This window comes from Chryseobacterium sp. NG-CE01, from assembly GCF_055695505.1.
Map to the genome: position 1 here is coordinate 1,319,383 of NZ_CM146369.1, position 57,671 is coordinate 1,377,053.

General features: G+C 38.2%; 53 protein-coding genes (2 of these 53 only partly in view). 29 read left to right on the plus strand and 24 right to left on the minus strand.

All coding sequences use genetic code 11. The features are described 5' to 3' along the window. Positions 1-501 carry the final stretch of an outer membrane beta-barrel protein gene (locus ACYT6F_RS06480; RefSeq protein ID WP_472600414.1) on the plus strand. It extends 537 nt beyond the left edge of the window, so only the last 501 of its 1,038 coding nucleotides appear in the window; the start codon falls outside the window, past its left edge; its stop codon occupies positions 499-501. A 74-nt stretch (positions 502-575) separates the two neighbouring features. On the opposite strand, the gene fumC is transcribed toward ACYT6F_RS06480, so the two are convergent. Then, on the minus strand, positions 576-1,970 hold the full coding sequence (fumC, locus tag ACYT6F_RS06485) for a class II fumarate hydratase (RefSeq protein WP_472600415.1): 1,395 nt from the start codon (positions 1,968-1,970) through the stop codon (positions 576-578). A 194-nt stretch (positions 1,971-2,164) separates the two neighbouring features. Between fumC and ACYT6F_RS06490 the strand changes: the two genes are divergently transcribed. The 7 genes from ACYT6F_RS06490 to ACYT6F_RS06520 all read left to right on the plus strand — a co-directional run bounded on the left by ACYT6F_RS06490 (position 2,165) and on the right by ACYT6F_RS06520 (position 14,095). After that, the gene (locus ACYT6F_RS06490) at positions 2,165-3,772 is read left to right on the plus strand and encodes a fumarate hydratase (RefSeq protein ID WP_472600416.1); all 1,608 of its coding nucleotides are present in this window, start codon (positions 2,165-2,167) and stop codon (positions 3,770-3,772) included. Between the two features lie 196 nt (positions 3,773-3,968). Beyond that, entirely contained in the window at positions 3,969-4,265 is a 297-nt protein-coding gene (locus tag ACYT6F_RS06495; RefSeq protein ID WP_472600417.1) for a hypothetical protein, read from the plus strand. 440 nt (positions 4,266-4,705) lie between these two features. Beyond that, positions 4,706-7,546 carry an alpha-amylase family glycosyl hydrolase gene (locus tag ACYT6F_RS06500; protein WP_472600418.1) on the plus strand — a complete coding sequence of 947 codons (2,841 nt, stop codon included), beginning with the start codon at positions 4,706-4,708 and terminating at the stop codon, positions 7,544-7,546. A gap of 139 nt (positions 7,547-7,685) precedes the next feature. Beyond that, complete coding sequence (gene prfA, locus ACYT6F_RS06505) at positions 7,686-8,771, plus strand: peptide chain release factor 1 (protein WP_062163276.1); 1,086 nt, start codon at positions 7,686-7,688, stop codon at positions 8,769-8,771. Between the two features lie 122 nt (positions 8,772-8,893). Beyond that, the gene (locus ACYT6F_RS06510) at positions 8,894-11,005 is read left to right on the plus strand and encodes a prolyl oligopeptidase family serine peptidase (protein ID WP_472600419.1); all 2,112 of its coding nucleotides are present in this window, start codon (positions 8,894-8,896) and stop codon (positions 11,003-11,005) included. 411 nt (positions 11,006-11,416) lie between these two features. Beyond that, entirely contained in the window at positions 11,417-13,534 is a 2,118-nt protein-coding gene (gene scpA / locus ACYT6F_RS06515) for a methylmalonyl-CoA mutase (RefSeq protein WP_472600420.1), read from the plus strand. Between the two features lie 60 nt (positions 13,535-13,594). Continuing rightward, positions 13,595-14,095 carry a hypothetical protein gene (locus ACYT6F_RS06520; RefSeq protein WP_472600421.1) on the plus strand — a complete coding sequence of 167 codons (501 nt, stop codon included), beginning with the start codon at positions 13,595-13,597 and terminating at the stop codon, positions 14,093-14,095. A 68-nt stretch (positions 14,096-14,163) separates the two neighbouring features. Here ACYT6F_RS06520 and ACYT6F_RS06525 read toward each other — a convergent pair whose 3' ends face one another. Then, positions 14,164-15,117, minus strand: a complete 954-nt coding sequence (locus ACYT6F_RS06525; protein WP_472600422.1) for a fasciclin domain-containing protein — start codon at positions 15,115-15,117, stop codon at positions 14,164-14,166. A 772-nt stretch (positions 15,118-15,889) separates the two neighbouring features. Here ACYT6F_RS06525 and ACYT6F_RS06530 point away from each other — a divergent pair. From ACYT6F_RS06530 to ACYT6F_RS06545, 4 genes are all read left to right on the plus strand, one after another. Further along, positions 15,890-17,281 carry an RtcB family protein gene (locus tag ACYT6F_RS06530; protein WP_472600423.1) on the plus strand — a complete coding sequence of 464 codons (1,392 nt, stop codon included), beginning with the start codon at positions 15,890-15,892 and terminating at the stop codon, positions 17,279-17,281. Positions 17,282-17,344: 63 nt separating this feature from the next. After that, positions 17,345-17,890, plus strand: a complete 546-nt coding sequence (locus tag ACYT6F_RS06535; RefSeq protein ID WP_472600424.1) for a hypothetical protein — start codon at positions 17,345-17,347, stop codon at positions 17,888-17,890. A gap of 2 nt (positions 17,891-17,892) precedes the next feature. Further along, complete coding sequence (gene prfH / locus ACYT6F_RS06540) at positions 17,893-18,591, plus strand: peptide chain release factor H (RefSeq protein WP_472600425.1); 699 nt, start codon at positions 17,893-17,895, stop codon at positions 18,589-18,591. Further along, on the plus strand, positions 18,578-19,087 hold the full coding sequence (locus tag ACYT6F_RS06545) for a tetratricopeptide repeat protein (RefSeq protein ID WP_472600426.1): 510 nt from the start codon (positions 18,578-18,580) through the stop codon (positions 19,085-19,087). Before prfH ends, ACYT6F_RS06545 begins: the two co-directional genes overlap by 14 nt. A 45-nt stretch (positions 19,088-19,132) precedes the next feature. On the opposite strand, the gene ACYT6F_RS06550 is transcribed toward ACYT6F_RS06545, so the two are convergent. Then, positions 19,133-19,420 (minus strand): cytochrome C, encoded by a 288-nt coding sequence (locus tag ACYT6F_RS06550; protein ID WP_472600427.1) that lies wholly within the window; start codon positions 19,418-19,420, stop codon positions 19,133-19,135. Positions 19,421-19,439: 19 nt separating this feature from the next. Then, the gene (locus ACYT6F_RS06555; protein WP_472600428.1) at positions 19,440-19,730 is read right to left on the minus strand and encodes a c-type cytochrome; all 291 of its coding nucleotides are present in this window, start codon (positions 19,728-19,730) and stop codon (positions 19,440-19,442) included. A 387-nt stretch (positions 19,731-20,117) separates the two neighbouring features. Between ACYT6F_RS06555 and meaB the strand changes: the two genes are divergently transcribed. Beyond that, positions 20,118-21,101, plus strand: a complete 984-nt coding sequence (gene meaB / locus ACYT6F_RS06560) for a methylmalonyl Co-A mutase-associated GTPase MeaB (RefSeq protein WP_472600429.1) — start codon at positions 20,118-20,120, stop codon at positions 21,099-21,101. Positions 21,102-21,107: 6 nt separating this feature from the next. On the opposite strand, the gene ACYT6F_RS06565 is transcribed toward meaB, so the two are convergent. Next, entirely contained in the window at positions 21,108-21,653 is a 546-nt protein-coding gene (locus ACYT6F_RS06565) for a DUF4251 domain-containing protein (RefSeq protein ID WP_472600430.1), read from the minus strand. Positions 21,654-21,758: 105 nt separating this feature from the next. On the opposite strand from ACYT6F_RS06565, the gene ACYT6F_RS06570 reads away from it, so the two are divergent. Both ACYT6F_RS06570 and ACYT6F_RS06575 read left to right on the plus strand, forming a co-directional pair. Next, on the plus strand, positions 21,759-22,565 hold the full coding sequence (locus ACYT6F_RS06570) for a M48 family metallopeptidase (protein ID WP_472600431.1): 807 nt from the start codon (positions 21,759-21,761) through the stop codon (positions 22,563-22,565). Between the two features lie 99 nt (positions 22,566-22,664). Beyond that, positions 22,665-22,979: a hypothetical protein gene (locus ACYT6F_RS06575; RefSeq protein WP_169231828.1), complete on the plus strand. Its 315-nt coding sequence runs from the start codon at positions 22,665-22,667 to the stop codon at positions 22,977-22,979. A gap of 36 nt (positions 22,980-23,015) precedes the next feature. Here ACYT6F_RS06575 and ACYT6F_RS06580 read toward each other — a convergent pair whose 3' ends face one another. The 9 genes from ACYT6F_RS06580 to pgi all read right to left on the minus strand — a co-directional run bounded on the left by ACYT6F_RS06580 (position 23,016) and on the right by pgi (position 30,422). Continuing rightward, on the minus strand, positions 23,016-23,627 hold the full coding sequence (locus ACYT6F_RS06580; RefSeq protein ID WP_472600432.1) for an outer membrane beta-barrel protein: 612 nt from the start codon (positions 23,625-23,627) through the stop codon (positions 23,016-23,018). After that, complete coding sequence (locus ACYT6F_RS06585; RefSeq protein ID WP_472600433.1) at positions 23,611-24,426, minus strand: ABC transporter ATP-binding protein; 816 nt, start codon at positions 24,424-24,426, stop codon at positions 23,611-23,613. The genes ACYT6F_RS06580 and ACYT6F_RS06585 overlap by 17 nt, the downstream gene beginning before the upstream one ends. Beyond that, positions 24,427-25,179 (minus strand): MlaE family ABC transporter permease, encoded by a 753-nt coding sequence (locus ACYT6F_RS06590; RefSeq protein ID WP_472600434.1) that lies wholly within the window; start codon positions 25,177-25,179, stop codon positions 24,427-24,429. A gap of 95 nt (positions 25,180-25,274) precedes the next feature. After that, positions 25,275-26,645, minus strand: a complete 1,371-nt coding sequence (locus ACYT6F_RS06595) for an exopolysaccharide biosynthesis polyprenyl glycosylphosphotransferase (RefSeq protein WP_472600435.1) — start codon at positions 26,643-26,645, stop codon at positions 25,275-25,277. A 41-nt stretch (positions 26,646-26,686) separates the two neighbouring features. Then, positions 26,687-27,316: a 7-carboxy-7-deazaguanine synthase QueE gene (locus ACYT6F_RS06600; protein ID WP_472600436.1), complete on the minus strand. Its 630-nt coding sequence runs from the start codon at positions 27,314-27,316 to the stop codon at positions 26,687-26,689. Positions 27,317-27,323: 7 nt separating this feature from the next. Then, positions 27,324-28,208 (minus strand): bifunctional 5,10-methylenetetrahydrofolate dehydrogenase/5,10-methenyltetrahydrofolate cyclohydrolase, encoded by an 885-nt coding sequence (locus ACYT6F_RS06605; RefSeq protein WP_472600437.1) that lies wholly within the window; start codon positions 28,206-28,208, stop codon positions 27,324-27,326. Positions 28,209-28,240: 32 nt separating this feature from the next. Continuing rightward, positions 28,241-28,531, minus strand: a complete 291-nt coding sequence (locus ACYT6F_RS06610; protein ID WP_472600438.1) for a type II toxin-antitoxin system RelE/ParE family toxin — start codon at positions 28,529-28,531, stop codon at positions 28,241-28,243. Continuing rightward, positions 28,521-28,739, minus strand: coding sequence for a hypothetical protein (locus ACYT6F_RS06615; protein WP_472600439.1), 219 nt, complete (start codon positions 28,737-28,739; stop codon positions 28,521-28,523). The genes ACYT6F_RS06610 and ACYT6F_RS06615 overlap by 11 nt, the downstream gene beginning before the upstream one ends. 42 nt (positions 28,740-28,781) lie before the next feature. After that, positions 28,782-30,422: a glucose-6-phosphate isomerase gene (pgi, locus tag ACYT6F_RS06620; RefSeq protein WP_472600440.1), complete on the minus strand. Its 1,641-nt coding sequence runs from the start codon at positions 30,420-30,422 to the stop codon at positions 28,782-28,784. Between the two features lie 182 nt (positions 30,423-30,604). Here pgi and ACYT6F_RS06625 point away from each other — a divergent pair, with 182 nt between their 5' ends. Next, positions 30,605-32,035, plus strand: a complete 1,431-nt coding sequence (locus ACYT6F_RS06625; RefSeq protein WP_472600441.1) for a glycoside hydrolase family 125 protein — start codon at positions 30,605-30,607, stop codon at positions 32,033-32,035. Positions 32,036-32,219: 184 nt separating this feature from the next. On the opposite strand, the gene ACYT6F_RS06630 is transcribed toward ACYT6F_RS06625, so the two are convergent. Continuing rightward, entirely contained in the window at positions 32,220-33,128 is a 909-nt protein-coding gene (locus tag ACYT6F_RS06630) for a DUF4349 domain-containing protein (protein WP_472600442.1), read from the minus strand. A 205-nt stretch (positions 33,129-33,333) separates the two neighbouring features. Here ACYT6F_RS06630 and ACYT6F_RS06635 point away from each other — a divergent pair, with 205 nt between their 5' ends. Beyond that, positions 33,334-34,692, plus strand: coding sequence for an acyl-CoA dehydrogenase family protein (locus ACYT6F_RS06635; RefSeq protein ID WP_472600444.1), 1,359 nt, complete (start codon positions 33,334-33,336; stop codon positions 34,690-34,692). Between the two features lie 94 nt (positions 34,693-34,786). Here ACYT6F_RS06635 and ACYT6F_RS06640 read toward each other — a convergent pair whose 3' ends face one another. Next, the gene (locus ACYT6F_RS06640) at positions 34,787-35,164 is read right to left on the minus strand and encodes a MauE/DoxX family redox-associated membrane protein (RefSeq protein WP_472600445.1); all 378 of its coding nucleotides are present in this window, start codon (positions 35,162-35,164) and stop codon (positions 34,787-34,789) included. Between the two features lie 146 nt (positions 35,165-35,310). Here ACYT6F_RS06640 and ACYT6F_RS06645 point away from each other — a divergent pair, with 146 nt between their 5' ends. Next, positions 35,311-35,466: a bacteriocin-like protein gene (locus ACYT6F_RS06645; RefSeq protein WP_472600446.1), complete on the plus strand. Its 156-nt coding sequence runs from the start codon at positions 35,311-35,313 to the stop codon at positions 35,464-35,466. 64 nt (positions 35,467-35,530) lie between these two features. Here ACYT6F_RS06645 and ACYT6F_RS06650 read toward each other — a convergent pair whose 3' ends face one another. Together ACYT6F_RS06650 and lon are read right to left on the minus strand one after the other, a co-directional pair. Next, the gene (locus tag ACYT6F_RS06650; RefSeq protein ID WP_472600447.1) at positions 35,531-36,643 is read right to left on the minus strand and encodes an AI-2E family transporter; all 1,113 of its coding nucleotides are present in this window, start codon (positions 36,641-36,643) and stop codon (positions 35,531-35,533) included. A 169-nt stretch (positions 36,644-36,812) separates the two neighbouring features. Further along, positions 36,813-39,218, minus strand: a complete 2,406-nt coding sequence (lon, locus tag ACYT6F_RS06655) for an endopeptidase La (protein WP_472600448.1) — start codon at positions 39,216-39,218, stop codon at positions 36,813-36,815. Between the two features lie 259 nt (positions 39,219-39,477). Here lon and ACYT6F_RS06660 point away from each other — a divergent pair, with 259 nt between their 5' ends. The 11 genes from ACYT6F_RS06660 (at position 39,478) to serS (ending at position 51,438) form a co-directional block, all read left to right on the plus strand. Then, on the plus strand, positions 39,478-41,625 hold the full coding sequence (locus ACYT6F_RS06660; protein WP_472600449.1) for a peptidylprolyl isomerase: 2,148 nt from the start codon (positions 39,478-39,480) through the stop codon (positions 41,623-41,625). 124 nt (positions 41,626-41,749) lie between these two features. Next, positions 41,750-42,700, plus strand: a complete 951-nt coding sequence (locus ACYT6F_RS06665; RefSeq protein ID WP_472600450.1) for an MlaD family protein — start codon at positions 41,750-41,752, stop codon at positions 42,698-42,700. Positions 42,701-42,710: 10 nt separating this feature from the next. Next, positions 42,711-44,048, plus strand: coding sequence for a 4Fe-4S dicluster domain-containing protein (locus ACYT6F_RS06670; RefSeq protein ID WP_472600452.1), 1,338 nt, complete (start codon positions 42,711-42,713; stop codon positions 44,046-44,048). Positions 44,049-44,060: 12 nt separating this feature from the next. Continuing rightward, on the plus strand, positions 44,061-44,519 hold the full coding sequence (locus tag ACYT6F_RS06675; protein ID WP_472600453.1) for a GNAT family N-acetyltransferase: 459 nt from the start codon (positions 44,061-44,063) through the stop codon (positions 44,517-44,519). An 18-nt stretch (positions 44,520-44,537) separates the two neighbouring features. After that, positions 44,538-45,323, plus strand: coding sequence for a (Fe-S)-binding protein (locus ACYT6F_RS06680; RefSeq protein WP_169231848.1), 786 nt, complete (start codon positions 44,538-44,540; stop codon positions 45,321-45,323). A 33-nt stretch (positions 45,324-45,356) separates the two neighbouring features. Then, complete coding sequence (locus ACYT6F_RS06685) at positions 45,357-46,496, plus strand: hypothetical protein (protein WP_472600454.1); 1,140 nt, start codon at positions 45,357-45,359, stop codon at positions 46,494-46,496. A 25-nt stretch (positions 46,497-46,521) separates the two neighbouring features. Beyond that, the gene (locus ACYT6F_RS06690; RefSeq protein ID WP_472600455.1) at positions 46,522-47,010 is read left to right on the plus strand and encodes a hypothetical protein; all 489 of its coding nucleotides are present in this window, start codon (positions 46,522-46,524) and stop codon (positions 47,008-47,010) included. 103 nt (positions 47,011-47,113) lie between these two features. Continuing rightward, complete coding sequence (locus ACYT6F_RS06695) at positions 47,114-48,250, plus strand: glycosyltransferase (RefSeq protein WP_472600456.1); 1,137 nt, start codon at positions 47,114-47,116, stop codon at positions 48,248-48,250. 1 nt (position 48,251) lies between these two features. After that, complete coding sequence (locus ACYT6F_RS06700) at positions 48,252-49,505, plus strand: MATE family efflux transporter (protein ID WP_472600457.1); 1,254 nt, start codon at positions 48,252-48,254, stop codon at positions 49,503-49,505. Positions 49,506-49,599: 94 nt separating this feature from the next. Beyond that, positions 49,600-50,103, plus strand: a complete 504-nt coding sequence (locus tag ACYT6F_RS06705; protein ID WP_472600458.1) for a hypothetical protein — start codon at positions 49,600-49,602, stop codon at positions 50,101-50,103. Positions 50,104-50,169: 66 nt separating this feature from the next. Continuing rightward, complete coding sequence (gene serS, locus ACYT6F_RS06710; RefSeq protein ID WP_472600459.1) at positions 50,170-51,438, plus strand: serine--tRNA ligase; 1,269 nt, start codon at positions 50,170-50,172, stop codon at positions 51,436-51,438. Positions 51,439-51,506: 68 nt separating this feature from the next. On the opposite strand, the gene ACYT6F_RS06715 is transcribed toward serS, so the two are convergent. The 6 genes from ACYT6F_RS06715 to ccoN all read right to left on the minus strand — a co-directional run. Beyond that, entirely contained in the window at positions 51,507-52,274 is a 768-nt protein-coding gene (locus tag ACYT6F_RS06715; protein ID WP_472600460.1) for a sulfite exporter TauE/SafE family protein, read from the minus strand. Continuing rightward, a complete protein-coding gene (locus ACYT6F_RS06720; RefSeq protein ID WP_472600461.1) occupies positions 52,265-52,717 on the minus strand; it encodes a FixH family protein in 453 nt (150 codons plus the stop codon). Before ACYT6F_RS06720 ends, ACYT6F_RS06715 begins: the two co-directional genes overlap by 10 nt. Before the next feature lie 66 nt (positions 52,718-52,783). Beyond that, positions 52,784-54,238 (minus strand): cytochrome c oxidase accessory protein CcoG, encoded by a 1,455-nt coding sequence (gene ccoG / locus ACYT6F_RS06725; protein ID WP_472600462.1) that lies wholly within the window; start codon positions 54,236-54,238, stop codon positions 52,784-52,786. A gap of 99 nt (positions 54,239-54,337) precedes the next feature. Further along, positions 54,338-55,219: a cbb3-type cytochrome c oxidase N-terminal domain-containing protein gene (locus ACYT6F_RS06730; protein ID WP_472600463.1), complete on the minus strand. Its 882-nt coding sequence runs from the start codon at positions 55,217-55,219 to the stop codon at positions 54,338-54,340. Between the two features lie 10 nt (positions 55,220-55,229). Then, entirely contained in the window at positions 55,230-55,433 is a 204-nt protein-coding gene (locus ACYT6F_RS06735) for a CcoQ/FixQ family Cbb3-type cytochrome c oxidase assembly chaperone (protein WP_472600464.1), read from the minus strand. A gap of 17 nt (positions 55,434-55,450) precedes the next feature. Then, positions 55,451-57,671 carry the 3' portion of a cytochrome-c oxidase, cbb3-type subunit I gene (ccoN, locus tag ACYT6F_RS06740; RefSeq protein ID WP_472600465.1) on the minus strand. The gene runs 38 nt beyond the window's last position, so only the last 2,221 of its 2,259 coding nucleotides appear in the window; its start codon lies beyond the right edge, outside the window — the gene reads right to left on this strand; it ends in the stop codon at positions 55,451-55,453.

The window sequence follows — 57,671 nt, forward strand, 5'->3', positions numbered from 1 at the left end:
TACCAATTCGGAAGAACAAGTCCGTGGGGATTAATTTCCGGAATCGGGTTTTCCTGGAGAACATTGAGTATTGATAACAATATGTTTGTGGCAAAAGATGCCAATTCCAATGTATATCTGGCAAATTATGAGAAAGGATTGAGTAAAAGTAAGCTTAGAACAGGTTATATTGTCGTTCCGCTGGGATTGCAGTACAATTTTTCAAAGCTGAAAAATGCAGGTCTGGATGTCCAGTACAGAGATTATTCTCATGGGTTTAAAGTGGGCGCCAATATCTACGGAGGAGTAAAAATGTCTACCAATAATATTATCAAAGGTGAAGGAATAAGCGACAGAGACAGAAGCGACTATCGGGTAAGTCCTTTTATTTACGGAGGGCAGTTTACAGTTTCTTATGATGATTTCAGCATCTTTGTTAAAAAAGATTTCGGAAATTTCTTTAAAAGTGGAACCTTCGAAAACGATAAAGCTTTAACTTTCGGAGTAGCACTTTGGTGGTGATGCACATATATATATAACAAAACGCCGGAAAATTTTCCGGCGTTTTGTTACAATATTAACGTTTAAATTTATTTCTATTTTAAGCTCCCCACCATATCCTCAGGTTTTACCCATTCGTCAAACTGTTCGGCGGTTAAGAGTCCGAGGTTTACAGCTTCTTCTTTTAATGTGGTTCCGTTTTTATGAGCTGTTTTAGCAATTTTTGCTGCATTTTCATAACCGATATGGGTATTCAAAGCGGTTACAAGCATTAATGACTTATCAACAAGCTCTTTAATTCTTTCATGATTAGGCTCAATTCCCACTGCACAATGATCATTAAAGGAAATACATGCATCAGCAATTAACTGTGCAGATTGTAAAAAATTAAAAGCCATTACCGGTTTGAAAACATTCAGCTCATAATTTCCCTGTGTTCCTGCAAAAGAAATCGTTGTATCGTTTCCTAAAACCTGTGCACAAACCATCGTCATTGCTTCATTCTGAGTAGGATTTACTTTTCCGGGCATGATGGAAGATCCCGGTTCATTCTCAGGAATATGGATTTCTCCGATTCCCGAACGGGGACCCGAAGCCAGTAACCTGATATCCTGTGCAATCTTGAATAATGAAACCGCAAGTTGTTTTAAAGCACCGTGAGATTCAACGATAGCATCGTGGGCGGCCAGCGCTTCAAATTTATTTTCAGCCGTTACAAAAGGATGATTGGTGAATTTTGCAATATATTCAGCTACTTTTACATCATAACCTTTCGGAGTATTCAGTCCGGTTCCTACTGCGGTTCCTCCCAACGCAAGCTCAGAAAGATGCGGAAGGGTATTCTTTAAAGCTTTTAAACCATAATTCAGCTGGGCAACATAGCCGGAAAATTCCTGTCCCAGTGTTAATGGAGTCGCATCCATCAAATGTGTTCTTCCGATCTTTACAATATCTTTAAAGGCTTCTGATTTTTCAGCTAAAGTATCCCGTAATTTTTCAACCGCAGGAATTGTCACTTCCACAACTTTACGGTATGCTGCAATATGCATTGCCGTAGGATACGTATCATTGGAAGACTGCGATTTGTTGACGTCATCATTTGGGTGGATTTCTGATTTTTCGCCGAGGGTTCCTCCGTTATTGACGTGAGCTCTGTTGGAGATTACCTCATTTACATTCATATTAGACTGCGTTCCTGAACCTGTCTGCCATATCACCAGCGGAAACTGGTCATTCAGTTTTCCTTCTAAAATTTCGTCACATACTTTTGCGATCGTATCTCTTTTTTCAGCAGGCAGAACGCCCAGATCAGCGTTGGTATAAGCTGCCGCTTTTTTCAGATAGGCAAATGCTTCGATAATTTCGTGGGGCATAGACCCTTCCGGACCAATTTTGAAGTTGTTTCTGGATCTTTCGGTTTGTGCGCCCCAGAACTTGTCTGCGGGTACCCGCACTTCACCCATGGTGTCTTTTTCTATTCTGTAATTCATTGTGATTGAAGTTTATTATATTCAGGTTAAGGCTTAAGAAATTTCAGTCTCTGTTAATCTTGGCCTTATTCTATAAAATTACATATAAATAAAAACACTCACAATTTATAATCATTATAAATATCAATCCATGTCTCTGATTTTACTCATGTTTTTTCGCGATGTTTTATTTTTGCACCCAAAGAAAAAGAAGAATGGAATTTAGATATCAGGATCCGTACCCAATCCAGAAAGATGATACGGTGTACAAGAAACTTACCTCAGATTACGTAAAAGTTGAAAAATTAGGAGACAGGGAAATTTTAACCATAGATCCGAAAGGATTGGAGCTGCTTGCAGAAGAAGCAATGGCAGACGTTTCTTTCATGCTTCGTTCTTCGCATTTGGAAAGTCTGAGAAGAATTATTGATGATCCTGAAGCAACTGATAATGACAGATTTGTAGCCTATAACCTGTTGCAAAATGCAGCAGTGGCGGCAGAAGGAGCATTACCTTCCTGCCAGGATACGGGAACAGCGATTGTAATGGGTAAAAAAGGCGAAAATGTATATACCGGTGTTGACGACGGAGAATATTTAAGCAAAGGAATTTATAATACCTATCAGAAAAGAAACTTAAGATATTCTCAGGTAGTACCTTTAACGATGTTTGATGAGAAAAATTCGGGGTCCAATCTTCCGGCGCAGATCGATATTTATGCTAAAAAAGGAGATTATTACGAATTTTTGTTCTTAACAAAAGGAGGAGGTTCTGCCAACAAAACTTTTCTTTATCAGAAAACAAAATCTTTATTAAACGAAAAATCTCTTGAAGAATTCATCAAAGAAAAAATTTCTGATCTTGGGACAGCCGCATGTCCGCCTTATCATCTGGCGTTGGTAATCGGGGGAACTTCTGCTGAAGCGAATCTTGCTGCCGTGAAAAAAGCTTCTGCAAAATATTATGATCATCTGCCTACTGAAGGCAATGAAGCAGGGCAGGCGTTCAGAGATCTGGAGTGGGAAGCGAAAGTTCAGAAAATATGCCAGGAAAGTGCCATCGGAGCACAGTTTGGAGGAAAATATTTAACACATGATGTAAGAGTGATCAGACTTCCTCGTCATGCTGCTTCATGCCCGGTAGGAATGGGTGTTTCATGCTCGGCCGACCGAAACATTAAAGGTAAAATTACAAGAGAAGGCATCTTCCTTGAGCAACTGGAAGAAAATCCGAAGAGATTCTTACCCGATACGCCGCCACATCTGGAAGAAGCGGTTGAAATTGATCTTAATAGACCAATGGCTGAAATTCTTGCCGAGTTGTCAAAATATCCTATTAAAACAAGATTAAAACTAAATGGAACTTTAATTGTAGCAAGAGATATTGCCCACGCTAAAATCAAAGAGATTATCGACAGCGGAAAGCCGATGCCTGAATATTTTAAAAATCACCCGATTTATTATGCAGGACCGGCGAAAACACCGGAAGGAATGGCTTCGGGAAGCTTCGGACCGACCACGGCAGGAAGAATGGATGTCTATGTGGACGAATTCCAAAGCCACGGCGGAAGCATGATCATGCTTGCCAAAGGTAACAGAAGTAAAGACGTTACCAATGCCTGCGGAAAATATGGAGGCTTCTACTTAGGTTCTATCGGAGGTCCGGCTGCTATTCTGGCTAAAGATAATATTCTTTCCGTTGAGGTCGTGGATTTCCCTGAATTGGGAATGGAAGCTGTAAGAAAAATCGAAGTTAAAGATTTTCCCGCATTCATTATTACCGATGATAAAGGAAACGACTTCTTTGCAAATCTGGCACATTAAAAAATATAAAATGAAAGACAGATAATAGACTGGTTGAAAAGAGACAAGTTAAGATTTAACGACGCATGTCTATCATCTATTTGTCTCTCATCTTTTCGTCTTTTAAATTAAAATCAAAATAAATAACAAAAATAGGCTGCATTCTTTTGTGTAAAAAAATAAAATGTTCTATTTTTGCCTAAAATCTTTAAGAAAAATGATAACGATTTTATCAGCATTTTGGCCGTTTTACCAGTTCCTTTGGACTGTATTTTTCATAATTATGTTCCTTGTAGGATTCTGGTGTATTTTCATGTTCTTCGGATTTGTAATTCCTTTGTGGTTAACTGAAGGTCTGAAAGAATATTTTGGAAAAGTAAAGCCGTTCGACCCGGAAGATATCAGAAGCAAAATGGTATACGAACAAAGTGGTGCGGAGGTAATCTACAACGAACCAAAAGGGCATGGTCCTTTCATTCACGACCACAGTCACGACAGCCACGGACATCATTAATTGATTGTCATTGTTTTCCCACATGAATTCCGGGAAAGCAATATCAAAGCAAAACAACATATACTAAAACCACTTATTTCGGTAAGTGGTTTTTATTTTTATTGCAGATGTCTACAATCAGTATTTCCAATACCTACCGATAATCCATATCTACAAGAATCTTTAAGTTATTTTATGATTTTTTTCTCAGGATTAATGATCAAATTGTTTTACATAGCAATGTCTTTTCACAAAAAATAAAGTAAAAAGGATGAATATTAAATTATAATAAACATTTATAATAATATCAAAGTCTTAATTCTTTTATAGATTGCTTTAAATTGTAAAACCATTTCAATAAGTAACCTGAATATTAATATGTTAAAATTTGTCATTTTTTTCATAATACATAATTAGTTTTCAAAAAAAGAAATTACTTTCGTGTAACTAAAAGAAACGTTATGAAGAAATTTTATTCCGGTATACTATTGCTTATAGTAGCCTGCATGTTTGGGCAAATAAGCTATACCATCACACCGAACCCTTTTAATGAAACGGATGCGATTACTTTAACGGTTCCTGGTAATCAGATAAATGAAGCCGCATGGGGCGTTGCCAACAATGCGATCTATATCTGGTCATGGTCTCTCGATGCAAACTATCAGAACAGCCAGGACTGTCCTACCAACGGTAGCTGGACAAATTCTAATGAGCTGAACAGGCTGAATTATAATTCCACTACCGACACTTATTCCTTAACTTTTACACCCACAACATTTTTTGCAAGAACAGGAATCGGAAGATTTGGCTTTTTGTTAAAAAATAAAACAGGAACGAACCAGACCTCTCCCGACATCTTCGTGAATGTAGGGGTTCTGAATTTAAATCTGACCAATCCGGTTGCTAATAGTCTCACCTCAGTTCCTTCAGGTAATTCAATAAACGTTACCGCAACAACGAATGTTAATGCTACATTCCAGCTCAAGGCCAACGGAAGCGTGGTGCATTCTACCGCAACACCTTCAACATCTTACTCCTACAACTATACCGTAACCGGAGATGCCAATATGGAATTGATTGCTACAGACGCCAATTCCAATACAAAGAACAGAACATTTATTGTTCAGGTTCCGAGAAACGTAGTTTCCCAAGCTATTCCAGGATGGATCAGACAAGGGATAAATTACCACCCTACAGATCAGACAAAAGTGGGGTTGGCACTGTATGCACCATCTAAGACTTTTGTACATGTTATCGGAAGCTTTAATAACTGGACGGTAAATGACACTTACTTAATGAAAAGGGATACAACAAATCCTGATTTATATTGGATTGAATTAAGTGGCCTTACTCCACAGCAGCTGTATACCTTCCAATACAGAACCAATGATCTCAGAAAAGTTGCAGATCCATATTCTCCACAGATTTTATCATCTTATGATGATCAGTGGATTACCTCTTCAACGTATCCTAATTTGCCACCATTCCCGGCAGGACAGGATTTTGAAGTTTCGATGTTTAAAACCGGACAGACTTCTTATAACTGGCAGGTAACTAACTTCCAGCGTCCTTCTAAAGATAACCTTGTTATCTATGAATTGCTGCTAAGAGACTTCACGCAGGAAAAAACATGGCAATCACTGATTAATAAGATTACTTACTTAAAAAATCTAAAAATTAATGCAATCCAGCTGATGCCTATTATGGAATTCGAAGGGAATCTTTCGTGGGGCTACAATACCTCTTTCCATTATGCTTTAGATAAAGCTTACGGAACACCTGAAAAATTCAAAGAATTTGTTGACATCTGTCATCAGAACGGTATTGCTGTAATTTTAGACATTGCTTTCAACCATGCTACCGGTCGTTCTCCACTCGTTAGGCTTTGGAATGTAGATCCGGATGGCGACGGATTCGGTAACGTTGCACCTAACAACCCATACTTCAATACGGTTCCGAAACATTCTTACAATGTTTTTGAAGATTTCAACCATTCAAGTCCTTCAACTAAATATTACGTTGAAAGATGTCTTCAACAATGGCTTACAGAATACCGTGTCGATGGATTCCGTTGGGACCTTACCAAAGGATTTACCCAGAACTGCTCGGAAAATGATGAAACCTGCACCAATGCTTATCAGCAGGACAGAGTAGATATTTTGAAAGATTATGCTGACAAACAATGGGCGATCGATCCGAATTCATATGTTATTTTTGAACATTTAGGAACAGATGCCGAAGAGCAGCAATGGGCCAATTATAGAATAGCAGAAGGAAAAGGGGTTATGCTTTGGAATAAGCAGACCGATCCATATAACCAGAATACAATGGGTTATAAAGATAACAGCAATTATGACAGGATGAATCATGCGCTTCGAGGCTTTACAAACATGCATGCGGTAGGTTTTGGTGAAAGCCACGACGAAGAAAGACTCATGTTTAAGAATTTGTCATTCGGTGCCATAAATGGAAGTTACAATGTAAAAGATCTTAACACGGCTTTAGAAAGAATGAAAACTTTCGGAGCAACTTTCTTCACCATTCCGGGCCCTAAAATGATATGGCAGTTTGGGGAACTGGGTTACGAATTCAGTATTAACAGATGCGGCGATGGCTCTATTAACCCTGGATGCAGAACAGATGAAAAGCCTATCGCATTTACTCTTGGATATGATATCAATGTGAATAGAAAAGCCGTATATGACACCTGGGCCAAAATTATCGATATCAGAAATACATATCCTGTTTTCAGATCAAAAACTTATACTGTAGAGTCTAACAATCTTACCAATGATCCGAACGGATTGATTACAAGAATCTATGTTTATGATAATGCCATCACAAATGGAGTGAAAAATATTGTGGTCATTGCAAACTACAACACAACAGCACAGAATGTAATCCCATATTTCCCTTACACGGGGCAGTGGCAGAATCTGATGGATAACTCTATTTCCAATATCACTTCTACAACAGCAGCTATCACGTTGCAGCCGGGAGAGTTCAGGATTTTCGGAAACTATGTAGGTACCCTGTCAACAATTGATGAAACAGCAGCTTACAAGTTATCGCTGCAGATTGCGGATAATCCGGTGAAAAACGGCTTGGCAAAATTAATTTATCACAAAGCTAAAAACGGAGAAATTGTAATCTATGATATGAGCGGAAAAAGAGTAGATAGCTTTAAGCTTAAAAATCAAGACGGAACTTATGAATTAAAAGCTGATTATGCACCGGGAACTTATCTGGTTCATTTGAAGTCAGATTCCGGAATAGCCATTCAGAAAATGATTATAAAATAAACGGAGACCGCTGAAAAGCGGTCTTTTTTTATATAGAAAATAAGTTTATTTATCAGAAAGTGAATATCCACCCCTCATTTCCATCCGAAATTAGCACATCTACAAATCAATCCGTATCTTTGCCAACTAAATTTTTACTATGTCTAAGAGTTTAATTCCAAAATTAGAAGCTATAAAACAAAGATATAATGAGGTGGCAGACCTTATTATTCAGCCTGATGTAATTTCAGATCAGAAAAGATATTCTTCTCTGAACAAAGAATATAGTGATTTGGGGAAAATTGTAAGAGTTTACGATCAATATAAAGGTGCTTTGGATACGATTGAAGAATCCGACGAGATTATTGCTGACGGATCCGACAAAGATTTTGTAGAATTGGCAAAAATTGAAAAGAACGAGGCTTTGGAAAAAATTCCCGGCCTTGAAGAAGAATTAAAAGTATTGTTGATTCCCAAAGATCCTGCAGATGATAAAAACGTGATCGTGGAACTTCGTGCCGGAACTGGGGGTGACGAAGCGGCAATCTTTGTAGAAGATATCTACAGAATGTATTCCATGTATTTCAAAACAAAAGGCTGGAAACATGAGGTGACAGACTCTAACGAAGCGGCAAAAGGCTACAAGGAACTCATCATGAAAGTGGAAGGAGAAGGCGTGTACGGAATCATGAAATTTGAATCAGGAGTACACCGTGTACAGCGTGTTCCGGAAACCGAATCTCAGGGAAGGGTTCATACTTCTGCCATTACGGTTGCGGTTCTTCCGGAAGCCGAAGAGGTGGATTTTGAACTGAATCCGGCGGACATAGAAATGCAAACTTCCAGATCTGGAGGAGCAGGAGGCCAGAACGTAAACAAAGTTGAAACCAAAGTACAGCTTACCCACAAACCTTCTGGATTGGTGGTAGTTTGTCAGCAGGCGCGTTCCCAGCTGGCCAACCGTGAATTGGCAATGGAAATGCTGAGAACCAAACTGTACGATATAGAACTTCAGAAAGTACAGGGTGATATTGCTGCCCAGCGTAAATCGATGGTTTCCACAGGGGACCGTTCAGCAAAGATCAAAACCTATAATTATCCTCAGGGAAGAGTAACGGATCACCGAATCAACAAATCCATGTACAACCTGGATGCCTATATGAACGGAGATATTTCCGAAATGATAGACGCTGTTATCATGGCAGAAAATGCCGAAAAAATGAAAGGCGAAGAAGAAAATTTATAAAATCTTTATCATAAAATCTTTAATAATCTCCGGATAACCGGAGATTTTTTTATTTCATATGCTATAGTTTTTTGCGTTGAAATATTTGATTTAGATTCCTTATTTTTGGGAAAATAGCTAATATGAAATTCAGACCATTATTACTAACCGCCGGAGTGCTGTTTTCGGCAACATTCTATTCACAGAAAATGATGTATCCTAAAGCCATAAAAGGCAATCAGACCGATAATTATTTCGGAACTGCTGTTGCAGACCCGTTCAGAGATCTTGAAAATGATTCGCAAGCCACCAGAAAATGGGTAGATGAAGAAGTAAAACACAGCCAGGATTATCTTTCAAAGATTCCTTTCAGGGAAGAAATCAGAAATCAACTGACGGATATCTGGAACTACGAAAAAATTTCAGCACCTTTCAAAGAAGGAGAATATACTTATTATTACAAAAACAACGGCCTGCAGGCACAATCTGTTTTATACAGAACTCATAATAAAACAAAGGCAACGGAAGTATTTTTAGATCCGAATAAATTTTCAGATAAAGGAACAACGTCACTTTCACAATTATCTTTTAACAAAAAAGGAAATCTGGCAGCGTATTCCATTTCAGAAGGAGGAAGTGACTGGAATAAAATTATCATCATTGACGCCGTTTCAAAAAAACAGATTGACGAAACACTCATCGATGTAAAGTTCAGCGGTATTTCATGGCAGGGCGATGAAGGGTTTTATTATTCCAGCTATGATAAACCGAAAGAAGGAACCGTACTTTCCGGAATGACGGATAAACATAAAGTTTATTTTCATAAATTAGGAACAAAACAATCTGAAGACCAGTTAATTTTCGGGGGCGATAAAACCCCGAGAAGATATATTGGAGGTGGTGTTTCCGAAGATCAGCGGTATCTGATTATTTCAGCAGCCAATGCGACAAACGGAAATGAATTATACATAAAAGATCTCAAAAACGGAGGCGATTTTGTGCAAATTAATAAGGGTTTTGATATCAACGCCAGTATCGTAGACACTCAGGGAGACGATTTGTATATTTTTACCGATAAAGATGCTCCGAATATGCGTCTTGTGAAAACAACCATTAAAAATCCAGCTCCTGAAACCTGGAAAGATGTTATTCCGCAAACGGAAAACGTATTAGGCATTACAACAGGTGGAGGATATTTCTTTGCAACCTACATGATCGACGCCATTGATAAGGTAATTCAATACGACAGAACCGGTAAAGTAGTCCGTGAAATTACACTTCCCGGGAAAGGAAACGTTTCAGGCTTCGGAGGAAAAGAAAAAGAGAAAGAACTTTACTATTCCTTTACCAACTATATCACGCCGGGAACAACCTATAAATTCAATGCCGATACGGGAAAATCAGAAGTATACCAGAAGCCGAAAGTAAAATTCAATCCTGAAAACTATGTTTCGGAACAGGTATTTTATACTTCAAAAGACGGCACAAAAGTTCCGATGATGATCAATTATAAAAAGGGAACAAAGCTGGATGGCAAAAATCCTACGATTTTATATTCGTATGGAGGCTTTAATATCAGCTTACAGCCTGCTTTTTCTGTGGTTAATGCCATCTGGATGGAAAATGGGGGTATCTACGCCGTTCCGAATATTCGCGGCGGTGGAGAATACGGTAAAAAGTGGCATGATGCCGGAACTAAAATGCAAAAGAAAAATGTTTTTGAGGATTTCATTGCGGCCGGAGAATATCTGCAGCAAAAAGGCTATACTTCAAAACAGTTTATGGCCCTTTCGGGACGTTCAAACGGAGGGCTTCTCGTGGGAGCTACCATGACGATGCGTCCTGATCTGGCAAGAGTAGCATTTCCCGGAGTTGGCGTACTTGATATGTTGAGATACAATAAATTCACAGCCGGAGCAGGTTGGTCGTATGATTACGGAACAGCCGAAGACAGCAAAGAAATGTTTGAATATCTAAAATCATATTCACCTGTGCATAATGTAAAAGCCGGAACTTGCTATCCTTCTACGATGATCATTACCAGCGATCATGATGACAGGGTGGTTCCGGCGCATTCCTTCAAATTCGGAGCAGAGCTGCAGGAAAAACAGGCATGTGATCATCCTGTTTTATTAAGAATTGAGAAAAATGCAGGACACGGTGCCGGTCGATCTACAGATCAGGTAATCGGTGAAAATGCAGACCTTATTTCTTTTGCGCTTTTCGAAATGGGAATTAAAAAATTAGGAAAATAAACAGTTAATTAAAAAGTAATGAGGCCGGGCTTTAGCCCGGCCTTTTCAATGTCAGGTTAATAAAATCTTTTATCCGGTATAGAGATATTTTTTGTCTGGTATAGAACATATTTTGTTAAGTATAGAGTATCTTTTGCCGGGTATAAAAGGTTGTTTGTCAAGTATAGAAGAATTTTTGTTCAGTATAGTAGATCTTTACTAAGTATAAAAAGATTGTTTGTGTGGTATAGTATATTTTTAATGCAGTAACAAAGACCTTTTCTTTAGTGATGAAGATCTTTTCTGATTTATGATTCAAAGTTTTTAATATACTCTCGAGAGTCTGCATTTCCCTATTGCGGAACAGAAAATTAAAGACAGGTTTATTATCTCAAAAATGCTTAATTTTAGCCATCAAATAAACCTGAAACTATGAGAAGAGAAGTTCAGAATAAAACTCCTCAATTTAATATATCCGAAAAGCACACGGAAATCTACAGTTTTGAAAAAGACGGATTACAGTTAAAGTCTTCTTATAAAGCAGAAGACATTCAAAATAAAGAATTGATTCATACGGCGCCCGGGATAGAACCTTATTTAAGAGGTCCTTATTCCACCATGTATGTTCAGAAACCGTGGACCATCCGTCAGTATGCAGGGTTTTCAACTGCGGAAGAATCTAATGCTTTTTACAGAAGAAACCTGGCGGCCGGTCAAAAAGGACTTTCCGTTGCATTCGACCTGGCAACACACAGAGGTTATGATTCTGACCATGCAAGAGTTGTCGGAGATGTAGGAAAGGCGGGTGTAGCCATCGATTCTGTGGAAGATATGAAGATCCTGTTTAACGAAATTCCGTTGGATCAGATCTCTGTTTCCATGACCATGAACGGGGCTGTTCTTCCGATCTTATCTTTCTATATTGTAGCGGCAGAAGAGCAGGGTGTTTCTCAGGAACTGCTTTCAGGAACTATTCAGAATGATATTTTGAAAGAATTCATGGTAAGGAATACCTATATTTATCCACCTGCGCCATCCATGAAAATTATTGCCGATATTTTTGAATATACCTCAAAACATATCCCTAAATTTAATTCTATTTCCATCTCCGGATATCATATGCAGGAGGCAGGTGCAACACCTGTACTTGAGATGGCCTACACCTTGGCAGATGGCCTCGAATATGTAAGAACCGGAATAAAAGCAGGAATGAATGTCGATGATTTCGCACCCAGACTATCCTTTTTCTGGGCGATTGGGATGAATCATTTTATGGAAATTGCCAAAATGCGTGCGGCAAGATACATCTGGGCAACACTTTTGAAACAGTTCAATCCACAAAATCCTAAATCTTTAGCCTTAAGAACTCACTCTCAGACTTCAGGATGGTCGCTTACCGAACAGGAGCCGTTTAATAATATAACCAGAACTGCGATTGAAGCTTTGTCTTCTGCTTTGGGAGGAACCCAGTCTCTTCATACGAATGCTTTAGATGAAGCCATTGCATTGCCGACGGATTATTCTGCAAAAATTGCCAGAAATACCCAGATCATTCTTCAGCAGGAAAGCGGAATCTGCGACGTGGTAGATCCTATGGGAGGAAGTAATCTTGTAGAAAGTCTTACCCAACAGATGATCGAAGAAGCTATGAAATACATTGATGAGGTAGAACAGGAAGGCGGGATGACAAAAGCCATTGAGGCAGGAATTCCGAAAATGAGAATCGAAGAAGCGGCAGCCAGAAAACAGGCGAAGATTGATAGTGGAGAAGAATTCATCATTGGCGTAAATTCTTTCAGGTCGACGTTAAAGCAAGATCAGATTGAAATCTTAGATATCGACAATACGGAAGTCCGCAGAAAGCAGATCGAAAGACTGAATAAAATAAAATCGGAAAGAGACCAGGACGCTGTAGAACAGATTCTAAATGAAATCCGCGAATGCGCAAAAACAGGAAAAGGAAATCTTCTGGCTTTATGCATTGAGGCAGCACGCAGAAGAGTAACCCTCGGAGAAATGAGTGATGCAATGGAAGAAAGTTTCGGAAGATACAAAGCCAACATCAGAACAATATCAGGAGTATATGCCATGAATGCAGGAAAAAACGAGTACTTTGAAAAAGCGCTTCAGCTTACTCAGAAATTTGAGGAAGAAGAAGGCCGCCGACCAAGATTAATGGTTGCAAAAATGGGCCAGGACGGGCATGACAGAGGCGCAAAAGTAGTGGCAACAGCATTTGCAGATATGGGATTTGATGTAGATGTTGCACCGTTGTTCCAGACTCCGGAAGAAGTCGCAAAACAGGCCGTTGAAAATGATATTCATATTTTAGGGGTGTCTTCACTGGCCGCAGGACACAAAACATTGGTTCCCCAAGTGGTAGAAGAATTAAAAAAACTCGGTGCTGAAGATATTACCATTGTTGTGGGAGGCGTTATTCCGCAACAGGATTACGAATTTTTATATGCCAACGGAGCCGACTTTATTTTTGGCCCGGGAACCAACCTTCCAAAGTGTGCTGTGGATATTCTGGAGAAATTTTTAAATTAAATTAACGATTCCAAAGTATAATTTGCACAGCTTTTGTATAGTTTAATGAAAATTTTCATTATGGCTTATACAGTAGTTTCAGTATTTCCGGTCACTGTAGACACAGAGGAAATTAAAAATGATTTAAAAAATAACGGGTTTAACGAGGCAAATATTATTGTTTCCAAATCAAGTGTTGAAAGTGGTTTATCAACAGATCACTATCAGGAAGATGATCAGACGAAAGGCTTTTTTGAATATACCTTCGCTCACGATGCAGAAATGCTCGATGCCTACCGTAAACACAGCATCGGAAGAAATAATATTGTTGTTTATGCAGAAACTCCTGAAGAAGCAGCTAGCGCAAAATCGATTCTAAGCAGAAACGGAGCGCTCGAAGTCTTTAAGAAACCTTCAGATAGTCAGAAAGATATTCCTGAAGGAATGACGGAACAGGAGTATGACGGGATCATTGCCAAAGCAAGACACAACATTTATTTCCTTGGTTCCGAAAGAGTATATCACTCTAATGAAGTAAGAGGAATGGATGATGATATGGATAGTCTCGGTTCAAAAGACTAAGTTGCAAAATATAACAAATAAAAGCCTGCCGGAATTCCGGCAGGCTTTGCTGTAATTAATAGTATGGTTTAGGGTAATAATACTTTGTCGATCGCATGGATGATTCCATTGTTGCACTGTACATCAGTAGCGATGATATTAGATACTCTGTTATTGTTATCGGTTATTTTCGCACCGCCTGTCGTATTGATTTTAAAGGTTCCTCCCTGGAAAGTCGTTACCGTCATATTGTTGGTCAGGTTGGTAGAAGCTACATTAGCTCCCGTTACAACATGGTATTTTAGGGTATTTTCCAAAGTCGTTTTTGGGATTGCAGCAAGATTAGCAAGATTCAGTTCTGTTAAGAGTGACGAAAAAGCAGTATTTGTCGGTGCAAAAACCGTGAAAGGTGAATTGGTAGTACCACTTAGAATACCAACAAAGTTTGGCATGTCGCTTCTCGTAAGTGCAGAAACAAGGGAGCTGAATTGCGGATTTGCCGTAGCATGGGTGACAATAGTTGGCAATCCGATAACGGCATTTACTTTATGAATAACACCATTGTTTACATCAATATCTGTGGCAACAACAGTAGAAGTCCCGTTGATTCTTACGCCGCTGCTGGTATTGAGATACATACTGATCGGGCGTGTAGCCGAAGCTGCACCGATGGCAAGCGTGGATACATATCCGGTTGATATTCCGGAACTCTTCACTTCTGTACCAAGTACGTGGTTCATTAATAACGTTCTCAATGCTGCAGTAGGCACATCATTTAAACTTGCATATCCGTTTGCCTGTAAGAATGTTGAGAAAGCTGCGTTGGTCGGGGCAAATAAAGTATACGTTCCGGATTGGCCAAGGGTTGTAGATAATCCTGCCTTATCTACGGCGGCCTTAAGGCTGCTCAGGTCACTGTCTGATGAGATCTTTTGATAAACGGTCATCTCAGAGTTCATCATCGGATCTTCATTATCGTCACATGAATAAAGGGATAAGACAGTGACTCCTGAAAAAAGTAGAGGTTTTAAAAAATTTTTCATAATACTTTAGGTTAATGTGTAAAATTAGATAGACAATAATTATACCTTTTTATTAAAAACAATAATATTTTATATTAAAGCAAGTAATTTAGAATGAATATAAATAATTTTAATTATTTGAATATAGCTCTACTATACGTTCAAATATATACTTTTTTTTAATAGGTTGGGATATAAATAGACATTTCCGCATTATTATTTTCTCATTTTTGATTGAAATTGTCTGATGAAACATTACTTAAATAAAAATTTTTATATATTTGCACCTGAAAATCAGTTTAACCCATTAAAAATACGAAGCAATGTTCAAATTTAATCAGCATTCTACAGTTGGATTACCGCTTATGGTGGTAAGGCTTCGCGGTTGGGTACATTCTTAGAACAACAGTACAATGAAATACCAAAACCCGGAGTCGTAGAGATTTCGGGTTTTTTATTGCGCAATATTTTAAACTTACAAGTTTCCCCGAAATCTTTTTTAGAAGCTTAATCCCGCTTTCCACTGTATCTTTTTTGTTTCCACTTCAGGCTCAGCCTGTCCAGGTCTTTACCAAACAAAAAAGGATGCCGTTGCAATCGGGGCTAATCATAACTCTATCATTTGAAAGCAGCGGAGCATTGAAGAATCTTACTTATCAAAAAGGATTCTTTAAAATGCTTTAGCAGGCTTAGTGTGAGAAAATCACACGACCAGTCAACTAATATTTTAGTTGAAAAAATAAACGATGCAGAAATGTCTGTCATCTCGAATCTATTATCTAAAATCTATATAATGGGAAATTTAAAACTTAAAGGAAAAGATATATTAAAAATAGGCTACCCAAACAATCAGAGTATTAATATTGCTTTGGAAGTCATGAAAAGAAATTTTGCAACAAAGAACATACATCATGTGAAATCTCTTTTAAAAGAAATTCTGCAAAATCCGGAACACTTCGAAAAAGATTTAACCTTCGGACAAATTGCAGAAGCCCTGCTTTCATCCAAGAAAACCGAAAAAAGAATGCTTAATACAAACCGTGCTGAGTTTCATATTTTCGGAGACAATATCTCAGATGAGGCAAAAAACCAGCTGTTTACAGCTCTGAAACTTCCGATTTCGGTACAGGGAGCTTTAATGCCAGATGCGCACAGCGGTTACGGACTTCCGATCGGTGGAGTACTCGCTGTAGAAAATGCAGTCATTCCCTACGGAGTAGGCATGGATATCGGCTGCAGGATGAGCCTGAGCATTTTGGATACGCCCGTTTCATACCTTGACGGCGCAAAAGACAAATACGAAAAAGCGCTTGCCGAGCATACGAAGTTCGGGATGTATGAAACCCATAAATCTCACGTTGATCACGAAATTTTCGACAGAGATACGTTTGATATGATCCCTATTTTAAAAAGACTGAAAGGAAAAGCTATCAAACAGATGGGGACTTCCGGCGGCGGAAACCACTTCGTAGAATTCGGAGAAGTAGAAATTACGGAAGAAGACGTACAGATCGGGCTTCCGAAAGGAAAATATCTGGGAATTCTCTCGCACAGTGGTTCCCGCGGACTGGGAGCAGAAATCGCTCAATACTATTCGAGAGTAGCGGTAGAGCAGTGTCCCTTGCCCAAAGAAGCACAACAGTTTGCATGGCTGGATCTCAACACCCATCTCGGGTTAGAATATTGGACTGCAATGAATCTTGCAGGCGACTATGCTTCAGCATGTCACGACGACATTCACAGAAGACTGGTGAGAGCTGTCGGAGGAAGAGTAAAAGCCAGAATTGAAAACCATCATAATTTCGCATGGAAAGAAATCCATGACGGAAAAGAAGTGATTGTTCACAGAAAAGGAGCTACCCCGGCCAATGAAAATGAGTTGGGAATGATTCCTGGCTCCATGACGGCAAAAGGTTTTATCGTTCGCGGAAAAGGGAATCCGGATTCTTTGAACTCGGCATCTCACGGAGCGGGAAGAGAACATTCCAGAGGAGCATGCAGGAGCCTTTTTACCCAGAATGACATCAGAAAAGAATTAAAGCTGAAAAACGTCACCTTAATGGGTGGAAATGCAGAAGAAGCACCGATGGCATATAAAGACATTCATGAAGTAATGAATGCGCAACAGGAGCTGGTTGATATTCTTGGCACTTTTCAGCCGCGGATTGTAAGGATGGATAAATAGTTTAAAAATAAACCTTCAGGGGTTAAAAATCTTGAAGGTTTATTAGTAGTAAAAGCAAACAAAATGGGAGCACCACATAATATAAAAAGATACGGTGAAGTCTGGCCGGAATTCAGAATTCAAAGCGGACTTGAAATTTTAGAAAAATTAAAAAATAAAGTCATTATTTCAGGAGGATGGGCGTGGCATTTTATGTCTGAAGTCGGACATACGGAATACAAGCACGCTCATGACCACAAGGATATCGATGTTTTTGTAAAGAAAGAAAATGTTGCCGAAGCGGTGATGATTCTTCAGCAGGAAAATTTCCGGAAAGTCTGGACCAGATACGATCATCTGCCAAGTCAGGAAAACTTCCGCAGGTATGAAAAAACGGTAGAAATGGCAAACGGAAAGTTTCACAGAATAACCATAGATTTTTTTGAAAGAAACGATCTTGAAACTGTTGAAGCAAATGGATTTACCATCGTTAAACCGGATCTTTTGCTTTCATTTTACAGAAACATTCATTCCAGTGATAAATGCTGGGCCGTTATGGCGACAAAAAATTTATTGGAAAAAGGAATTGATCCTGTCGGTCATCCGAAATTAAGTGAAATACCGAAATAATAATGGAAAAACTCATACAAATAACCTCCGGGAAAGGACCTTTGGAATGCCAATGGGTCGTTGCAAAAGTGCTGAAGGTCTTCCTGGAAGAGGCAAAAAATAGCAATATAGACTATGCAATCATTCATCGTGAAAACGGTGACGAAAACCTGACCCTTAAATCCGTAACCATTCTTTTAAAATCAAAAAGTGTAAACGAATTCTTAAAAAGCTGGCTCGGAAGTATTTGCTGGATCGGGAAGAGTACCTTCCGGAAGCTGCATAAAAGAAGCAACTGGTTCATAGGAATTTTTGAACTGGAAGACCATGCGAAAATCAGCTTCAATGAAAAGGATATTCGTTTTCAGACAGCAAGAAGCCAGGGAAGCGGCGGACAAAATGTAAATAAGGTAAACACGGCAGTTCGGGCCACATACCTTCCGACCGGCCACAGTGTTTTCGTGCAGGATTCCCGTTCGCAGCTGGAAAATAAGAAGCTTTCCATTGTAAGACTCAAAGAGAAAGTACTGGAGCAGAATATCATTCAGCTTCAAAAAAGAATGCAGGAAACCTGGAGCAATCATTTGCAGGTACAAAGGGGAAATCCCATCCGTACATTTTCAGGAACGGATTTTAAAAAGAATTATCAGGAAAAATCTTTCAAGAAACAGAGAGGCCAACTGAAAAATGAATTAAAAAATTATAACAATGACCTTAACTAAAAATAAATATTACTTCGAGGCACTGGATAATTATCCTTACAATCTGCCGGACTGTCTGGAAGCACTCAATTATGCTCTGTCCTATGATCCGGAAGACGCAGACAGTCTTTGTCTCATGGGAAGAATTTACAGTGAGATGTTATCCGATTATGAAAAGGCAAAGCTGTACTTTGAAGAAGCTATGCAGTGTGATGTTACGAACCTGAATGTCCCCCAATATTACATCAGCTGTCTTATTGATAACGAAGATTATCACGAAGCTGAAAAACTGATTGATTATTCTTTGAAAATCAAGGGAATTGATAAAGCAACCTTGTGGTTTTACAGGTCTTTACTTTCCGAAAAACGCGGAAGTTTTGTAAATGCGCTGAAATTTTTAGATGAAACCGCAAAGTACTGCTTTACAAAATACAGTATGGATGTGGTGAAAAACCGTAAGAAATTCATTAAATCCAAAATGCCGAAGAAAAAGAAAACAAAAAAGGAGACGAAATAAGTCTCCTTTATTTGTTATGAATAAAATCTGAATGCTATTTCCGGTTTATTTTTTATTGACGGAAATCAGATAGTCATACACCATTTGATGCTGCTCGTCGTTCAGTTTAGCTTTCGGTGCCATTCTGCTCAGGGTCTTCAGCCATCCCTGGTCGTCGTGCTTTTCCGGATTAGGAAGAGCGTGGCATTTGTTGCAGGAATTTTCAAAAATGGTCTTTCCCTGCGCCAGTTGCCCGGATGAACTATACGTAGGCCCTGTTACCGCAGTGCTTTTTGGTCCACACGATACCAGCAATGCAGAAAAGCCTATCGTGCTTACTATCAGTTTTTTCATAATAATATTTTTGTGGTGATTATTTTTTCACGGAAACGATATAATCGTATACCCATTGGTGCTGTTCATCAGTAAGCTTGGCTTTCGGCGCCATAGAATTCATGATGCCTACCCATTGTACAGATGTTCGCGACGTAGGATCCGGAAGCTTATGGCATCTTCCGCAGGCGTTTTCAAAAATGGTTTTTCCCTGTGCGATTTGTTCGGCTGTAGAAACAGTGACTGCAGGAGTGGCTGCAGTAGTTGCTTTTGGTGTACAAGAAGCCAATAAAACGGCTGTAAAAGATGCTACAGCAATGATTTTTTTCATGTTGTCAATTATTTCAATAAAAACAAATGTAGGAATTTCCGTTTTCATCAGTTAAACGTTGATTTAATTTAGAAGAAATACAAATAAAGCATTTTTTAGGAGCTTTTTCCAGCTCTCACTACTCGCTTTTTGTTATTTCTTGGGTTGCGGCGGCTTTGCCGCCGCAACCCCCGAAATAACAAAAGAGCTCAGACATGCCGTTCGATCTGGGCTAGGGTATAGGTCCTTCATTAAAAATTAAAACATCAATACGTCATTTCTGTTTTTTAGCAGCTAAACATAAGTAGGCAAAGTATCCATAAGTTTATCATAATAAATTAAATGAAATCGTATTTAAATAAGCCAATCCTCTTGACCATTGACTTTTATTTGTCTATTTTTGAATCAATGAAATTTTCTACACCAGAGTTAATGGAAGGAATACGGTCAGGGAACAAACGCCTGATTGCAAAAGCCATTACTTTAGTGGAAAGTAAAAAAGAAGAACATCGCCGGCAGGCGGAAGAATTGCTGAAAGAGCTCATGCCCTTTACCGGAAACTCAGTCAGAGTAGGCGTAACCGGAGTTCCAGGCGCAGGAAAATCAACCTTTATCGAAAATTTCGGGAGACTGGCTATTGCCAACGGGAAAAAAGTAGCGGTTCTGGCTATTGATCCCAGCTCGGCCATCAATAAAGGAAGTATTCTGGGTGATAAAACCAGGATGGAAGAACTTGCAAAGGAGGAAAATGCGTTTATACGGCCTTCTCCAAGTTCAGGATTTCTGGGAGGAGTTGCCAATACTACTTTTGAAACCATGATGATCTGCGAAGCGGCAGGTTACGATTATATTCTTATCGAAACCGTTGGAGTAGGGCAGTCCGAAGTGTTGGTTGCCGATATTACGGATGTTTTTCTCTTTTTAAAAATAATTGGCGGCGGAGATGAGCTTCAGGGGATCAAAAGAGGAATCATGGAAATGGTCGATCTCATTTTTATCAATAAAGTAGATAAAGATAATCTTCAAAAAGCCAAAAACACCAGACTCGAACTGAAGCGGGCGCTGGATTTTATTCCTCCAAAAGAAAAAGGCTGGAAAGTTCCGGTTCTGTTTGGTTCTGCCCTGAGCAATGAAGGGCTTGATGAGGTTTTCCAGAAAATACACGAATTTGTAAATCTTAAAAAGAAAACCCACCGATTTGAAGAAGTAAGAAGACAACAGGCAGAAAAACGGTATGAATACTGGGTTCAGGAATACATTTTATCGGCAATGAAAAAAAGCAATTCTTTGGAAGAAGCTTATCTTCAGCATAAAAAAAATGCTTCTGCACTGGTTTCCAATCCAAGTACCGAAGCAAAATTATTTGTAGAAAAATTTTTATCTGCAGATTAAAACCTTTTAAGGCTGAACTTTCTGTTCCTCATTTTTGGTAATATATCCGTCATACGAAATAGGCTGTCTGTCATTGCTTCTTATAGAGGTAAATGCTTTTCCGGACTTTGAAACTTCAATGATAATTTCGTCAACTGTTCTTACATCATTGGGTTTAATCCTTACAATCCAGGTTCCTTTTTTATTCTGGCTTTTATTTACCGTAAAATCTTTTGAAGTGAATCTGTAGCTGTTACCTGAAGGATTTCCATATGTAGGATTGAAAACTCTTCCAAAATAAGGCAGCGCCACTTCCAGATTATTGGGTCTGATATCAATGCTGTAATTTCCTCCCGTAAGATCAAGAATTCTTGTCCCTGTTGCATTGGGCATTGAAGTCATAACATTAATAACATCATAATTGGTTGGGTTAGCTCTTTGTGCATGAAAGGAAAAATCCTGAGAATTTACTAAAGCGGTTACGGCTTGGGGATCCATATTGCTCTGAGAAGAACAGTTTTCAAAGAAAAACACAAATCCAAGCATGCATATAATAGAGATGAACTTTTTCATAATAATTAATATATTTACGTAAATAGCAAATTGTATGCAAATATATGATCCCTGAAATTAATTTGGAATAAAAATTGTAAAGGTTGAACTAATAACACTCGAACTATGAAATTTATAAATTTATTAGGAATAGGAGCAGTGGCTCTTACCGTTGCAGCGTGTACCACTAACCCGATTACGGGAAGGTCTTCGTTGCAGCTGGCCAATAATTCAGAAATCCTGACAATGTCTGCTCAGGAGTACAGATCAACATTAGGAAAATCCAAAGTAATAACAGGAACAGCAGATGCGAAAAAAGTAGTAAATGTAGGATCGAGAATAAAATCTGCAGCAGAAAGATATTATCAGTCTATTGGACGTTCAGGAGACCTGGCTAACTATAAATGGGAGTTTAACCTTATCCAAAGCAATGAGCTTAACGCATGGTGTATGCCTGGTGGAAAAGTTGCCGTTTATACAGGGATTTTGCCGGTTACGAAAACGGAAAACGGATTGGCAGTAGTAATGGGTCATGAAGTTTCACATGCCCTGGCAGGTCATGGCAATGAAAGAATTTCCCAGGCTATGGTTGCTCAATATGGCGGTGCCATTTTAGGAGGAAGCATCTCTAATGCGCAGTGGGCCAATGTTTTTGAAGCAGTATATCCTATCGGTTCACAGGTAGCTTTACTGAAATACGGAAGAAACCAGGAATCCGAGGCAGATCAGATGGGACTGTATATCATGGGAATGGCAGGTTACGATCCAAGAGAGGCGATTCCTTTTTGGGAAAGAATGGAAGCGGCTTCAAAAGGAGCCAGGCAGCCGGAATTCTTATCTACCCACCCGAATCCTGAAACCCGAATTTCAGACATTAATAAAAACTTACCAAAAGCTTTGGAATATTACAGAGCTGCAGGAGGGAAAATGTAAATTATTACAAAAAGAAATTTAATCTTGAGTAGGCCTTATTGAATTTTTATTAATTTGGTAAGGCCATTTTTAATTTTTAAACTATTTAAGCACAACACCATGAAGAATTTAACAATTACAGGACTTATTCTTTTAGCTTTATCAATACTTTTATTTTATCTCACAGCTAATAATTTTACTCTTAATGACTTGGGAATGCCTCATATTATGGGTATTTTGGGAGGTATCGGCATCGGACTTATTATTGGAGGAATGGTAGGCTATGTAAGCAAAGGAAGTGCTATAAAAGCTGAACAGAAAAGACGGGAATTCAAACAGCTGCAACAGGAAAAAGAAGATCTTGAAAAAAGAGCTGCCGAAATTGCCAGACGCGAAGCCGAACTGGATCTCAGAAATCAAAATCCTCAGATCTGACGAACTGAGGATTCTTCTATTTTTAATTATTCATTTTTAAAATTTATAGCCAACACCTACCATGAAAAGGTTAGGTCTGTTGTCGTATCGTATCTCTTCCCCCGACACTCTGTTAACAAAGTTTCTGGAATCTTTGCTGAAAGCTCCTTCGTATCTCGCATTAAGAATTAATTTAGAGATTTCGACCTGGGCACCAAACTGATAGCCTACGGTAAAATTATCTCTCGCATTTTCTTTGAAATCGTTAAATGTATCTTCTTTAGCCAAATTGTAGCTCGCTACCGGACCAACAAAAACGCCCAGCGTGTTTCCTAAGATATTATATCCTAAAAGAACAGGCAGATCTACTCTGCTGCTTTTAATATCAAAGGTTGTATTAGCTGTTGTAAATTCATTTTTAAAGTTGGTATAGTACAATTCGGGCATCAGGAAAAATGAGGTAGGTAATCCCACTTTTAAAGAAAGACCTACATTGAAGCCAGCATTGTTTTTACCTTCGCCTTCAATGGCTTGGTTTACCGTGCCTTTAATATTCTGCCACGAAGGTGATCCTGTAGGGAATATTAAATTCGCCTTACCTGCCAGAGAAATCTGTGCAGAAGCAAATAGGGAAAATCCTATAAATGCCGTACTAAGAATCTTTTTCATTGTCTTCTATTTTTGTAATCGTATTATCAATAGTTTTGTTGTTTTCAAGCAAATATTCTCTCAGCTCTTTAAATAATTCCGATGAATATACGAAATCGATGAGGTTTTTATTGCCTGCCGTAATCAGAATGTCCTTATTGCCTTCCCATTCTTTGATTCCTAATCTCAGATATACAATTTTCTCGCCAATCGTCATTACAGAATTCATGTCGTGGGTATTGATGATGGTCGTGGTGTTGTATTCCTGCGTAATTTCGAGTAAAAGATCATCAATCACATTAGAAGTATACGGATCAAGTCCGGAATTCGGTTCGTCACAGAAAAGATATTTCGGATTATTCACAATCGCTCTTGCAATTGCTACACGCTTCTGCATACCTCCGGAGATTTCGGAAGGGAATTTTTTATTGGCTTTATCAAGATGTACTCTCCCGATAACCTCAAAAACCCTTCTTTTCTTTTCCCGAAACGTTAAATTGGTAAACATATCCAGCGGAAACATGATGTTTTCTTCCACCGTCAAAGAGTCAAACAATGCACTCCCCTGGAAAACCGTTCCGATCTCGGAGCGAAGCTGCTGTTTTTCTTCTCTTGACATAACGTTGATGTCTTTACCGTCAAAAAGTATTTCTCCTGAAGTGGGTTGATAAACATTCAGCAGACTTTTAAGGAATACCGTTTTTCCGGATCCGCTTTGCCCAATGATAAGGTTTACCTTCCCTTTATCGAAAGTGGTTGAAATCCCTTTAAGTACTTCAACTTCATCAAAACTTTTTTTAAGATCTTTTACCTCAATCATTTAGCTTAAGATTAATTGGGTTAATAGTAATTCTGAAAGGATAATGAATACCATTGTCCAAACTACGGCCTGTGTACTTGCTCTACCGACTTCCAAAGATCCTCCTTTTACATTATATCCGAAATATGAAGGGACTGTTGCTATAATGAAAGCAAAAACAATTGTTTTTGTGAATGCATAATAAATAAACAGATTCGGCATATACATCTGGATTCCCACGATATAATCATTAGTCGTCCAGTTTCCGGTAAGAAGACCGGCAATATAGCCTCCGCCAATACCAAAAACAATGCTTATGGCAATCAACAGCGGATTGAAAATGACGCAGGCCACAATCTTAGGAAAAATAAGAAAGTTGGGAGAATTAACCCCCATAATATCCAGTGCGTCGATCTGTTCGGAAACCCTCATGGTTCCGATACTGGAGGCAATATAAGAGCCTACTTTACCGGCAAGAATAAGACTTATGATGGTTGGCGAAAATTCCAGAACGAGAACCGCTTTAGTAGCATATCCTACAAATGAGGGGGGAATAGGGAACGATGAAGAATCAAAATTATTGAACATCTGTATAGCCACAACCGCTCCCACGAATATGGAAGTAAAGATGACAAGACCAAATGAATTAACGCCCAGATCGTTTATTTCTCTCATGAGAAGTTTCCAGAATACTTTCATTTTCTGTGGCTTCTGCATCGATTTACCGAGAAGGATGATATATTCTCCGACTGCTGTAAAAAACTTTTTTAACATTCTGCTAAATTAGACTTTTTTTATTTATTAATTATAGAATGAGGCAAGACCAGGCTCTATCAGTATTCAGTATATCATAATGTAGACCAAAATCTTTATTTTGCATTTTTATCTCCGCCAATTACCAGCAAAACTGTTTTCAGAATGATGACCAGATCCAGCATGAAGCTCCAGTTTCTCACGTAAAAAGAATCTGCTAAAACTCTTTTGTTCATTTCTACCTCTACATCTCCTGCGTCACCGCGCAGTCCGTTAACCTGGGCGAGTCCCGTGATTCCCGGCGTTACCATGCTCCTGAGACTGTAGCGTCCTATTTTCGGTTTGTAATAATTATCTACCGCAAGCATATGAGGCCTCGGTCCCACAATAGACATGTCGCCTTTTAGAACATTCAAGAACTGCGGCATTTCATCAAGGCTGGTTTTCCTTAAAAACTTCCCGAAAGGAGTAATCCTTACATCATTTTCCTGCGTTGTTTTTGTTGAAGATTCATCATTAACAACCATCGTACGGAATTTGATGCATTTAAAAACCTCTTCATGAAAGCCATACCTCTCCTGGATAAAAAATACGGGTCCCTTTGAAGTTATTTTAATTAAAACAGCAATAAGTGGGAACAGCCACGAACATATACCGATGATTACTATAATAGAAAATGTGATATCAAAAATTCTTTTCAGTAAATAATTGGAGTAAAACTCCAGCGGATATTTCGCCTGATTAAGAACCGGCTGTGTCTGTATATATCCCATATCATAAAGGAAAAAATCGCTTTGTGCGATATTAGGGATAAGCGAAATGTGCACTTTATTGGCTTCTGCCAGTTTAAAAATTTCCTCTTCTGTATTAGGAGTATAAGAATTTTCCAAAGGAATAAAAAGAGTATGAATTCCGTTTTTTTTCCAGAATTCTATCAGTTTATCTGTGTTTATTTCGCTATTTTGATATTCGAAAATCTTATATCCATAATCTCTTCTCTCCTTCAATATATTTTTTAAGACGTCTGTGGAGCTGTTTTCATGGATAAACATAACGTTCCGGTGATTGATCCCCAGACTTCGGGCATATTTAATTCCGAAAAAAATCAGTGACCTTACTAAAAAGATAAAAAAGAAAAGATAAAAGGAGAGCCAGTAAATATCTGAATTAAAAAAGACATTATAGCTCACTTTTCCGATCAGCAGAACCCCGAGAATGAATAATAAAAAATGTATCAGGATTCTTTCCAGAAACAAAGTGTAGGTAAGGTTTCTCGGAATATTATAGATTCTTGTTCTGCCACTCAGCAGCATCCAGAACAAAAATAATAACATCAGGGAAAATAAATTCTGATACCAGGTTTCCTTATTGTATTTCAGACCCTCATTCCTTGTTAAAAAAAAGAATATGAAAATAGATGCAATAACCATAAGGTCAAGCAAAACAATGATCGATTTCACATATCTGGAATATCGTATTCTCTGCATCTATCGGGATTAACGGATACGGAACGCTAATTTACATATTTTTACGGAATATTAAGATACTTATGGGTCTGTACCGAAGCTCTCCATTCCGGATGCTGCAGAATGAAGTCTGTGATTTTAGGATACATTTCATCCCTTTTGCTCCATTCGCTCTGAAGGTATAATGTGCAGTTTTCAGAAACTTTTGCTGCCTGTTCCTGGGCAAATTTAAAGTCGTTATTATTAAACACGATCACTTTCAGCTCATGTGCTTTCTGATAGATTTCCTCTTTTGGCAACCCTGTTTTTTTGGGAGATAAGGTGATCCAGTCGATCTGTCCGCTCAGCGGATACGCGCCGGACGTTTCAATATGGATGGAGCAGCCTAATTCTTTCAGTTTCCCTGTTAAAACATCAAGATTCCACATTAACGGCTCTCCTCCCGTTAAAACAATTGTCTTACAGTGTTGAGCTGCGGTTTCCGCGATTTCCTCTGCGCTCATCAGCGGATGTAAATTCGGGTCCCAACTCTCTTTTACATCACACCAATGGCACCCGACATCACAGCCTCCCAATCTTATAAAATAAGCGGCTTTCCCGGTGTATGCCCCTTCCCCCTGAAGAGTGTAAAAATGCTCCATTACAGGGAGCATTTTACCTTCTTTTAATAATATATCTTCTACTAAATCCATTTTTAAATTAGTCGTTATAGACCGAAGTTTTATAAGCAATGATGGTGTTTTTCATCAACATTGCTCTTGTCATAGGTCCCACTCCTCCCGGAACTGGCGTGATCCAGCTGGCTTTCGCGGCACAACTGTCGAAATCAACGTCGCCTGCCAGATAATATCCTTTTGGAGAATCGTTGTCTACTCTTGTAATTCCTACGTCAACGATCACTGCACCTTCTTTGATCATATCTCCTTTCAGGAAGTGGGGATCGCCCAATGCCGTGATTACGATGTCAGCTTTCTTTGTATATTCTTCAATATCTTTTGTGTAAGAGTGCGTTAAAGTAACGGTAGAATTTCCAGGGAAATCTTTTCTTCCCATCAGGATACTCATCGGTCTTCCGACGATCTTACTTCTTCCGATGATTACGCAGTCTTTACCTTTCGTTTCAATATTATATCTTTCCAGTAATGTAAGGATTCCGAATGGTGTCGCAGGCAAGAACGTATCCATTTCCAAAGCCATTTTCCCGAAGTTTTCCGGGTGGAAGCCATCTACATCTTTTCTTGGATCGATCGCGTTGATGATTTTTTCCTGATCGATCTGATCCGGTAAAGGCAGCTGAACGATAAATCCGTCAACGGCTTTTGATTTATTTAATTCATCAATTTTTTCCAATAACTCAGATTCTGAAACAGTGCTTGGAAATTTTATAAGGCTTGATTGAAAGCCAACTTCTTCACAGTCTTTTACTTTTGAATTGACATAAGCTTTACTCGCTCCATTGTTTCCTACAAGAATAGCCACCAAATGAGGTGCACGTCTTTTCCCGGCAACAATTTTTTCAACTTCAGCCTTTATTTCCTGTTTTATTTCTTTGGATATTTTTAGTCCGTCAAGAATTTCTGCCATTTTTACTTTTATTACTTTTTATTATTAGATTTTTAAGGATATTTTTCCGGATTCTGATGAGTGCAGAAAACGGAAATTACATAAACACATTTTTTAATTTCATCAATGTGAAATAAAATTATGTAAGGGAACTTTTTAAGAGGAAGAACTCTGACATCGTCGTATCGAACCTGGAAAAAAGGATTTCTTTGCAATTGATCATATGCTTTTGAAAGTTGCTTTTCGAAGTTGGATGCTACAGAATTAGAAATCTTTTTATAATAATTTATAGCCTCCAAAATATCCTCATCTGCTTCAGGATACTGAAAAATCTCAAATGCCATGATCGTTTTTCAATTTTTTTAAAAATTCTCTAGCCGGGGTGAATTCTTTATGATTTTTAGCTTTTCTTTCATCAATCACTCTTTTCATTTCATCCGTCAATTCAAAATCATCCTCATTTTTTTCAAAGCTGATCTTCATTTTTTTCAAAAGATTTTCCATTAAAGTTTCTTCTTCCTTATTTTTAAGATGTATGGTAATGGTACTCATTTGTTTTATTTTTAATCAAAATTAATGAAAATCAGCAACAATTTATTTGTTTGCCTTATAATAATTAATCAGTCCGTTGGTTGAAGAATCATGAGCACTGACAGTCTCATTACTTTCAAGTTCCGGTAATATTTTATTCGCTAAAACTTTCCCCAATTCAACCCCGAACTGGTCGAAACTGAAAATATTCCAGATAACACCCTGAACGAAAATTTTATGTTCGTACAGAGCAATTAACTGTCCTAATGAAAAAGGAGTTAATTCGTTGAATATGATGGAGTTGGTTGGCGTATTTCCGTGGAAAACTTTATAATTTAAAAGGAAATCAATTTCTTCATCAGATTTTCCTGAAGCTTTTAGTTCTGCTTCTACTTCTTCTTCCGTTTTTCCGAAGGCAAGTGCTTCAGTCTGAGCGAAGAAATTGGCTAATAATTTATCCTGATGATCAGAAACTTTGTTTGGGCTTTTTGCATATGCAATAAAGTCTGCAGGAATCAGCTCTGTTCCCTGATGAATCAACTGATAAAAAGCATGCTGTCCGTTGGTTCCCGGTTCTCCCCAGATAATCGGTCCTGTCTCATACTCTACAAATTCGCCGTTTCTGTCTACACATTTTCCGTTACTTTCCATATCTCCCTGCTGGAAATACGCCGGAAAACGGTCTAAATACTGAGAATACGGAAGAATAGCATATGTTGTTGCAGCATAAAAATTACGGTACCATATTCCTAAAAGACCCATTAAGACAGGAATATTTTCTGCGAAATCTGCTGTCTGGAAGTGTTGGTCTGTATCGTAAGCTCCTTTCAGCAGTTGCTCAAAGTTTTCGTAGCCCACGGCAAGAACAATACTTAAGCCGATGGCACTCCATAAAGAGTATCTTCCGCCAACCCAGTCCCAGAATTCGAAGATGTTTTCTTCCGCAATTCCGAAGTCTTTAACAGCTTGAACATTAGTAGATAAAGCTACAAAGTGTTTCGCTACATCTTCCTGTTTTCCTGCCTTTAAAAACCAGTCTTTTGCCGAATGGGCATTTGTCATTGTTTCCTGAGTAGTAAATGTTTTAGAAGCAATGATGAATAACGTTGTTTCAGGATTCAGGTTTTTTACAACTTCTGCAATATGATTTCCGTCTACATTAGAAACAAAATGAACGTTTAACCTTGTTTTAAAATGTTTTAAAGCCGAAACCACCATCACAGGTCCCAAATCTGAACCTCCGATTCCGATGTTTACCACATCTGTAATTTCTTTACCGCTAAATCCTTTATGGTCACCTGAAATAATGCTTTCGGAAAAAGATTTCATATGATCCAGAACTCTTCTGATCTGAGGTTTGATATTTTCCCCGTCGACTAAAATTTCCTTACTTGAAAAATCTCTCAGAGCAGTATGCAGAACGGCTCTTCCCTCTGTTTCGTTGATCTTGTCTCCCGAAAACATCTTGGTTATCGCATCTTTTAACTCGCATTCTTCTGCAAGATTTAAAAGGAGATTCTTTGTTTGGGAATCGATCAGGTTTTTAGAATAATCAAACAAAAAATTAGGTCTTTTGATTGAAAATTCATTAAAACGATTGGGGTTATATTGAAAAAGACTTCTCAAATCAAAATCATTGTTGGCAAATTGCTCGTCTAATGCTTTCCAGCTATTGGTTTGAGTAGGATTTATTTTTGATAGCATATGTTTAGAAATTAGGGTTTTGTGATTTTGGGATTCAGGATTTTGAATGCCAAATCCTCATGCAAAAATATTGATTTGCAAATTTACGGAATTTTAGTTCAATGATGTTAATGGATGATTAAAAATCAGCTGACAAGTTAAGGTTACGTTTAAAATGAGTATTTTTAAGTCAAATTTAACTGATGATCACCAGACGCAATTTTATTAAAAAATCATCATTAGGGTTAGGCTTTTTTGCTTTGCCGGCTTCTGCAAAATTTATTTATGCAGAAGATTATACTTCTAAACGACCCCCAATTTCTCAAAGAAAATTCACTTCCGAGGCTGTTGAAAAAACCATTAAGACGGTTAAAAAATCAATTGCTGACAAAGAACTGGCGTGGATGTTTGAAAACTGTTTTCCGAATACTTTAGATACAACCGTAAAATTTTATCTGAAGAATAATAAACCTTACACATATGTAATCACAGGCGACATTGATGCGATGTGGCTTCGCGATTCTTCGGCACAGGTTTACCCATATTTAAGTCTTGCTAATGAAGATAAAGAGCTGAAAAATCTGCTGAAAGGTGTTATTAATAAACAGGTCGAATGCGTTCTTCTCGATCCTTATGCTAATGCATTTTTTGATGATACAGCGAAAATAAGTGAATGGAAAGATGATTCCACACAAATGAAACCCGGAATTCATGAACGGAAGTGGGAAATTGATTCCTTGTGTTATGTCATGAGATTGTCTTACAACTACTGGAAAACAACAGGTGATTCTTCTGCATTTGATGCAGATTGGAAAAAGGCAATGCTGTTGATTTTGCAGACTTTTAAAGAACAGCAGCGAAAAGATTCTAAAGGACCGTATAAATTCCAACGCTCAAACGGAAATCCTTTGGATACTCAGTTTGCCGGAGGTTATGGAAATCCTACAAAGAAAGTGGGACTGATTCATTCCATGTTCCGGCCTTCGGATGATGCGACTTTTTATCCTTTTTTAATTTCGTCCAATATGTTTGCCGTCGTTTCTTTGAGGGAAACTGCGGAAATTTTTTCTGAAATTTTTAAAGATGAAAATACTGCCATTCAGTTTAAAAATTTAGCTAAAGAAGTGGATGAGGCGATTCAGAAATATGCAATTTTGAATCATCCTGAAGCGGGTAAAATTTATGCACTGGAAATCGACGGTTTTGGAAATGCTTTATTTATGGATGATGCGAATGTTCCTAATCTCTTGTCAATTCCGTATCTGGGATACCGATCGAAAGAAGATGAAATATATAAAAATACCCGAAAGTTTTCTTTAAGTAAAGCAAATCCATGGTTTAGCGATGGGAAATTTGCCAAAGGAATCGGCGGACCACACATCGGAGAACATAAAATCTGGCCGCTTGGTCTGATTATGCAGGCTCTGACAACGGACAAGGATGAGGAAATTATTTCCTGTTTACAAATGCTGAAAGCAACTCATGCCGGAACGGGCTTTATTCATGAGTCTTTTGATGTTGATAATCCTAAAGATTTCACAAGATCCTGGTTTGCATGGGCCAATACGCTTTTTGGAGAATTGATTGTTCATCTTTATAAAACTAAACCTGAAATTTTAAAGAGAACGTTTTAGATATAAAATCTCCAGTTTTGGGCTGGAGATTTCTCTTTTCTTCAAAGCTTGTTTATTTTAACGCAAAGTTACTTTTTACCACAATTTTATTTTTGTTCTGGAAACATTAAACTAATAAACCTTTGCGACAAAATAAAACGTTGTACAATTTTAAAATATATAGCTAACCGAAGGTTAGGATAGCCTATGCTTCTGTTTTCGGTTGCTTTTTAACAGGTTTTCGTTTTCTTGCAAAATATAGAATTACAGTTCCGATTAATAATATCGGCCAGATCGTGATTAAACCCACAAAAATTTTCTGAATTAAATAATATCCTTCTACAAAAGCAGATTTTGCACTGTACAGAAAATCAAATTTATATTTATCATCAATACTCTTAGTATTGGTAATGGCAATTTCAGCGATCCTGATTTTCGGTTCTTTGATATAAATGTCAACGGTACTGTATTTCAGATTATCAGTAACATCCATATTTGCCAGCTGCTGCTGATTTCCTTCGGCCATATTTTCATTGTCGAGCTCTACTTTATCTTTATCGGCTTTCAGTGCGGAAATATTTTTGCTGTTCTTTTCAATTCTTTTGCTTTCAAGCTTTGCATATTTGATGCTTGAGGTTATATCTTCCGCATTAATCTGCCTTGAATTGAGAAACAGTTTTTTATCATTGATCAGTGTAAGAAGTTCACCCAGCCGTTCAGTAGGAACCCTAAGCTGCATCCTGTTTTCTGTCTGATATTTCTTAACGAGTACGGCATTTTCATCTGACGTATTATACGTGTTTTCCGAAACGACATTACTTTGCAGGTTGCTGTGTGTAACAAAGCCTCCAAGTTCCTGTACCGATTTCTCGATAGAAACCGTTGTTTCGTAAACATCTTTCACTTCCATGTTTACATCGGCAGTTTTAATGAATTGCTTATCTTTTACTTTCATCGTAGCAACGGAAGAGATGCTGTCCGAAATCGTTTCTGCTGCACTGTCTGTATTCGAGTACGCTTCAAGATCGCTCGATGCGACTTCTCCTTTTTTGCAGGAATATATTCCCAATAATAACGCGGCTGCCAATGATAATCTGATGTAGGTTGTTTTCATAATATTGATTTTTAATGTTTTGCTTAATCCAAAGTTCCGGCTGAATCTTTTGTAATGGTTGGAAATGAGGCGTAAACAATTTGTAAACAGAAATTGCTTTTTAAATATTTGATAATTAAATATTTGTAAAATAACGGCTATTCGGGTACCTCATTTTCGGATTAATTTTTGCTTGTCTTTTTACAAATCAAACACACAAAGAATTATGTCAAATACTTTTTCCAAAATCAGAAATGCAATTGAGTTATTCCGATCCATAGACTTTGATCAGCTGAGTGCCATTTCTCAAAAAGTAAATCTTCCTAAGCTGATGGAAAATTTCTCCAAGCTGGATGATAAGCAGCTTAACGGAATGATGAAAATGCTCGATCCCCACCGAAAGAAAAAAGAACTTCCTGCAATTGACGGCGATTTTTACGATATCTACCATACCTTAAGTCCGGAGCAGCGGGAGATTCAGCTTAAAGTAAGGGCATTTATGGAAAAAGAAGTTAAACCTTTGGTAAATCATTACTGGCTCAGGGATGAGTTTCCCCACGAATTAATTTCAAAATTCCAAAAGCTGAATATTTGTGGCGTCACTTATGAAGGATATGGCTGTCCGGGATTACCTTTCTTAATGGAGGGTGTTCTGGCCATGGAAATGGCGAGAGTAGACGCTTCTATTGCAACTTTTTTTGGAGTACAATCCGGCCTTTCGATGGGATCGATCTATATCTGCGGTTCTGAGGAACAAAAACAAAAGTGGCTTCCCCAAATGCAGAGATTCGAAAAAATTGGAGCGTTTGGCTTAACGGAACCTGAAGTCGGTTCGGGAGCAGCAGGAGGTTTAACCGTGACCTGTAAAAAAACACCTGAAGGATGGATTTTAAACGGACAGAAAAAATGGATCGGAAATGCAACATTTGCCGATGTTATAATTATCTGGGCCAGAGATCTTGATGATGGTGAAGTAAAAGGATTTATTGTTGAAAAAGATAATCCCGGATATTCTGTAGAAAAGATTAAAGGAAAAATGGCATTGCGAATCGTTCAGAATGGATTAATTACCTTAAAAGATTGTCTGATTACTGAAGAAAACCGACTGCAGAATGCCAATTCATTCAAAGATACTGCAAAAGTTTTGCAGATGACCAGGGCAGGAGTTGCCTGGATGGCGACAGGTTGTGCCAGAGGAGCTTATGAAAGTGCTTTGGATTATACCCGGAAGAGAGAACAGTTCGGGAAACCGATTGCTTCGTTTCAGATGATTCAGGGACATTTGGTAGAAATGCTGTCTAATCTTACGGCAATGCAGACAATGGTTTTCAGACTTTCTGAAATGCAGGATGAAGGAATTTTAAAAGATGAACACGCTTCTCTTGCAAAAGTCTTCTGTACAATGAGAACACGAGATGTCGTATCGAGGGCACGGGAAGTAATGGGCGGAAACGGTATTCTGCTAGAATATGATGTGGCCAGATTTGTGGCAGATGCAGAAGCTATTTATTCTTATGAAGGAACAAAAGAAATCAATTCATTGATCGTAGGGAGATCTATTACCGGTTTCAGTGCGTTTGTATAATAGAAGTGAATGGCCAACTGTCAATTCGCTTTGCCTGTCAATTTTTTAAATTCACTAGCAGAGCTAAGTTCACTACTGACCATTCACCATTTTTTTAGCTTATAAGATGCTTGTATTTTTCTTTATTGTCGATAATCATCCAGAGGTTGATAAGAAACATTACTCCGGCAATCGCCATTGTGTTAGTTGATTTGTCTAAAGTAAATACATGAGCTACAATTCCTACCATAACCGGCAGGATGACAATGGCTCCCAATGCTCTCGTTTTCGGAAAAATGAAAAGCAATCCGCCAATAATTTCAACAGCACCTACAAGAGGCATAAGCCATGCGATCTCACTAAAAGCAGTGAATACTTTCATTTGCTCGGGTGTAGGTTTTTCCATAGGCATGTAATTGAAGAATTTGTTTAATCCGGCATTAATAAACATTAATCCGAAAAGAAGCGACAGAATAAATTTTACAGTTTTCATAAATATTATTTTTATTAAAGGTAAATAAAATTATAATCTGTTGATTAAAAAGGTATTGAATTTTAAAAATCTCTTTATTGGGAAATATTTTAGGTTCGTATTGCGCGATTTTATATATTTGTTTGTCAACCAAACTAAATCATATTATGAAAAATCTTCAGAAATTAAACCGGAACAAATTGAAAGCGATCAAAGGAGGAAATACTACGGATATAGGATATTGTCCGGACAGCCAGACGTACATTCCTTGTGATGAGCTTTGTCCCAACAAAAGAAATCCTCTTTGCGCTATTCAAGCGTAATAAAGAAAGCCTTCAGATGAGGGCTTTTTTTTTAATATTACTTTTAATCAGGGTTTTTGTAAATTTAATCCATCTCCTTTAAAGTAATATTTTTAGAGATTTTATATCTTTTCTTTTTCTTATCAGGCTTTTCTTCTTCGCCAAGTAATTTTCCCCAAGGCTGAAGCCCGTCGACCCGTTCGAAAATAATTTTGATAATGGCAATAGCCGGAATGCAGAGAAACATACCTGCAATTCCCCAAAGATGTTCTCCAACAAGAATTCCGATAAAAGAAAACAAAGCGTTGATTTTTACCTTAGATCCAACCACAAAAGGAAGTATAATATTTCCATCAATAGCATGTACAACCACATAGCCTATTGCTACGTAAACACAGGTGATTGGTGTAGTCGTTGCAAACGCAATAAAACAGGAAATAAGAAGTGAAATAAAAATGCCGATATAGGGGATTACGTTCAGCAAACCGGTAAGAACTCCCAGAAGAATGGCATATTTTACTCCCAAAATAGTCAAAACAGTTGAAGTAAGAATAGAGACAATAATAATCTGAAGACAAAGTCCCGTAATATACCTTTTGGTCATGATCCTCACTTCAGAAACCACTTCCTGCACACTGGCCTTATGCTTTTCGGTAAAAACATTGACGATAAAGTTGTTTAAAATTCTTCTGTAATTTAAAATGAAGATAAAAAACAGAATGAAGAATGCCAAAAAGCCAAGGCTGGTAGAGAAAATCCCGAGAGTAAATCCTAAAATAATTCCCGTCGAAGAAAGAAGTTTCTTTAAGCCTTCGTCTAAATACGTAAACTGCTCATCAATTTTTACATTAAATGTCTTAGATACCCACTTCTGAAGATCATGAAAGACATGAGTTGCCTGGCTGGTAAGCTGGGGAATATCCTTACTGAAGCTGGAAATCTGAGATCCGAAGAAGAAAATAAGTCCCGTAATAACGATCATTAAAATCATCACCGAAAAAATAGTGGAAAAAGATCTCGGAAATTTTAGTTTTCTTTCCATAAAGTTGGCAAACGGCAGAAAAAGCATCGCCATTAAGAATGCCAGAAAAAAAGGAGCAAGAATACTCTGTCCTAAAGCCAGAAGATAACCGAGACCGATAATGGAAACAACAACAAGCGTGAGCTTTACAAGAAAAGGGAGGCGAAGTAGATTCATAATTCTTTCTGTTGCATAAAATTAATAAAAACACTCCGAATTGAAGGGTTTTAAATAAGTAATTATTTGATTAGCATAAGAAAATTCCATGCCCAATTTAATCCTGAGATATTAATAAAAAAAACACATCCCGTAAGATGTGTTGATATATTTAGGATGTATAGTATATTTATTTTTCCAGAGCCAGTTGCAGCACTTCGTTCATCCAGCTTACATAATGAACCGTGAGGTTTTTCAGGTAATCCTTTTTGATCTCTTCAACGTCTTTTCTGTTGGCTTCACAAAGAATCACTTCTTTAATTCCTGCTCTCGTTGCAGCAAGCAGCTTTTCCTTAATTCCGCCTACAGGAAGTACTTTTCCTCTCAGTGTGATCTCACCGGTCATGGCAAGATGAGGTTTTACTTTTTTATTCTTAAACGAAGAAACCATGGAAGTAAGCATCGCAATACCTGCGGAAGGACCATCCTTAGGAGTTGCTCCTTCAGGAACGTGAACGTGGATGTTTTTCTTTTCGATATCATCCTGCGAGATTCCCAGATCATCGTGTTTAGCCTTAATATATTCCAGCGCAATAGTTGCAGATTCCTTCATAACCGTTCCCAGGTTACCCGTCATGGTTAACATTCCTTTTCCGTTGCTGATGATACTTTCAATGAAAAGAATATCGCCTCCAACACTTGTCCAGGCAAGTCCTGTAACTACACCCGGAACATCGGTAAGTTCGGAAAGGCTTTTAGGTCTTGGAACACCTAAAATCTCATCAATTTTTTCAATGGAAATTTTCGGATCGTATTCTTTTACCAAAGCAGTTTGTAATGCTGCCCAACGAGCTATTGCAGCAAGTCTTTTTTCCAGAGTTCTTACACCGCTTTCAGAAGTGTGGGCTTCAATAATGTGTTTCAGTTCATTATTTCCCAGCTTGAATGATTTGGAATCAAGCCCGTTCTCTTCCTGCTGTTTTTTGATTAAATGCCTCTTGGCAATTTCAATTTTTTCTTCCAGAGTATACCCTGTAATCTGAATGGTTTCCATCCTGTCCAGCAAAGGTGTCTGAATGGTAGACAAAGAATTTGCTGTTGCAATAAACATTACTTTGGACAAATCATAGCCCATTTCAAGGAAATTGTCGTAGAATGACTTATTCTGCTCAGGATCAAGAACCTCTAAAAGTGCCGAGCTTGGATCGCCATGCATGCCTTTTCCTACTTTGTCAATCTCATCTAAAACAATTACGGGATTGGATGTTCCCGATTTTTTGATAGACTGAAGAATTCTTCCCGCCATCGCTCCGATATAAGTTTTCCTGTGGCCGCGGATTTCGCTTTCATCGTGCAATCCTCCCAAAGAGACTCTTACATATTTTCTTCCCAATGCATCGGCAACAGATTTCCCGAGAGATGTTTTTCCCACTCCCGGAGGACCTACCAAAAGAAGAATAGGAGATTTCATGTTGTTTTTAAGTTTTAAAACAGCCATGTGCTCCAGGATTCTCTTTTTAATATCTTCCAGTCCGAAGTGTGCCTTATCTAAAATCTTCTGAGCTCTTTCAATATCAAAGGTATCTTTAGTGAACGTGTCCCAGGGAAGATCAGTGAAGAAATCAAGATAATTTCTTTGTACATTATAATCCGGAGAATTAGGGTTTTGTCTCTGTAGACGGTTGATCTCTTTTTGGAAATGCTCTTCAACCTCCTGGCTCCATTTCTTATTTTTTGCCTTAATAATGAGTTCTTCTACATCACTCTCAGGTCCGCCTCCAAGCTCTTCCTGGATGGTTCTTATCTGCTGGTTAAGAAAATATTCTCTCTGCTGCTTATCCAGATCCTTCGAAGTTTTCTGATGGATCTGGTTTCTCAGTTCCAGCTTCCTGAAGTCTTCATGCATCATTTCATAGCATTTATTTGCTCTTTCCATCAGATTTTTTTCTTCGAGAAGTTTTTGCTTTTCAGAAGAAGGAAAGTTGGCATTGGTGCAGATGAAGTTCAGCAGATCATCATTATTGTTGATGTTTTTAATAGCAAAATTAGCAGCGTTCGGAATATTCGGGTCGAGCTCGATGATTTTCAAAGCAAGATCTTTTACATTTTCCAGCAACGCTTCGTACTCTTCTTTATTCTTAGGCTTAGATTCTTTCAGTTTGGAAATCTCAGCTTTAAAATAAGGCTGTTTCTCAACAATTTTTTTAACCTTAAAGCGGTGAAATCCTTTTGTAATAGCTGTAATATTGCCTTCAGGCAGCTTTATGATTTTAATAATCTTGGCCAGGGTGCCTACCTGGAAAATATCTTTTTCTGAGGGTTGTTCCAGATCAGAATTTTTCTGGCTCACGATTCCTATAAAATCACCGTTTTTCTGCGCTTCCTCAAGCAGCTGGATGGAAGTCTTTCTTCCTGCAGTAATAGGGATCACCACGTTGGGGAACATCACCATATTTCTTACCGGAAGAATAGGGAATATCTTCTGTTCGGAATTTTTTTCTGTCTCGGAAAGATCGGAAAGATTGATCTCTTCAGCTACAATATCAAATCCATCACTTATCATTTCTTCTAAACTTATATCTTCAAACTCTGTCATAGTATATCGAATGACAAATTGTCATTGCCGTTTTAATTCGTTAACGTAAACTTTGCAATATGTGTTAAAAATCGTATTGCATATATTGTGTGCTTTAATGACACAAGACCTATGCCATTTGTTTTTTGCTAAAAAATACGGTCAAAATTTCCTTTTTCAGAAAAATTAAATTTTAAAAATTAAAATAAAGGTCTTGTATTTCCGTAATTTCTTAAAAATGTGTATTTTCGCAACCTGATAAAAAACTATAATTTATATAATGGCAATTTTAGGACAAATTAGGAGTAGACCTTGGCTTTTGATGGGCGTAATTGCACTGGCGCTTTTGGCGTTCCTTGTAAACCCCGATAGTATCGATAAGGTTTTCGGTAAAAATCCTGATGTTTTAGGAAAAGTGAATGGTGAGAAGATTACCCGTGAAGAATTTAATGATCAGCTTTTCGTACTGCAGCAGCAGGCAGAGCAGCAGGGTCAGCCGAAGGCTGGTCTTGAGGAGCAGGCTTGGCAGTTGCTGGTACAGTCTAAACTGATCAAACAGCAATTCGAAAAAATGGGCTTCGAAATGACGGAAGATTATTTCTGGAATCAGCTTCAGTATGATCAGATGTTTGCTCAGCAGAAGCAGTTTTTCGATGAGAAAGGTAACTTCAAAACCCAGGAGCTAAAAAAACAGATCGAAGATATGAAGGCAGGTTCGCCGGAAGGATACAACCAGTGGTTGAAAACCAGAAAATCAATTGAATACCGATTGATGGCAAGACAGGTTTTTGCAAATATTTCCCAGGGTATCACAACCGGTAAAAAAGAAGCTGAGGAATTGATGAAGCAAAGAGATCAGCTTGCTGATATCGACTTCGTAAAAATTGACTATGCGACTTATCTTCAGAAAAACAACATTAAGGTTACTACTGAAGATCTTGCCAACTATATCAAGCAGCACCCTGTAATGTTCAAAGCTGAAGAAAGCAGAAACATCGGAATCGTTTATTTCCCTTCCCAGCCAAGTGCCGCGGATGATGCTGCCACGCTGAAAGAAATCAATAAATTATTCTCTGCAGGAACTGATGCAAGCGGAGGAACGGAAAATTTCCAGAATACCAAAAACGACTCTATGTTTTTGATGGCTAATTCTGATATGCCTTTCAATCCTCAGTATATGAAGCCAAATCAGTTGCCACAGACGATTCAGGCTCAGATTCCTTCTGCTGCCATCGGGCAGACTTTTGGTCCTTATAAAGAACAGAACTTCTATGTAGTGTCTAAACTTTTAGATAAAAAGACTTCAGACTCTACATTATCAAGACATATCCTTATTGCATTCAAAGGAAGCCCTGCAGGAGAAGGGGTTACAAGATCCAAAGAGCAGGCTAAAAAACTGGCAGACTCTATAGGTGCTATCGTAAAAGCTAATCCCGGGAAATTTACGGAATTCTTAAAATTATCAAACGACCCGAATTCTGCGGCCCAGGGTGGAAGTCTTGGATGGACAACTCCCGAAACTCCTTTCGTACCTGAATTCTTAACATACCTTGCCAACAATCCTAAAGGCGCAACAGGTGTGGTAGAAACTCAGTTCGGATACCATATCATCAATATTGAAGATAAAAAGCCGGGAGCAATGAGCTACAAGGTTGCCAATCTTGTAAAAGCGGTAAAACCTTCTGATGCTACGGAAGCAGAGGTGAATAAAAAAGCCAGCAGATTCGTTCAGCAGGTTGAGGGCAAATCATTCAATGACTTTGTAAACATTGCTAAAAAAGCAAACTACCAGTTTTCTAATCCTAAACAGGCTAAAAGATTTGATGGTCAGCTGCAAGGTTTAGGAACGGAAAAAGATGCTGAAATTCTTGCTTGGGCATTCGATAAAAAAAGAGAGAAAGGCGATACTGAACTATTTACAGTAGACGGAACAGGAGATAAAATTGTAGTGTACCTTAATGGCAAACAGGCAAAAGGTTCTGCAGATCCTGAATCAGTAAGAGATCAAATTGAAGTGGTAGTGAAAAATAAGCTTGCTGCCAAACAAATTTCTGAAAAAATCGGAAAAGCAGGAAGCTTAGATCAGATTGCAAAGCAGTTCGGAACAACAAAACAGTCTGCACAGGTTAACCTTTTAAACCCTTCAGTGGCCGGTTCTATGGAGCCTAAAGTTGCAGGAGCGGCATTCGGAGTAGCGAAGGGTAAACTTTCTAATCCGGTTGAAGGCGGAACAGGAGTTTATGTTTTAGTGAAAAAGAATGAAAGCGTAAACAAACAACCTGGAGACCTTAAGCAATTCACAGAATCTATTTCGCAGAGAAATTCAGGAATGTTCGGACAGGCTTGGCTGAAAAGCTTACAGGACAATGCTGATATCGATGACTACAGAATTGAGATCTGGAATAAATTAGGTTCTCAGCAACAATAGAATTATTTTCATAAAGATAAAAAGCGGCAAAGTTTTTGCCGCTTCTTTTGTGTTTAACGCAGAGCAATAGAGAAAAACATTCATTTAAATGTATTATATTTGCTCATTAGAAAAAATTTAGCAAGTGAAGTTCAGTAAAGAATTAAAAGCGGGAGTAATCGCTTTAATAGCCATTGTAGGCTTTGTGATACTCTTCCAATTTATGAAAGGCAGAAGCCTTTTTACTACCGATAATATATTTTACGCAAAATATGATAATGTGGAAGGATTGGCACAGTCTTCCCCCGTTTCCATTAATGGTTTAAAAGTAGGCCAGGTGGATAAGATCATTCCGCATACCTCCAAAGATGGGAAAATTGATTTCCTTGTAAAAATAACGGTTGATAATAATTTTGAGTTCTCAAAAAACTCGACCCTGGAAATTTTTGAGCCGGGATTAATGTCCGGAAAGGAGATGAGAATCAACCTGATGTATGGAGGTCCCACTGCTAAAGACGGAGATACTTTGAGGGGAGCCTTTAAACTGGGTACTTTAGGAAGTCTTTCTTCCCAGGTAGGTCCTGTAAAAGATCAGCTACAAACCGTTTTATACAGAGTAGATTCTTTGATGTCTAACGCTAACCAGGTGGTTAACGCGCAGAACAGAGAAGAAATAAGACTGCTTTTAGCTAATCTGAATAAAACCGTGGCAGCGTTACAAACTACGGCAGGAAGTGTAAACAGTCTGGTAGGACATAACGATCCTAAACTTCAAAAGGTTTTGGATGACGCAAGCCTTACGATGCAAAGCGGAAAAGTGACTTTAGACAAATACGGAAATTTAGCAGAAAGCATCGATACCAAGAGACTGAATGCGACCATTGCCAATCTTGATGCAACCGTAGGAAAACTTAATGAAGTAGTTGCAGGAATTAATAACGGACAGGGAAGTTTAGGAAAACTAATGAAAGATGAAGAATTATATAACAACCTGAACTCTGCATCCACAAACCTGAACTCTTTAATTGAAGACGTTAAAGCAAATCCTAAGAGATACGTCAATTTCTCAGTATTTGGGAAGAATAGTAAAGACTAATAAATAATCCATGCAATATATCGATAATATTATTTTTCTGATCTTATTGGTTGTAGGCTTCGGACTGTTTGCAAAAAGCCTGCAAAAGATATATAGAAATATCAGATTAGGACGTGAAATAAACCGTAGCGACAGAAAAGGAGAGCGCTGGGAGACTATGGCACGAGTAGCCATGGGACAAAGCAAGATGGTAAAACGGCCGGTTGCCGGAATTTTACACCTTTTTGTATATGTAGGTTTTATTATCATCAACATCGAACTTTTAGAAATTGTTGTAGACGGAATTTTTGGAACCCACAGATTCCTGGCAACCATTCTTGGAAATACATTCTACAGCTATTTTACAGCTACCCTTGAGGTGTTGGCACTTTTAGTTGTAATAGGAGTAGTATTGTTCTTTATCAGAAGAAATTTCTATGGAGTAAAGAGACTTACGATGAAAGAACTTTTCGGATGGCCCAAAGAAGATGCCAACTGGATTCTTATCATTGAGTTTGCCCTTATGGTTGCTTTCTTCACTATGAATGCTTCAGACTCTATTCTTCAGACGAGAGGCTATGATCATTTTGCACGTCTCGGATCTTTTCCGATCAGTGATCTCACATTTGTACCTTTTCTGGAAGTTTTCAGTTTTGATAACGGATTTTTATTCGCAATAGAAAGAGGAGCCTGGTGGTTTCACTTCGCAGGAATCCTGTTCTTTATGAATTACCTTTACTATTCAAAGCATTTACATATCATCTTAGCTTTTCCGAGTACATGGTACGCCAATCTGGAAAAGAAAGGAAAATTCAACAATCTTGATTCTGTTACTAAAGAAATTAAGCTGATGATGGATCCTAATGCAGATCCGTATGCCGCTCCGGCTGCAGGTGATGCAGAAGCTCCTTCAAAATTCGGGGCAGAAGATATTTTTGATCTGAATCAGGTACAGCTTCTAAATGCCTATTCCTGTACAGAATGCGGCCGTTGTACTGCTGTTTGTCCCGCAAATATTACCGGCAAAAAACTCTCTCCGAGATTAATTCTGATGAAAACACGGGACCGTCTTGAAGAAGTAGGAAGAAACATCGATAAAAACGGTAAGTTTGAAGATGACGGAAAAAAGCTGTTGAACGACTATATTACCAAGGAAGAACTTTGGGCATGTACAACCTGTAATGCATGTACAGAAGCGTGTCCGGTACTGCTTGACCCGCTTTCCATTATATTTGATATGAGAAGATTCCTTGTGATGGAGCAGTCTGCAGCACCTCAGGAACTGAATCTGATGATGGCCAACGTAGAAAATAATGCTGCTCCTTGGCAGTATAACCAGGCTGACCGTCTGAATTGGGCAAATGACTGATGAAATTAAAACATGGCTGAAATAATTGAATACCGAAAAGATTTAGCTCCGTATTTTAAGCAAATCAATATCAACTGGCTCGAAAAATATTTTATTGCTGAACCCTATGATGTAGAAGTGCTTTCCAATCCCGAAAAATATATTCTGGATAAAGGCGGAAATATTTATTTTGTAGCAGAGGAGGGTATTCCGAAAGGAGCAGTAGCCTTAATGAATAATGAATATGGTGAGCTTGAACTTACCAAAATGGGAGTCGATGAATCTGCACAGGGAAAAGGATATGGCAACCTGCTGATTCAGCATTGTATACACAAAGCAAAGGAAATGGGAGTGAAAGATCTTATTTTGTATTCCAATACCAAATTATCTCCAGCCATTCACCTCTATAAAAAATTCGGTTTTGTGGAGATTCCCGTTGAAGAATCGGAATATGCCCGATGTGATATTAAAATGATAAAGTCTCTTTTATAATCCAAATAACGTAATAGAATGGATTTCAATATAAAAACAATGGCAGAATATGCTGCCGAAGGAAAATCACCGGAAGTTCTTTTCTGGGTGGGCTGCGCCGGAAGTTTTGACGACCGTGCCAAAAAGATTACGAAAGCATTTTGCAAAATATTAAATAAGATCGGCGTTGAATTTGCTGTTTTAGGACAGGAAGAAAGCTGCACGGGAGATCCCGCGAAACGGGCAGGAAATGAATTCGTGTTCCAGATGATGGCGTTAACGAATATTGAGGTACTGAACGCTTATGAAGTAAAGAAGATTGTGACGGCTTGTCCGCACTGCTTTAACACTCTTAAAAACGAGTATCCGAGCTTAGGAGGAAAGTATGAAGTTATTCACCATACCCAGTTCCTAAGAAACCTTATGGAAGAAGGAAGACTGAAAATTGAAGGAGGTGCTTTCAGAGGTAAAAAAATTACTTTCCATGATCCGTGTTATCTGGGAAGAGCCAACAATGAATATGAAGCGCCAAGAGCTTTGCTGGAAAAGCTGGATGCCGAGCTTGTAGAAATGAAACGCTGCAAAACAAACGGGCTGTGCTGCGGTGCAGGAGGTGCCCAGATGTTTAAAGAGCCGGAAAAAGGCAACAAAGACATTAATATCGAGCGTACTGAAGAAGCATTGTCTTTTGAACCTAAAGTAATTGCAACCGGATGCCCGTTCTGCAATACCATGATGACCGATGGTGTAAAGCATTTTAATAAAAATCACGAAGTCGCCGTAAAAGATATTGTAGAACTTTTAGCTGAAGCAGAAGATTTATAAATATTTAGCAAAAGTTAAAACGAATTGTATTCCATGAAATCAAAATGGAGAATTTCCTTTTTTCTCATTGTTGTCATTGTTGCTGCACTGAGTTTCTGGAATTATAAAAACAGGGTTTATGATTGGGATATGCCGGGCTACATTGGTTGCCTGTATAGCTTGAAATATCCTGATTCTCCCGATAAGGTTCGTGCATTTACCTACCAGGAAATCAAGAAGAAAGCTCCCGATCCGGAGTATCGTGATATACTGGGGATATATAAGTCCGGTGACAAAGCCCGTCAGTCTTTTGCCAATAATACAAAATCTTTCAGTGAACAGCTGCCGTATTATAAAATAAAAGTTGGCTATAATATTGCCATTTTAATTTTATATGAACTGGGATTTTCTTCAGCAGATGCTGTAACATTCTTAAGTATTATTGCATACTTTATTTCAGGAATCCTTATTTTTTCCATTTTAAAAATTATTTTTCCGGATAACTATATCATTAGCGTTCTTTTAACTGCCGGGATTATGGTTTTGCCGCCGATGGCGTATATGTCTCGAGTCTCTACACCGGATATATTCATTTTGCAGTTTCTTTTAGTCTTTATCATAGGATTTCTAAAAAATTGGAGTAAATGGATAATGTTTGTTGTGCTTTTTACCATTATATTCATCAGACCGGATTACATCCCTTTCACTCTAAGTTACCTTGCAGCCTTAGGATTATATCAGTATTTTAAAAACAAAAAAGTAGATTACAGTCTTATATTTCAGGGACTCATTCTTTTTGTTTTATATTTTTTCATTGTTAAATTTTATCATTATCCTGGATGGAAGCATCTTTTTTATGATACTTTTATTTACCGGCGTCCCATTATCTCGGAGGCACCGCCAGATTTCAGCGTTGGTGACTATCTGGGAATTTTATATTCAAAAGGCATATATTTTAAAAGGGTTACGGTAACAGCTTTTGGGCTTTTAGCACTTATATTTTATTTTTCGAAAGATTTATGGGTCCGGATTTTTTCCGTATTTATATTGCTGAACATTTACATTAAGTTTTTATTTTTCCCGCATGCATCAGGACTCAGGTTTTTCTTTGGGTATATACTACTGCTGCTCCTGATATTTTTCTCTGTACTCAGCAAAAAATACAATGGTTTCAAACTCAGGAAAAATGCGTAATTTTGAACTTTAAAATGTATCAGACATGAAGATCGAAGAATCAAATATAGTAGAAACCAACGACTACAGAGTAATCATATATCCTGCATCAAGACCCTTTGAAACAAAAGAGGCAAAAGCCATCACAGAAAAGCTTTTTGATTTTCTGGCGACTTGGGCAGCCCACGGTAAACCACTTTCATCTTCTTTTAAGATTGAAAAAAATCAGTTTATCATTATTTGTGTTGATGAAGAAAAAGAAATGGCTTCCGGATGCAGCATTGATGCATTAGGCAAAGTAATGAGAGAGATTGATGAAGAATATCAGCTCGGTATTTTTGACAGAATGAAAGCCAGCTTCATCGAAAATGGAGAGGTAAAAACACTGAAGCTTATCGATTTCAAATCGAAAATAAGAAACGGAGAACTTTCTAAGGATATTCAGGTTTTTGACTTTTCGAAAAACACATATCTGGAATTTTTAGGAAATTTTCTTTTGCCTTTTGAAAGAAGCTGGGCAGCCTCTATAAAATAATAGTCCTGTCGATTGAATAAATAAAAAGTGGAACTCTTCCACTTTTTTTGCTTTAGTTATATTTGTGAAAAATTCTGGAACATATCAGATTAATGATCTTCGGATGATAATACCTAAACTTCTTTTTTTAACAACCGCTCACCGATACGATGATGACAGAATATTCTATCATCAGGCGAAAGCTTTGAAAGAGCAGGGATACGAGGTTAAGATAAGCAGTCTTTCATCAGAGTTTCAGGGAACAATAGACGGGATTGAAATAGAATCTTATAATATCCTGGAGAAAAGCATACAGGAGAAAAAGCGGATTTTGGAAAAAGTCTGTAATGATTATCAGCCGGACGTCATTATCTGTTCGGAACCTTTAGCAGTAATTGCCGCAAAAAATATCAGAAAAAAGAAAAAGGCAAGCATTATTTATGATATTACCGAATGGTACCCGTCTATGCGGATGGTAGAAAGGTTTTCATTTCCGCTCAATATCATTCATGCCGTGAAGTTTTTTCTTATACAATTGTACGCCGGGTTTATCAGTACGCATTATATTTTTGGAGAAGAAACCAAAAAATTCCCGTTAGCCTATTTTTTCCCTTTTAAAAAGAATGTCACCATTCCTTACTATCCGGACCATGTTTATATTCATAAAAATATTAAATCTCTTGAGCCGGGAAAAATAACGCTTTGCTATACCGGACAGTTTTCTGAAGAGAAAGGAATCGGTAATTTTTTTGCCGCTGTAGACAGCCTGAGGAAAAAGTCACCTGATCTTACGATCTCAATCCTTTTAATAGGAGGCTCAAGAAAAGAAAAGGATGAGAAATATTTTTCTGAATTACTAAAGAAGTATCGTTTCGAAAATATCAGGATAGAAAAGCCTGCATCTTTTGAAACCTTTACGAAAGCTTATGCTGATGCCGATATCTGCTTCGATTTAAGAACACTCAATTATGAAAACCATCACTGCCTCCCAATCAAGATTTTCTATTATGCGGCTTCGGGAAAACCTGTAATCTATACTGATTTAAAAGCAACCCGGCAGCATGTGGATGTTTCGAAGTTCGGATTTCTGGTTGACCCTGAAAATCCAAAAAAGATTTCGGAACTTATATTGAATTATATTAATAATCCGCAACTATATTACCAACATGCCCGAAACGCAAGAAAGGAGTATGAAACGAAATATAACTGGAACATGATTAGAGATACCTTTCTGAACTTCATCAAAAAATCAATACCATAGGATGAAGCAGAATACCATATTTAAAACTTTTGTTTCCAGGTTTTTAATTCTCATCCTTAATTTCGGACTGGTCATTTACTCCACCAATATGTGGGGAAGCAGCGGAAAAGGGCTGATATCAATTATTATAGCAGATCTCACCATCATCAGCTTTTTCGCCAATATTTTTGTAGGAAGCAGCATGAGCTACTTTGCTAAAAAGATCAAAAAGGAAGAAATGCTGCTTTTCGCCTACCTTTGGGCAGTTGTTACAGGCATTGTGATTCCTGTTCTGTTCAGTTTTAGCCATGCTTCTGAATATTCGGGTTATCTTATTGCGCTTTCTGTAATGTCTTCACTTCTTACGGCTAATATTAATTTGTTTGTAGGGCAGCAGAATATCAAGATGTTTAATGTGTATACGGTTTTACAGCAGGTTGTACATATTTTATTCATCGTGATCATTGTTTATTTTGTTAAGGTGACATCCGTTAATGCTTATTTTATTGCACAGATAAGCTGTTTTACGCTTTTGTTTATCACCAGTGCCTTTCAGTTAACAAAAAGAACCGATTTTAAAAGGATTTCGCTTTCAAAAAAGATAGGGTTTCAAATGTTCAGTTATGGATGGAAAATACAGTTGAGCACGTTTCTGCAGTTCCTGAATAACAGATTGTCATTTTATTTTCTTGAATATTTTAAAGGAATTGTAAGCGTCGGTATTTTTTCTGTGGGAATTGCCTTTTCTGAGGCTGTGTGGACGGTAAGCCGGAGCCTCTCGGTCGTTCTTTATGCCGACGTCATCAATAATACCAATTCTAATGACGCTATTGAGAAAACAAAAATATCCTTACGAATCAGCTTTCTTATTACTTTGCTGTTTATTGGTATGATGCTGATGATTCCGGCAGACTGGTATGCCATGATTTTCGGAAAAGACTTCAGCCAGACAAAAGAAATTGTCCTGTTGCTTTCACCCGGAATCCTGGCCATTGCCGTTAGCAATATTATCGGATATTATTTTGCGGGAATTAATAAGCTGCGAATATTAAATGTGAAATCTTTAGTAGGACTTATATTGACGGTTTTTTCATCATTTTATATCATTCCGAAATGGGGGATCAGGGGAGCCTGTATCGTAAATTCGGCTTCATACTGCCTTTCTTCTGGCGTATTATTCTGGAGATTTTACCGCATTACCGAGTTCCGTATCCGGGATTTCATACTTTCCAAAGCCGAAATCAGCGTATTGATGAGGAAACTCGTGAAAAAGTAAATTTGAAGTGTCTCCTTTACAATTGCTGTTAAATAATCCTGAACGTCAATAAATCAGGAGAAATATTAAAAATAAGTTTTTATCTTTGCTATACATGAAGAATATTTTTTTCGGAATTCTGGTTATTTTTTGTGCCTTCCTCAGTTGCAGGACAGGCGATGATGATGTGCAGAATATAGATCAGATCCTGAATATTTATATGAAAAACAAAGCCGGGAGAGATCTTTTTCATCAGAAGAAAGATTTTACCTACTTCACCTATTCCTTTAATGACATTAATGGTGATAAGGATGTTTCACCCGTCAATAGTAGCCTGCGGGCAACAGCTGATTCTACACTTTTTATAGAATATATTGCAGGAGCTAAAAGAGTTGGGGTAGACTCCTTAAATCCGGATAATAAAATTTACCGTTCCGATATTAAGGTGACGCTCATCAAGCGACTTAACAATACTATTTTAGATACAATTGAAGAAAATCTTAAAATCGAATACAGGATGACACCCTCCCTGTTCGAAGTCTCGAAAGTATATTATAACGATACCTTAAGATTTACAAAACAGGCCGGTTCGCCCAATGTCGTTACAATCATAAAATAATTTATACATTTGCAAAACTGTTGACATTCTGATGTTCAACATTCTAATAACTAACATCTAAATAAAATGTTACAAGTCAATTTTTTGCGCGATAATAAAGAGCGCGTTTTAGAAGGTCTTAAAAAAAGACAATTCAGGAATCTTGAGTTGGTAGACGAAGCTATTGCTACCGACGATGAAAGAAGAAAAATTCAGTTTGAATTGGATTCCCAGCTTGCCGAGAGCAACAAAATTTCCAAAGAAATAGGGCTTTTGATGAAAGAAGGAAAAAAAGAAGAAGCCGAATCTGCAAAATCTAAAACAGCACAGCTTAAAGAATCGACTTCGGAATTGAAATCCCAGTTAGATGTTAAAGAAAAGGAACTCATCCATATTTTATACCAGCTTCCGAACATTCCTCACGAAAAGGTAAAAAACGGAGCTTCTGCAGATGACAATGAGATTATTTATCAGTCTCACGATGTGGAAGGCCTGGGCGAAGGAGCAATCCCTCACTGGGAACTGGCTAAAAAATACAACCTGATTGATTTTGAGCTGGGCGTAAAAATTGCCGGTGCAGGATTTCCTGTATATTTAGGAAAAGGGGCAAGACTTCAGAGAGCTTTGGTTCAGTATTTCCTTGATAAAAATGTTGAAAAAGGATACATGGAAGTAAATCCGCCACATGTTGTAAATGAAGCTTCGGGATACGGAACAGGGCAGCTGCCGGATAAAGAAGGACAGATGTATTATATTAATGAGGATAATCTTTACCTAATTCCTACAGCAGAAGTACCGGTTACCAATCTTTACCGTGATGTGTTATTCGAGGAAAAAGATCTTCCGATTATGAATACGGCATTCTCTCAATGTTACAGAAGGGAAGCGGGAAGTTACGGTGCTCATGTAAGAGGGCTGAACCGTCTTCATCAGTTTGAAAAAGTAGAGATTGTAAGAATTGAAAAACCTGAGAACTCTTATGCTGTTCTGGAAGAAATGGTAGAGCATATCAAAGAAATTCTGAGTGATCTTGAACTTCCGTACCGCGTGTTAAGACTTTGCGGAGGAGATACAGGATTTGCTTCTGCGATGACCTATGATTTTGAGGTATGGAGCGCGGCCCAGGAAAAATGGCTGGAAGTAAGTTCCGTCTCTAATTTTGAGACCTTCCAGGCTAACAGATTAAAGTGCCGTTACAAAACAGACGGAAAATCTCAGCTTGTACATACCTTAAACGGTTCTGCAATGGCACTGCCGAGAATTATGGCAGCTTTGCTGGAGAATAACCAAACTGATGAAGGCATCAAGCTTCCGAAAAAAATTGCGGAATATGCGAGATTTGATATGATTAATTAAAATTATATTATATAAAAATAGGCTGTTCCTAATGGGACAGCCTCTCTTATTATTTTAGGTTAAATTAATTAATGACAATTTGTATTAGAATGATTGTGCGTACTGTGATCTCCAGGCAAATGACAGTCCCCCTGATTTTCCTTAGAGATCGTCATCGCTTCTGCTCTTGGAGAGAGGTACGGAATACCCAACCCAAGACCTCTTACAATAAATAATCCTCCCAGGATAATCATTACCACAGGGATTACCTTAAGTACTTTTACCCGAAAAGCCTGATTCATGAGATTTCCGACCAAAACTATCGCAAACATGAATGGAAGTGTTCCCAAACCAAATAAAGCCATATATGAAGCTCCCTGCCATATTCCGCCGCTCGCAAGGCTTGCCGTCAAAGCCATGTAAACCATTCCGCATGGTAGAAAGCCATTTAGAATGCCAGTTGTAAATCTTGAGCGGTAATCAGCTTTCTGCAACAGTCTGCCCAAATTTGACTTTACTTTAAATAAAAATTTAGAAAAAAAAGGAACTTTTGAAGCAAAGTCTTTACCTCCCAATGAAAATACAGCCATTATAATCAACAGTATTCCCACAGCAATGGTAAGGTATTTTTGTATACCCGCCATCTCAAATCCTTCCCCGATAATTCCCAGAATTGCTCCCAAAAGAGAGTAGGTGAAAATTCTACCAAACTGATAGGTGAGATTCTGGAGATAGTAGTTGGTAGCCTGCTGTTTTGTTAATCCCATTGAAAGAGCAATAGGGCCGCACATTCCGATACAATGAAAACCGGAAGCAAATCCTAATCCTATAGCCGATACAATAAGTGCTATTTCCATATCACATCATAATCCATTCTGTAATCTGTTTTGTCTTTGGTCCAATTCAATCGCAAGGTATAATTTCCCATCTTCAATACCTGAGCCGGGATAATAAATGATTTGTTGGCATCAAGCTGCACAGATTTGTGTATGTCTAAATTCTGGTCGTCGGTTCTGTTTAAAACAAATTTCACCGTTGTATTGGAGTTATCGTAATCTTTCGGGAATGTAATTTTAATCCCGCTTTGATCCTGGCTGTAAATTGGTTTTTCCTGTAAATTATCGGCTCTTTTCTTGGCATCGATAACATCCTGATATTTTAATTCTTCTTCATAATAATTATCCGTTACCATTTCGGAGTTTTTCTGTCCGTTCGGAAAAAGAAATAACATGGAAAGTATAAAGATCATGAAAGCGGCTAATGCTATTACAACACCATGTCCCCAAGTGAATTTTTTCATTTTCGAAATTGATATATTTTTAAAAAACCTCAATACTGCTCAATACAGATATTGAGGCTTCTGATATTAGAATTGTAGTTTAAAAGGTCCTTCAAAATAAGTCTGGTAAGAATCTACCAGTTTTCCGCTCATATCGTAAACACCGATCGTGATGTTCTGCTTAGAAAGATTCATTTCACTTTCCGGGAAGCTGATATTAACGGTTCCTTTAGTAATCTTATCCCTGTCAACCGTAATTTTGCTTGACGCGCTGTAAATAACTTCTCCGTGTTTAGGCTCAATTACTTTGATGGTTACAACTTTTTTCTCATTGGTTTTATTAAGGAAAGTATAATTGTAGGTATTGGTAATTTTACCATCTCTTACAAAAAAGGTACTTCCGGCAGGCTTAATGAATTTCGCTTCCATCTCGCCACGGTTATACAGAAGATATCCCAGAAAACCGCTCAGTAAAACGAGAATCAGGGCAAATCCTTTCATTCTTCCCGTAAATTTAAACTGGGTTTCTTTTTCAATCTCGTTCTCTGTAGCATATCGGATTAGTCCTTTTGGAAGACCTACTTTTTCCATTACTTCATCACAGGCATCAATACAAGCTGTACAGTTTACACATTCCAGCTGCTGCCCGTCTCTGATATCAATTCCCGTAGGGCAAACCACCACGCACTGATGACAGTCGATACAATCCCCTTTTCCTACAGCTTTACGATCTTCTCCTTTTCTCCATTTTGCTCTGTTTTCCCCTCTCTTAAAATCGTAGAAAACATTTACGGTGTCTTTATCAATCAATACTCCCTGCAATCTTCCGTAAGGGCAGACCAATGTACATACCTGCTCTCTGAACCAAGCAAATACAAAATAAAATGCTGCAGTAAAGAGAATCATTACAATAAAATTGGTAGGATGGGCAAAAGGCCCTTCCGAAACAATGGTGAAAACTTCTTTATATCCAACGATATACATGAACATAAAGTGAGTAATAATCAGGGAAATGATGATATAAATGGTCCACTTCAAACTTCTTTTCCAGATCTTTTCAGTGTTCCACTCCTGTCGGTCCAGCTTCATCTGTTTGTTTCTGTCTCCCTCAATTGCATATTCTATTTTACGGAAAATCATTTCAAGGAAAATTGTCTGAGGGCATATCCACCCGCAGAAAATTCTACCGAAAGCAATCGTAAATACAATAATAAAAATAAGAGAAGCAATAGCTCCCAGCGTGAGGATGAAAAAATCCTGAGGATAGAAGGGCTGTCCGAAAATGAAAAACTCTCTATCAATTACGTTAAATAAAATAAGCGGGTTGCCATTAATTTTGATAAATGGTACTGAGAAATAAATTAATAATAAAATACAGCTTACAAGATACCTGTAATTGGTATATTTTCCTTTAGGCTTTCTGGGATATACCCATTTCCTTTTCCCGGACTGATCCATGGTGCCTATAGAATCTCTGTAAGTTTCAGGGTCCAGAACCTGCCCCTGTCCGCCTCGTGCTTCTATTTCTTCTATGTCTGACATATGTACTAGTGTTTAAAAAAAGAAAAAACATAATTCGTTACTATTTTTAAGGTAATAACAAATTATGTTTTTCATATGTTTCTAATTTTTTTATTAAAATTATTCTTTCTCCCAATGCGCTTCAGTTCCCTGAGGAGCTGCGCCACCCTGAGCCGGTGTTACCGGAGGCAATTCCTGGTTGATGTGATACACATACGCTGCAATTTTTTCAATTTCAGCACCGGAAACTTCTCCGTTCTTACCGAACGCTCTCATCGCAGGATTGGTAGGAGATCCGTTCCAGTCCATATGGAATACATTTTTAAATAATGTCTTCTCCGGCTGGTTGATCCAGTAGTTATCCGTAAGGTTCGGGCCAATACCACCACTACCGTCTTCCTTGTGACAAGATGCACAGTTCGTTTTAAAGAGTTCTTTTCCTTCTGCGATATTATCTGCTGAATATTTAGCTGTTTCAATCGTTACAGGCGGCTGTGTCTTTTGGTATTCTTCAATACTTGCCAGCTGCTCTTTATATTCTTTTTCATATTCTGTCAATGGATGAGCAAAATCGGTGAAAGAATAAGCTGCAACATACACAATACAAAAAGCGGTCCCAAAATAGAACAAACCTACCCACCATTTTGGCAATTGGTTGTCCAACTCCATAATCCCGTCGAAACCGTGGTCGATAAGGATGTCTTTCTCTTCAGCAGCGGACTGCTTTTTAAATGCAGCCTTATATAGCCTAGTTAAATAAGGTACTTTTTTCTCTGCCAGATAAGCTGCCTTCTCTTCAGGAGATAGTTTCTTGAATTTGTTATTCTCAATAAGATCTCCTATAGCACTGTGAATGTATGCCAAAATACCGCCAATCACTACAGTTCCCCAGAAGTAAGGTGAGCCCAGGAACTCATAACTCTGTACAAACAGATAATAAAAAACTATTAAAAGTCCGATTATTATTAGGATGTTTACAAAAACCGGTGTTCTTTGTTTCATAATAAGTAGGTTAATTTTTTAAATTAAAATCATCATCATCCTGATCGTCACTCAGAGGCGCCTCTTCTTCTTCCTTGTAAAACTTTTTAGGTCTGCTAAAAACGTATATTACAAGTGCTACGAAGAACAGCATAAAGAAAATCAGAGCCAAGGTCTGGTAAAAACCAGCATTGTCCGTATTGGATAATATGTCTTTAAAGTTCTGAGGTATCATGATGGAACTTTTTAATGTTAGTTATTACTTGCTGTTTTGATTTCAGTCGTTTTGATATCCGTTCCTAATCTCTGAAGATAAGAGATAAGAGCTACGATTTCTTTTTTCTCCAGTTCACCTTTAGGTCTCTTTGCATACGCATCTTTCAGGTCAGTAGCTTCAGAGAATATATCTCTTACAATTTTAGTGGCCTGATTATCTGCCCAAGAGTTTGCAGAATCAATTTCAGCTTTGGTGTAAGGCACATCGAATGCACTCTTCATCAGCTTCATTTTATCTACCATTTTAGATCTGTCAAGATCAGTAGCAATTAACCAAGGATAACGTGGCATGATAGAACCCGCTGATGTAGATCTTGGGTTATACATGTGTTTGTAATGCCAAGAACTTGGGTTTTTACCACCTTCTCTGTGCAAATCTGGTCCGGTTCTCTTGGATCCCCAAAGGAAAGGTCTGTCATATACGAATTCCCCTGCTTTGGAGTACTGTCCGTTTTTACCGTTAAATCTTACGATCTCATCTCTGAATGGTCTTACCATCTGAGAGTGACATGCGTTACATCCTTCTCTGATATAGATATCTCTACCTTCTAATTCAAGTGGAGAATATGGCTTCACTGCTGAAATCGTAGGTACACTTTTCTTAAGAGATAGCGTAGGGATGATCTCCACCATACTACCTACTGAGATAGCCAGTAAAGACAGGATACCCATTAGTGCAGGAGTTCTTTCCAACCAAAGGTGAGTGCCTTCTCCCTCTTTACGTTTTCCGGTAATGTTTGCTAAAGCCGGAGCTTCTGCAGGTACATCTTTCTGGAAAGATCCTTTTCTTACGGTTGCAATAAGGTTGATTACCATTAAGATTGCTCCGGAAAGATATAAGAATCCTCCGAAGAATCTCATTTTAAAATAAGGAATAATTGCCGTTACGGTATCCAGCCAGTTTTTCCAAACCAATGTTCCGTCCGGATTGAACTGCTTCCACATTAATCCTTGTGTGAAACCTGAGATGTACATTGGTACGGCATAGAAAATGATTCCCAATGTTCCCAGCCAGAAATGCCAGTTGGCAAGTCTTGTAGAATATAATTTCGTTCTCCACATGATCGGGATAAGGTAGTAGATTACACCAAATGCCATGAAACCATTCCATCCCAAAGCACCTAAGTGTACGTGACCGATTACCCAGTCTGTAAAGTGACCGATTTTATTAATATTTTTAGTTGCCAATAGTGGCCCTTCAAACGTAGCCATACCATAACAGGTTACCGCTACAACGAAGAATTTAAGAATAGGATTTTCTCTTACTTTATCCCATGCTCCTCTCAGCGTTAAAAGTCCATTTAACATACCTCCCCAGGACGGCGCGATAAGCATAATAGAGAATCCTGTTCCTACTGCCTGTGCCCAAGCCGGCAAAGACGTATACTGAAGGTGGTGAGGACCAGCCCAGATATAAACAAAGATTAATGACCAGAAGTGAATAATCGATAATTTATAAGAGAATACAGGTCTGTCTGCCGCTTTAGGTAAGAAATAATACATTAAACCTAAAACAGGCGTTGTCAGTACGAATGCAACCGCATTGTGACCGTACCACCATTGTACGATAGCATCTTTTACCCCCGCATATGCCGAATAAGATTTCCAGCCTGTGAAAGATAATGGAACCTCCAGGTTATTAAAGATGTGAAGCATTGCTACAGCAATCCAGGTTCCGATATAGAACCAGATGGCAACATATAAATGCCTAACTCTTCTTTTAGCTATCGTTAAGAACATATTCGCCCCGAAAATTACCCATGAAATGGTAATTAAAATATCGATAGGCCATTCGTGTTCTGCATATTCTTTAGAAGTGTTAATCCCCATAAAGAACGTAATATACGTTACAATGATCATGATCTGCCAGGTCCAGAAGTGGATCCAAGACAGGGTATCACTGTACATTCTTGTTTTCAGCAATCGCTGCAAAGAATAATATACCCCTACATAAACAACATTCATTACGAATGCGAAAATAACGGTAGATGTATGCAGCATTCTGATTCTTCCGAATCCAAACGCACCATGCGTATTTATCAGCCCTTCTATACCGCCACCGACACTCTTGATGGTTGTATCGTCAGTTCCGAACAAAAATTCCGGAAGCTCAGGGTAGAAAAGCATTAATGCAGCTGTAAGCCCAAACAAAAACCCTATGATCCCGAAAACTACGGTCGCATAAAGAAATGCCCGG

Bases quoted from the DNA above. Each gene is read 5' to 3' on its own strand.
- ACYT6F_RS06590 (WP_472600434.1), bottom strand. From the start codon at position 25,179: ATGTTAAAAAAGTTTTTTACAGCAGTCGGAGAATATATCATCCTTCTC.
- ACYT6F_RS06535 (WP_472600424.1), top strand. From the start codon at position 17,345: ATGGGAGCACCACATAATATAAAAAGATACGGTGAAGTCTGGCCGGAA.
- lon (WP_472600448.1), bottom strand. From the start codon at position 39,218: ATGACAGAGTTTGAAGATATAAGTTTAGAAGAAATGATAAGTGATGGA.
- ACYT6F_RS06630 (WP_472600442.1), bottom strand. From the start codon at position 33,128: ATGAAAACAACCTACATCAGATTATCATTGGCAGCCGCGTTATTATTG.
- ACYT6F_RS06610 (WP_472600438.1), bottom strand. From the start codon at position 28,531: ATGGCATTTGAGATTTTTCAGTATCCTGAAGCAGATGAGGATATTTTG.
- ACYT6F_RS06730 (WP_472600463.1), bottom strand. From the start codon at position 55,219: ATGAAACAAAGAACACCGGTTTTTGTAAACATCCTAATAATAATCGGA.
- ACYT6F_RS06670 (WP_472600452.1), top strand. From the start codon at position 42,711: ATGCAATATATCGATAATATTATTTTTCTGATCTTATTGGTTGTAGGC.
- ACYT6F_RS06575 (WP_169231828.1), top strand. From the start codon at position 22,665: ATGAAGAATTTAACAATTACAGGACTTATTCTTTTAGCTTTATCAATA.
- ACYT6F_RS06585 (WP_472600433.1), bottom strand. From the start codon at position 24,426: ATGATTGAGGTAAAAGATCTTAAAAAAAGTTTTGATGAAGTTGAAGTA.
- ACYT6F_RS06700 (WP_472600457.1), top strand. From the start codon at position 48,252: ATGAAGCAGAATACCATATTTAAAACTTTTGTTTCCAGGTTTTTAATT.
- ACYT6F_RS06605 (WP_472600437.1), bottom strand. From the start codon at position 28,208: ATGGCAGAAATTCTTGACGGACTAAAAATATCCAAAGAAATAAAACAG.
- ACYT6F_RS06530 (WP_472600423.1), top strand. From the start codon at position 15,890: ATGGGAAATTTAAAACTTAAAGGAAAAGATATATTAAAAATAGGCTAC.
- ACYT6F_RS06705 (WP_472600458.1), top strand. From the start codon at position 49,600: ATGAAGAATATTTTTTTCGGAATTCTGGTTATTTTTTGTGCCTTCCTC.
- ACYT6F_RS06715 (WP_472600460.1), bottom strand. From the start codon at position 52,274: ATGGAAATAGCACTTATTGTATCGGCTATAGGATTAGGATTTGCTTCC.
- pgi (WP_472600440.1), bottom strand. From the start codon at position 30,422: ATGCTATCAAAAATAAATCCTACTCAAACCAATAGCTGGAAAGCATTA.
- ACYT6F_RS06675 (WP_472600453.1), top strand. From the start codon at position 44,061: ATGGCTGAAATAATTGAATACCGAAAAGATTTAGCTCCGTATTTTAAG.
- ACYT6F_RS06625 (WP_472600441.1), top strand. From the start codon at position 30,605: ATGATCACCAGACGCAATTTTATTAAAAAATCATCATTAGGGTTAGGC.
- ACYT6F_RS06550 (WP_472600427.1), bottom strand. From the start codon at position 19,420: ATGAAAAAACTGATAGTAAGCACGATAGGCTTTTCTGCATTGCTGGTA.
- ccoG (WP_472600462.1), bottom strand. From the start codon at position 54,238: ATGTCAGACATAGAAGAAATAGAAGCACGAGGCGGACAGGGGCAGGTT.
- scpA (WP_472600420.1), top strand. From the start codon at position 11,417: ATGAGAAGAGAAGTTCAGAATAAAACTCCTCAATTTAATATATCCGAA.
- ACYT6F_RS06565 (WP_472600430.1), bottom strand. From the start codon at position 21,653: ATGAAAAAGTTCATCTCTATTATATGCATGCTTGGATTTGTGTTTTTC.
- ACYT6F_RS06660 (WP_472600449.1), top strand. From the start codon at position 39,478: ATGGCAATTTTAGGACAAATTAGGAGTAGACCTTGGCTTTTGATGGGC.
- ACYT6F_RS06690 (WP_472600455.1), top strand. From the start codon at position 46,522: ATGAAGATCGAAGAATCAAATATAGTAGAAACCAACGACTACAGAGTA.
- ACYT6F_RS06570 (WP_472600431.1), top strand. From the start codon at position 21,759: ATGAAATTTATAAATTTATTAGGAATAGGAGCAGTGGCTCTTACCGTT.
- ACYT6F_RS06680 (WP_169231848.1), top strand. From the start codon at position 44,538: ATGGATTTCAATATAAAAACAATGGCAGAATATGCTGCCGAAGGAAAA.
- ACYT6F_RS06645 (WP_472600446.1), top strand. From the start codon at position 35,311: ATGAAAAATCTTCAGAAATTAAACCGGAACAAATTGAAAGCGATCAAA.
- ACYT6F_RS06520 (WP_472600421.1), top strand. From the start codon at position 13,595: ATGGCTTATACAGTAGTTTCAGTATTTCCGGTCACTGTAGACACAGAG.
- ACYT6F_RS06510 (WP_472600419.1), top strand. From the start codon at position 8,894: ATGAAATTCAGACCATTATTACTAACCGCCGGAGTGCTGTTTTCGGCA.
- meaB (WP_472600429.1), top strand. From the start codon at position 20,118: ATGAAATTTTCTACACCAGAGTTAATGGAAGGAATACGGTCAGGGAAC.
- ACYT6F_RS06555 (WP_472600428.1), bottom strand. From the start codon at position 19,730: ATGAAAAAAATCATTGCTGTAGCATCTTTTACAGCCGTTTTATTGGCT.
- ACYT6F_RS06525 (WP_472600422.1), bottom strand. From the start codon at position 15,117: ATGAAAAATTTTTTAAAACCTCTACTTTTTTCAGGAGTCACTGTCTTA.
- ACYT6F_RS06685 (WP_472600454.1), top strand. From the start codon at position 45,357: ATGAAATCAAAATGGAGAATTTCCTTTTTTCTCATTGTTGTCATTGTT.
- serS (WP_472600459.1), top strand. From the start codon at position 50,170: ATGTTACAAGTCAATTTTTTGCGCGATAATAAAGAGCGCGTTTTAGAA.
- ACYT6F_RS06735 (WP_472600464.1), bottom strand. From the start codon at position 55,433: ATGATACCTCAGAACTTTAAAGACATATTATCCAATACGGACAATGCT.
- prfA (WP_062163276.1), top strand. From the start codon at position 7,686: ATGTCTAAGAGTTTAATTCCAAAATTAGAAGCTATAAAACAAAGATAT.
- ACYT6F_RS06640 (WP_472600445.1), bottom strand. From the start codon at position 35,164: ATGAAAACTGTAAAATTTATTCTGTCGCTTCTTTTCGGATTAATGTTT.
- prfH (WP_472600425.1), top strand. From the start codon at position 17,893: ATGGAAAAACTCATACAAATAACCTCCGGGAAAGGACCTTTGGAATGC.
- ACYT6F_RS06580 (WP_472600432.1), bottom strand. From the start codon at position 23,627: ATGAAAAAGATTCTTAGTACGGCATTTATAGGATTTTCCCTATTTGCT.
- ACYT6F_RS06615 (WP_472600439.1), bottom strand. From the start codon at position 28,739: ATGAGTACCATTACCATACATCTTAAAAATAAGGAAGAAGAAACTTTA.
- ACYT6F_RS06600 (WP_472600436.1), bottom strand. From the start codon at position 27,316: ATGGATTTAGTAGAAGATATATTATTAAAAGAAGGTAAAATGCTCCCT.
- ACYT6F_RS06500 (WP_472600418.1), top strand. From the start codon at position 4,706: ATGAAGAAATTTTATTCCGGTATACTATTGCTTATAGTAGCCTGCATG.
- ACYT6F_RS06650 (WP_472600447.1), bottom strand. From the start codon at position 36,643: ATGAATCTACTTCGCCTCCCTTTTCTTGTAAAGCTCACGCTTGTTGTT.
- ACYT6F_RS06595 (WP_472600435.1), bottom strand. From the start codon at position 26,645: ATGCAGAGAATACGATATTCCAGATATGTGAAATCGATCATTGTTTTG.
- ACYT6F_RS06495 (WP_472600417.1), top strand. From the start codon at position 3,969: ATGATAACGATTTTATCAGCATTTTGGCCGTTTTACCAGTTCCTTTGG.
- fumC (WP_472600415.1), bottom strand. From the start codon at position 1,970: ATGAATTACAGAATAGAAAAAGACACCATGGGTGAAGTGCGGGTACCC.
- ACYT6F_RS06635 (WP_472600444.1), top strand. From the start codon at position 33,334: ATGTCAAATACTTTTTCCAAAATCAGAAATGCAATTGAGTTATTCCGA.
- ACYT6F_RS06545 (WP_472600426.1), top strand. From the start codon at position 18,578: ATGACCTTAACTAAAAATAAATATTACTTCGAGGCACTGGATAATTAT.
- ACYT6F_RS06720 (WP_472600461.1), bottom strand. From the start codon at position 52,717: ATGAAAAAATTCACTTGGGGACATGGTGTTGTAATAGCATTAGCCGCT.
- ACYT6F_RS06695 (WP_472600456.1), top strand. From the start codon at position 47,114: ATGATAATACCTAAACTTCTTTTTTTAACAACCGCTCACCGATACGAT.
- ACYT6F_RS06490 (WP_472600416.1), top strand. From the start codon at position 2,165: ATGGAATTTAGATATCAGGATCCGTACCCAATCCAGAAAGATGATACG.